At 66.5% G+C, this 56892-nt stretch carries 52 protein-coding genes and 6 pseudogenes (1 of these 58 only partly in view); 38 read left to right on the forward strand and 20 right to left on the reverse strand.

All coding sequences use genetic code 11. The features are described from left to right. Positions 1-270: 270 nt before the first annotated feature. The 3 genes and pseudogenes from ACZ68P_RS30235 to ACZ68P_RS30245 all read right to left on the reverse strand — a co-directional run. Positions 271-690, reverse strand: a pseudogene (locus tag ACZ68P_RS30235) (helix-turn-helix domain-containing protein); the annotation flags it as partial. Positions 691-926: 236 nt separating this feature from the next. After that, positions 927-1511, reverse strand: a complete 585-nt coding sequence (locus tag ACZ68P_RS30240; protein WP_471011786.1) for a hypothetical protein — start codon at positions 1509-1511, stop codon at positions 927-929. 148 nt (positions 1512-1659) lie between these two features. Beyond that, positions 1660-2155: pseudogene (locus ACZ68P_RS30245) on the reverse strand (DUF4158 domain-containing protein); the annotation flags it as partial. A gap of 711 nt (positions 2156-2866) precedes the next feature. Between ACZ68P_RS30245 and ACZ68P_RS30250 the strand changes: the two are divergent. Then, the gene (locus tag ACZ68P_RS30250; protein WP_471011932.1) at positions 2867-3043 is read left to right on the forward strand and encodes a DUF6009 family protein; all 177 of its coding nucleotides are present in this window, start codon (positions 2867-2869) and stop codon (positions 3041-3043) included. Between the two features lie 201 nt (positions 3044-3244). Here the strand turns inward: ACZ68P_RS30250 and ACZ68P_RS30255 are convergent. The 3 genes and pseudogenes from ACZ68P_RS30255 to ACZ68P_RS30265 form a co-directional block, all read right to left on the reverse strand. After that, positions 3245-4004, reverse strand: a pseudogene (locus tag ACZ68P_RS30255) (transposase). A gap of 111 nt (positions 4005-4115) precedes the next feature. Further along, entirely contained in the window at positions 4116-4448 is a 333-nt protein-coding gene (locus ACZ68P_RS30260) for a histone-like nucleoid-structuring protein Lsr2 (protein WP_471011787.1), read from the reverse strand. A 578-nt stretch (positions 4449-5026) separates the two neighbouring features. Beyond that, complete coding sequence (locus tag ACZ68P_RS30265; RefSeq protein WP_471011789.1) at positions 5027-5434, reverse strand: hypothetical protein; 408 nt, start codon at positions 5432-5434, stop codon at positions 5027-5029. Positions 5435-5745: 311 nt separating this feature from the next. Here ACZ68P_RS30265 and ACZ68P_RS30270 point away from each other — a divergent pair, with 311 nt between their 5' ends. Beyond that, positions 5746-5970: a cold-shock protein gene (locus tag ACZ68P_RS30270; protein WP_471011791.1), complete on the forward strand. Its 225-nt coding sequence runs from the start codon at positions 5746-5748 to the stop codon at positions 5968-5970. A 481-nt stretch (positions 5971-6451) separates the two neighbouring features. Here the strand turns inward: ACZ68P_RS30270 and ACZ68P_RS30275 are convergent. After that, positions 6452-7259 (reverse strand): annotated as a pseudogene (locus ACZ68P_RS30275) (transposase family protein). A 464-nt stretch (positions 7260-7723) separates the two neighbouring features. On the opposite strand from ACZ68P_RS30275, the gene ACZ68P_RS30280 reads away from it, so the two are divergent. The 10 genes from ACZ68P_RS30280 (at position 7724) to ACZ68P_RS30325 (ending at position 17029) form a co-directional block, all read left to right on the forward strand. After that, a complete protein-coding gene (locus ACZ68P_RS30280) occupies positions 7724-7849 on the forward strand; it encodes a hypothetical protein (RefSeq protein ID WP_471011794.1) in 126 nt (41 codons plus the stop codon). A 275-nt stretch (positions 7850-8124) separates the two neighbouring features. Beyond that, positions 8125-8745, forward strand: coding sequence for a group II intron maturase-specific domain-containing protein (locus ACZ68P_RS30285; RefSeq protein ID WP_471011934.1), 621 nt, complete (start codon positions 8125-8127; stop codon positions 8743-8745). Positions 8746-9405: 660 nt separating this feature from the next. Beyond that, a complete protein-coding gene (locus tag ACZ68P_RS30290) occupies positions 9406-10506 on the forward strand; it encodes a bifunctional DNA primase/polymerase (protein ID WP_471011795.1) in 1101 nt (366 codons plus the stop codon). Continuing rightward, a complete protein-coding gene (locus ACZ68P_RS30295; protein ID WP_471011796.1) occupies positions 10499-12022 on the forward strand; it encodes a DNA primase family protein in 1524 nt (507 codons plus the stop codon). The genes ACZ68P_RS30290 and ACZ68P_RS30295 overlap by 8 nt, the downstream gene beginning before the upstream one ends. Continuing rightward, entirely contained in the window at positions 12019-12420 is a 402-nt protein-coding gene (locus ACZ68P_RS30300) for a DUF6009 family protein (RefSeq protein WP_471011797.1), read from the forward strand. Before ACZ68P_RS30295 ends, ACZ68P_RS30300 begins: the two co-directional genes overlap by 4 nt. Before the next feature lie 817 nt (positions 12421-13237). Continuing rightward, complete coding sequence (tatA, locus tag ACZ68P_RS30305) at positions 13238-13528, forward strand: Sec-independent protein translocase subunit TatA (RefSeq protein ID WP_471011800.1); 291 nt, start codon at positions 13238-13240, stop codon at positions 13526-13528. Positions 13529-13612: 84 nt separating this feature from the next. Beyond that, positions 13613-14467 (forward strand): twin-arginine translocase subunit TatC, encoded by an 855-nt coding sequence (gene tatC, locus ACZ68P_RS30310; protein ID WP_471011936.1) that lies wholly within the window; start codon positions 13613-13615, stop codon positions 14465-14467. Between the two features lie 664 nt (positions 14468-15131). Continuing rightward, the gene (locus ACZ68P_RS30315; protein WP_471011802.1) at positions 15132-15764 is read left to right on the forward strand and encodes a GNAT family N-acetyltransferase; all 633 of its coding nucleotides are present in this window, start codon (positions 15132-15134) and stop codon (positions 15762-15764) included. 66 nt (positions 15765-15830) lie between these two features. Beyond that, the gene (locus tag ACZ68P_RS30320; protein WP_471011804.1) at positions 15831-16580 is read left to right on the forward strand and encodes a transposase; all 750 of its coding nucleotides are present in this window, start codon (positions 15831-15833) and stop codon (positions 16578-16580) included. Between the two features lie 191 nt (positions 16581-16771). Further along, positions 16772-17029, forward strand: coding sequence for a WhiB family transcriptional regulator (locus ACZ68P_RS30325; protein ID WP_471011806.1), 258 nt, complete (start codon positions 16772-16774; stop codon positions 17027-17029). 465 nt (positions 17030-17494) lie between these two features. Here ACZ68P_RS30325 and ACZ68P_RS30330 read toward each other — a convergent pair whose 3' ends face one another. Beyond that, complete coding sequence (locus ACZ68P_RS30330; protein ID WP_471011808.1) at positions 17495-17869, reverse strand: hypothetical protein; 375 nt, start codon at positions 17867-17869, stop codon at positions 17495-17497. 640 nt (positions 17870-18509) lie between these two features. Beyond that, positions 18510-18707 carry a hypothetical protein gene (locus tag ACZ68P_RS30335; protein ID WP_471011810.1) on the reverse strand — a complete coding sequence of 66 codons (198 nt, stop codon included), beginning with the start codon at positions 18705-18707 and terminating at the stop codon, positions 18510-18512. 618 nt (positions 18708-19325) lie between these two features. On the opposite strand from ACZ68P_RS30335, the gene ACZ68P_RS30340 reads away from it, so the two are divergent. The 3 genes from ACZ68P_RS30340 (at position 19326) to ACZ68P_RS30350 (ending at position 21526) form a co-directional block, all read left to right on the forward strand. Further along, the gene (locus ACZ68P_RS30340; protein WP_471011812.1) at positions 19326-19595 is read left to right on the forward strand and encodes a hypothetical protein; all 270 of its coding nucleotides are present in this window, start codon (positions 19326-19328) and stop codon (positions 19593-19595) included. 212 nt (positions 19596-19807) lie between these two features. Then, positions 19808-21100, forward strand: coding sequence for a COG1470 family protein (locus tag ACZ68P_RS30345; protein ID WP_471011813.1), 1293 nt, complete (start codon positions 19808-19810; stop codon positions 21098-21100). Between the two features lie 30 nt (positions 21101-21130). Further along, complete coding sequence (locus tag ACZ68P_RS30350; protein ID WP_471011816.1) at positions 21131-21526, forward strand: PAAR domain-containing protein; 396 nt, start codon at positions 21131-21133, stop codon at positions 21524-21526. Positions 21527-21872: 346 nt separating this feature from the next. Here ACZ68P_RS30350 and ACZ68P_RS30355 read toward each other — a convergent pair whose 3' ends face one another. The 4 genes from ACZ68P_RS30355 to ACZ68P_RS30370 all read right to left on the reverse strand — a co-directional run bounded on the left by ACZ68P_RS30355 (position 21873) and on the right by ACZ68P_RS30370 (position 26102). Then, positions 21873-22754, reverse strand: a complete 882-nt coding sequence (locus ACZ68P_RS30355) for a helix-turn-helix domain-containing protein (protein ID WP_471011818.1) — start codon at positions 22752-22754, stop codon at positions 21873-21875. A 260-nt stretch (positions 22755-23014) separates the two neighbouring features. After that, entirely contained in the window at positions 23015-24529 is a 1515-nt protein-coding gene (locus ACZ68P_RS30360; protein ID WP_471011819.1) for a hypothetical protein, read from the reverse strand. Between the two features lie 45 nt (positions 24530-24574). Continuing rightward, the gene (locus ACZ68P_RS30365; RefSeq protein WP_471011820.1) at positions 24575-25222 is read right to left on the reverse strand and encodes a hypothetical protein; all 648 of its coding nucleotides are present in this window, start codon (positions 25220-25222) and stop codon (positions 24575-24577) included. A 400-nt stretch (positions 25223-25622) separates the two neighbouring features. Next, positions 25623-26102 (reverse strand): ATP-binding protein, encoded by a 480-nt coding sequence (locus ACZ68P_RS30370; RefSeq protein WP_471011937.1) that lies wholly within the window; start codon positions 26100-26102, stop codon positions 25623-25625. A 422-nt stretch (positions 26103-26524) separates the two neighbouring features. On the opposite strand from ACZ68P_RS30370, the gene ACZ68P_RS30375 reads away from it, so the two are divergent. Then, positions 26525-27706, forward strand: coding sequence for a peptidoglycan DD-metalloendopeptidase family protein (locus ACZ68P_RS30375; protein ID WP_471011823.1), 1182 nt, complete (start codon positions 26525-26527; stop codon positions 27704-27706). A 273-nt stretch (positions 27707-27979) separates the two neighbouring features. Here ACZ68P_RS30375 and ACZ68P_RS30380 read toward each other — a convergent pair. Continuing rightward, positions 27980-28461: pseudogene (locus ACZ68P_RS30380) on the reverse strand (transposase family protein); the annotation flags it as partial. Positions 28462-28752: 291 nt separating this feature from the next. Between ACZ68P_RS30380 and ACZ68P_RS30385 the strand changes: the two are divergent. Further along, positions 28753-29184, forward strand: a complete 432-nt coding sequence (locus ACZ68P_RS30385) for a transposase family protein (RefSeq protein WP_471011824.1) — start codon at positions 28753-28755, stop codon at positions 29182-29184. Positions 29185-29809: 625 nt separating this feature from the next. Here ACZ68P_RS30385 and ACZ68P_RS30390 read toward each other — a convergent pair. From ACZ68P_RS30390 to ACZ68P_RS30405, 4 genes and pseudogenes are all read right to left on the reverse strand, one after another. After that, positions 29810-30415: pseudogene (locus ACZ68P_RS30390) on the reverse strand (transposase); the annotation flags it as partial. A gap of 88 nt (positions 30416-30503) precedes the next feature. After that, on the reverse strand, positions 30504-31376 hold the full coding sequence (locus ACZ68P_RS30395) for a hypothetical protein (protein WP_471011826.1): 873 nt from the start codon (positions 31374-31376) through the stop codon (positions 30504-30506). 595 nt (positions 31377-31971) lie between these two features. Further along, the gene (locus ACZ68P_RS30400) at positions 31972-33183 is read right to left on the reverse strand and encodes a sensor histidine kinase (RefSeq protein ID WP_471011827.1); all 1212 of its coding nucleotides are present in this window, start codon (positions 33181-33183) and stop codon (positions 31972-31974) included. Beyond that, on the reverse strand, positions 33180-33833 hold the full coding sequence (locus ACZ68P_RS30405; RefSeq protein ID WP_471011829.1) for a response regulator transcription factor: 654 nt from the start codon (positions 33831-33833) through the stop codon (positions 33180-33182). Before ACZ68P_RS30405 ends, ACZ68P_RS30400 begins: the two co-directional genes overlap by 4 nt. 397 nt (positions 33834-34230) lie before the next feature. On the opposite strand from ACZ68P_RS30405, the gene ACZ68P_RS30410 reads away from it, so the two are divergent. The 5 genes from ACZ68P_RS30410 (at position 34231) to ACZ68P_RS30430 (ending at position 39006) form a co-directional block, all read left to right on the forward strand. Beyond that, complete coding sequence (locus ACZ68P_RS30410; protein ID WP_471011831.1) at positions 34231-34938, forward strand: DUF3152 domain-containing protein; 708 nt, start codon at positions 34231-34233, stop codon at positions 34936-34938. Between the two features lie 52 nt (positions 34939-34990). Beyond that, entirely contained in the window at positions 34991-35968 is a 978-nt protein-coding gene (locus tag ACZ68P_RS30415; RefSeq protein ID WP_471011832.1) for a phosphatase PAP2 family protein, read from the forward strand. Between the two features lie 295 nt (positions 35969-36263). Beyond that, complete coding sequence (locus tag ACZ68P_RS30420; RefSeq protein ID WP_471011834.1) at positions 36264-37199, forward strand: lytic transglycosylase domain-containing protein; 936 nt, start codon at positions 36264-36266, stop codon at positions 37197-37199. Between the two features lie 336 nt (positions 37200-37535). Continuing rightward, positions 37536-38396 (forward strand): helix-turn-helix domain-containing protein, encoded by an 861-nt coding sequence (locus ACZ68P_RS30425; protein WP_471011835.1) that lies wholly within the window; start codon positions 37536-37538, stop codon positions 38394-38396. Between the two features lie 280 nt (positions 38397-38676). Continuing rightward, positions 38677-39006 (forward strand): hypothetical protein, encoded by a 330-nt coding sequence (locus ACZ68P_RS30430; protein ID WP_471011939.1) that lies wholly within the window; start codon positions 38677-38679, stop codon positions 39004-39006. A 68-nt stretch (positions 39007-39074) separates the two neighbouring features. Here ACZ68P_RS30430 and ACZ68P_RS30435 read toward each other — a convergent pair whose 3' ends face one another. Continuing rightward, the gene (locus tag ACZ68P_RS30435; RefSeq protein WP_471011838.1) at positions 39075-39968 is read right to left on the reverse strand and encodes a hypothetical protein; all 894 of its coding nucleotides are present in this window, start codon (positions 39966-39968) and stop codon (positions 39075-39077) included. Between the two features lie 376 nt (positions 39969-40344). On the opposite strand from ACZ68P_RS30435, the gene ACZ68P_RS30440 reads away from it, so the two are divergent. The 3 genes from ACZ68P_RS30440 to ACZ68P_RS30450 all read left to right on the forward strand — a co-directional run bounded on the left by ACZ68P_RS30440 (position 40345) and on the right by ACZ68P_RS30450 (position 42554). Beyond that, complete coding sequence (locus ACZ68P_RS30440) at positions 40345-41292, forward strand: TerC family protein (RefSeq protein WP_471011840.1); 948 nt, start codon at positions 40345-40347, stop codon at positions 41290-41292. After that, positions 41289-41480, forward strand: a complete 192-nt coding sequence (locus tag ACZ68P_RS30445; RefSeq protein WP_471011842.1) for a hypothetical protein — start codon at positions 41289-41291, stop codon at positions 41478-41480. Before ACZ68P_RS30440 ends, ACZ68P_RS30445 begins: the two co-directional genes overlap by 4 nt. Before the next feature lie 444 nt (positions 41481-41924). Continuing rightward, entirely contained in the window at positions 41925-42554 is a 630-nt protein-coding gene (locus ACZ68P_RS30450; protein ID WP_471011844.1) for a helix-turn-helix transcriptional regulator, read from the forward strand. 10 nt (positions 42555-42564) lie between these two features. Here ACZ68P_RS30450 and ACZ68P_RS30455 read toward each other — a convergent pair whose 3' ends face one another. Beyond that, the gene (locus ACZ68P_RS30455) at positions 42565-43173 is read right to left on the reverse strand and encodes a Pvc16 family protein (RefSeq protein WP_471011846.1); all 609 of its coding nucleotides are present in this window, start codon (positions 43171-43173) and stop codon (positions 42565-42567) included. Positions 43174-43349: 176 nt separating this feature from the next. Between ACZ68P_RS30455 and ACZ68P_RS30460 the strand changes: the two genes are divergently transcribed. From ACZ68P_RS30460 to ACZ68P_RS30520, 13 genes are all read left to right on the forward strand, one after another. Continuing rightward, entirely contained in the window at positions 43350-44915 is a 1566-nt protein-coding gene (locus ACZ68P_RS30460; RefSeq protein WP_471011847.1) for a phage tail sheath family protein, read from the forward strand. A gap of 18 nt (positions 44916-44933) precedes the next feature. Continuing rightward, entirely contained in the window at positions 44934-45446 is a 513-nt protein-coding gene (locus ACZ68P_RS30465; protein ID WP_471011850.1) for a phage tail protein, read from the forward strand. A 26-nt stretch (positions 45447-45472) separates the two neighbouring features. After that, positions 45473-45841, forward strand: coding sequence for a hypothetical protein (locus ACZ68P_RS30470; RefSeq protein ID WP_471011852.1), 369 nt, complete (start codon positions 45473-45475; stop codon positions 45839-45841). Beyond that, positions 45838-45996, forward strand: a complete 159-nt coding sequence (locus ACZ68P_RS30475) for a DUF6760 family protein (protein ID WP_471011941.1) — start codon at positions 45838-45840, stop codon at positions 45994-45996. The genes ACZ68P_RS30470 and ACZ68P_RS30475 overlap by 4 nt, the downstream gene beginning before the upstream one ends. Before the next feature lie 1941 nt (positions 45997-47937). Beyond that, on the forward strand, positions 47938-49095 hold the full coding sequence (locus tag ACZ68P_RS30480; RefSeq protein WP_471011853.1) for a hypothetical protein: 1158 nt from the start codon (positions 47938-47940) through the stop codon (positions 49093-49095). A 47-nt stretch (positions 49096-49142) separates the two neighbouring features. Beyond that, positions 49143-49649 (forward strand): phage tail protein, encoded by a 507-nt coding sequence (locus ACZ68P_RS30485; RefSeq protein WP_471011855.1) that lies wholly within the window; start codon positions 49143-49145, stop codon positions 49647-49649. Positions 49650-49704: 55 nt separating this feature from the next. After that, positions 49705-50316 carry a phage tail protein gene (locus ACZ68P_RS30490; RefSeq protein ID WP_471011857.1) on the forward strand — a complete coding sequence of 204 codons (612 nt, stop codon included), beginning with the start codon at positions 49705-49707 and terminating at the stop codon, positions 50314-50316. Further along, a complete protein-coding gene (locus tag ACZ68P_RS30495) occupies positions 50313-50909 on the forward strand; it encodes a CIS tube protein (protein WP_471011859.1) in 597 nt (198 codons plus the stop codon). The genes ACZ68P_RS30490 and ACZ68P_RS30495 overlap by 4 nt, the downstream gene beginning before the upstream one ends. A 41-nt stretch (positions 50910-50950) precedes the next feature. After that, positions 50951-52750, forward strand: a complete 1800-nt coding sequence (locus tag ACZ68P_RS30500) for a VgrG-related protein (RefSeq protein ID WP_471011862.1) — start codon at positions 50951-50953, stop codon at positions 52748-52750. Between the two features lie 20 nt (positions 52751-52770). Beyond that, positions 52771-53205 (forward strand): GPW/gp25 family protein, encoded by a 435-nt coding sequence (locus tag ACZ68P_RS30505; protein WP_471011864.1) that lies wholly within the window; start codon positions 52771-52773, stop codon positions 53203-53205. 2 nt (positions 53206-53207) lie between these two features. After that, positions 53208-55163, forward strand: coding sequence for a putative baseplate assembly protein (locus ACZ68P_RS30510; protein WP_471011867.1), 1956 nt, complete (start codon positions 53208-53210; stop codon positions 55161-55163). Then, entirely contained in the window at positions 55160-55699 is a 540-nt protein-coding gene (locus tag ACZ68P_RS30515) for a phage tail protein (protein WP_471011868.1), read from the forward strand. Before ACZ68P_RS30510 ends, ACZ68P_RS30515 begins: the two co-directional genes overlap by 4 nt. Before the next feature lie 716 nt (positions 55700-56415). Then, positions 56416-56892: the 5' portion of an NADase-type glycan-binding domain-containing protein gene (locus ACZ68P_RS30520; protein ID WP_471011869.1), read on the forward strand. 741 nt of this gene lie beyond the right edge of the window; the window shows 477 of its 1218 coding nt (coding positions 1-477); the start codon lies at positions 56416-56418; its stop codon lies off the right edge, out of view.

A 56892-nucleotide genomic window follows, 5' to 3' on the forward strand; every position in this document is an offset into this window, starting at 1 on the left:
GGTCGCGTCGTAGTAGATGAGCTCGCGCCCGTCGGCGAGCGTGGTGACGGTCTTCTTCACGGCGTGTCCTCAGGCGGGGAACCGAACAGAACCACACATAAAGAAGCACAATCAAACATAGGAGTCAATGGTGGGAGTCCCCAAGCGGCCTATACCTGGTACGCCCGCAAGCGCCTTGCTTACGGCCTGACCGCTCTCTCTCACGCCTAGCAGCCATTCGTTACTTTGTGAGTGCGCGTGTCGCTCCTCCCCCCGGCGCGGCACCCGCACCAGCTTGGGTTCCACACGGGTGCGCAGAGCGGGCCGCTGGGCGAGCTTGGCCTGCTTGGGGCGTCGCCCACGCGCGTAGGCGGCCGCATCGGCCGGGGCGGCTCGGTAGCGGTCCCGGCCGCTGTTGCGAGCGATCTCGCGGGAGACGGTCGAAGGGGATCGGCCCAGCCGCTTGGCGAGCTGCCGGGCCGATTCCCCGGCGGCGATGCCGCGGGATATCTCCTCGCGCTCGCTGCTACTCAGATGCCGCTCTGAACGTCTCTGCGGGGTGAGGCGGACGCCGCCGCTCTGGTACAGGAACCGGCGGGCGCTCTGCATCGGTGCGCCGAGCGCCCGCGCGATCAAGCTGAACGACTGCCCCTCGCGCCAGCGTCTCCAGATCTCATCCTGCTGTACCGGCGAAAACCCGTAGTCACGCACCTGTGCCTCCACGATCACATGATCATCCGTGGGTGGTGCGTTGATCAATTGAGGGTGCCGTCGTTTGACGACAGATACGCTCCGCAGCATCCGGCCGGGGCCGGTAGTTGTACCCCCGGGGGCGGACCACCCTGGCGGGAACGCCGGGCCCGCGGGCCGCGATCGACGTCGGCGGTGGGACCATGCCGAGCTCGTTCGAGGTCACGGGGTTGGCCGAAGAGACTGACCAGCAGCTTTTACGCCTCGACGATGATGGTGCCTATGGTCGATTCCGGGCCGGGCCCTTCCGGACGGTCGACCTTCCACCAACCCAGCACGTCCTGGTACTCCGACTGTGGGATGGCACGTCCTTCGGCAGTCATCAGGCGCCCCTGATACGCCTGGGCGTAACGTGCTCGAACCGAGTAGAGGCCGGGTTCCTCGGGAACAACAAGGTCGCACGACACATTTACCCACTCCGCAGGACCTGGGTTGTCTTCCGCCAGCGCCTCGACATGCGTGCCGGCATTGACCACCTTCAAGCCGCCCCCACTGCGCTGCTTGCCGTTCCAAACCGACGCCTGAGCTCGATCCTGACCCGCCAGACCAACGATCACCTGGTTGACGGCGTTGCCACACTCCGAGCAATCATGCAGCACGTCGAAACTGACCTTGTGCGAACCTCCTCCGCGGACATGCACCACGTCAGCCTGGCCATCTATCTTCACATTACGGATCTTGAACCGAAATCCCGCCTCGCCCTCGGATGGCTCGACCATCTCGGTGTCGGGAGTGAGAGCCGTGGTTCGGTGGACATCGCTGTGACTCATCTTGTCGGTCATATGCCAAGTGAACAGGTGGCCACTGACAACGCACCCGCGCTTCAACGAGGTTGACACGTCAGCGTCAGAACACAGCGTCCGAGCCGTCGTACAGTACGACGCCGCGTTGGTGCCCGCCAGCCAACAACCCGCTTCAGTCGGCAGCCGACTCGTCCTCGTCTTCATCCAGCGCCGATACTCCGGGGCGCAACCAGCCCACCGCCTGGTTGAACAGCGCCACCGGCCCCTCACCGTGTGTCCACGCCCGCCCATGCAGAAAGGCGCGGAACCGGCGCGACCACTCCGCATCCTCGTACTCGCGGTACCTGTACGTGTCCCGAATCTCCTACGCGTGTTCGCACGCCTTCAGCTTGCGCTCGGTGTACCGCTTCACGCACGAGACGTCCTCGATGCCGAGTTGCACGGCCAGGTGCTCGATCAAGACCCACGGCACGTCGGTCGTCCGGGAGGATCCGGCCGACGTAGCGCACGGTGCATACCTGGAGAGTAGACCCGAACCAGCTCTGGTCCCCACGCCGCTTCGCGATCAGCTTGCGGTCCTCGTCGTCCAGGAAGAAGAACCGCTCCAGCTCGGGTCGGGTCGGCTCCTCGTTGTCCCTGCCGTACTACGCCGCCTGTTCATCAGTAATGAACTCCACTGGCATGGGCGCGAAGCTATCGGCGCCCGAAGCCGCTCAAGATCTTCCGCCGGGCCTGCCACCCGTGCAAGGACTCCATGATCACCGGCCTAGCGTTAACCGCTGTACCGATGTCCCCGAGACCGTTACCCGACACAAACTCGGCCTCCACCACAAGTGTCCGAAGTTCGACAACGGCGACCCATGAAGGCTTCAGCACGCAATCAGCCAAGGTCAACGCGCTCAGCAACGCCGAAAGACCTAGCGCACGATCTGACATGGGTGTTCCTCAAGCAGCGTCGACCCGCATCTGCCGCCCCCACCCCTTGCCCGGGCCTCGTCTTGTAGCGGGTGGCACGGCCCGTCCTCTCATGTTGACGGAATAGTCGCCTTGTTCTCCTGGGGGAGAACCCAAGACACCTCCGCAGCGGGCAGCGACTGAACCTGGGCACCCTGGCCAGGGCCGCTCCCTAACTGAAACCGCAGGTCAGGGCCTCAGAACGTATCTGGCAGTGACTGAAGTGACTCAAGCTCGACTTCAACGGCTCCATGTCATGTGCTGACGCCTCCATCTGCCAACTCCGGCGCTGGAGGCCTTCAGGGGCCAGTGCAGGGGCAGGGTCTGAAGCTTTGAGCAAGCTGACGAACAGGGACCAAGAGTGCAACTGCCTACTCTCGGCCTGTGCAGCGCCGCTGTGGAACACGCAGGGGCCAGGGACCGACAATCCCTCTCAGCCCATGCCCCTTCAGTGCGTTCAAACCTTCTATCTGCTGCCGCGCGACCGCGACGCCGAGCCGACAACCACTACCGCGCGGGCGCGCCCGGAGAGACAGCCGACCCCTCATACGATTCAGCCTGGTCACGTCGGCACGACTGCCCGGTCGCAGCGGGGATCAGCGACGCCGGTCGCGTGAATCTTTCCTACGGGGCCTGCATGAGTCAGTTGTTCGCAGTGGTGGGCTGCTGGCCGCAGAGCAGATGGTGACGCATCGGGAGGTCAACGCGGCCCGGCACGGATCACGGCGGGTGGCGCACCCCGGGCCGATGACGAGGCCGACGGCCAGTGCGGCCGCACCCGACGCAATTCGCCCGCGCGCTCGTGTCAGTAAGGATCTTCAGCGTCGCCTCTCGAGGGTGAGGATGGCCTTGGCGATTGAGGTGAGCCGGTTGGGGCTGATCCGCGCTTTGCGGAAGATTCGCCAGGCTTTGAACCGGGCGAAGGCACGCTCGACGGGGAAGCCGAGTCGTGCATGTGCTCGGTTGACGGCTGCTTGCCTGGTGGTGAGAGGTCTTCCGAGGTGGCGTTTGAACGGGACCTGGAACGTGCCGCCGGCCCCGGCGTAGGCCTTGTCGGCCAGCACGGGGATCCGCAGTCGCTCACAGATCGCGACGATGCGGTGGGTGCGGGCGGCGGTGATGTCGACCGTGCGGCCCGGCAGTGCGGGTGAGTACCAGTACCAGATCAGCTCGCCGACGGGATCGGTGACGGCCTGGATGTTCACTCCGTGCCGTCGGGCCTTGCCGGAGTAGTCCATCCCGTTCGTGGTCGCCGACGCGGGCGCACTCGGCGATGGTGCCGTCCACCAGGACATACTCGGGCCGTGCCCGGCGAAGCGCCTGCGTGAGGGATGGTGCCTTCGAGGCGAGGAGTTTGATCACGATCTGTACGTAGGCGTGGGCGGTGCCTTCGCTGATCCGGAAGCCCGCGGCGAGCTTCGCGTAGGTGGTGTGCTCGCGCAGGTAGACCACGGTGATGATCGCGCGTTGCGAGGGTCGCAGCTTGCACCGGCGGTCACCCTCGCGAGTGACGATCAGCATCGTGACCCACTCCACGAGCGCATGCGGCAGGCCGAGTGCGGCAGGAAAGACGACCAACGAGGCCTCCGGTCACAGCGGTTGAGACGTCAGACATCTCGAAGGGGCCCTGCCTCGTCACCACACCCGCTGACCAGCCCATTTCACCCTCCAGCACAGGATGAAAGAGCCTCAGTGCGCCGCCTCGTATGCCCTGCGGATGTCGGAGGAGATGCGGCCGCGTTCGTTCACTTCGTGCCCGTTCTCCCTGGCCCACGCACGGATATCGGCCGTCGACGTCCCGGCCGTGCGATTTCGGGTCGCCGCCGAGGTACGCCGGGAGCGGGGGATCTTTCGACCCGCCTTTAGATATGGGCCGAACGCTTCGAGCATCTGATCGTAACTGTCCGGGGACAGGTCGATTTCGTAGTCGATGCCGTTGAGCGTAAAGGTGTGCGTACTACCCTCGGTGGTCTCTTCGCCGGTGAGATCATCGATGAAAATCGTTACCTGCTTCTGTGCCATATTCGGATGGTACACCCCTGGCGCGTGGTGGACCGGAGATCTGTATTCACCACCGTAATGAGATTCACAAATGACGGTTCAATGGCTGGGCTTCCAGGCCCTGGTGAAAGGCAGGACCGGGAAGAAGGGCGTGCGAGGCGTGGGGTGTGCTTCTCGACCGGCCACCTGGAGAGTGAGCCGCCCGGAAGAGCTCTTCGGTGACAGCCCTCTGAGATCCGGAGCCGTTAGCCGCAGAACACCATGTGTTGCCCCGGGGAACGGCGGAGGGCCCCGGCTCTGGCTTCCGCGCGCGGGTTGCAGTGCGCCGTGGTGCTCGGGGGGGTGAGCATGGCGCGCGCGGGGAAGACTTACGGGCCGGGGCCCTCGTTCGGGGTGCCTCCACTGGAGGCTCCGAAAAAAATCTACGCCCGTCGAGCACTGGAACGGGGGCCCGTTCGTGCGGCAGTTAGGGCATCGGTATGGGCCTTTCGCGCCGCCGCACAGGCACAAGAGGACCGGAGGCTGTCACTCGCTGCGCCCTGATCCGGGGCGGGCCCGACCTCCAGTTGTGCCGAATCCTGAGGGAGGGAGGAGGTCTGTCAGAACCAACGGTCCTCCTCGCCGGCGGGATCTGTGTGGTTTAGAGAGGAGGGAATCTGCTCAGCGGGCCATCGTGTCAGCGTGAAGTCTTCAGCCATCACATCCAGTGGGATGTCGAGAAGCATGCCGTACTCGTCAGCACATCTCGCAAAATGCCCATGCGCAGTGAAGGAGAGAGCGGCGACCTGGATTTGTCTGGAATTCTTCCCAAATTTCTTCTTGGTGCTTGTCCAAATCTGCCCGGGGGCCGCAACAACGTAGATGTTTCCGTCGGCGTATGCGGAGCACGCCACGCGCAGGGCGGCGTCGTCGTCGAGCAGGTCCGCTTCCTTTAGGCGGGTTCGGTACGAGTTGATCAACTGGGCAGCGCGTACACTGCCGACCGCAAGATCGATGCGGAAAACCATCTACCCTCCCTGTACGCCGGCCCAGGAGGCTTTGGCGCTAGCAACGCTTCCCGTCGGTATCTGGGAACCCTGTTGTATTTCAGGGAAGCGTAACTGTGCGGTACCAGGTTGCATCAGCATGCGTTCGGGTAGGAATGTATGCCCCGTCTCTGCCCGACCTGCTTCCCTTTCGGGTATGGTCACGACGTGGAAAATCGCCCTACGCTGGCATCGGCTGTCGTTCACCCAACCTCAGGGCAGCCTTCTGGCGAGCACGTTTCAGCCTCGAAACCCTGCCGCTTGATCGAGGTGCTTTACATAGTGGAGAAGCAATGTCAGTTCCGCAGGAAAATGATGTGCGCGGCACGGTGAAGTGGTTTAACGCCGAAAAGGGGTTCGGCTTCCTGGCGCAGGCTAGCGGTGCCCAGGACGTCTTCGTCCACTATTCGGCGATTTCCGGTAACGGATTCCGCTCGCTAGACGAGGGCGAAGAGGTCATCTTCAACGTCGTCGCGGGCCCCAAGGGCCCGCAGGCGGAGGACGTGCGTCGTCACTGACGACTCCATGAGGCGGCGCCCCCGGCTCCCGATAGGCCAGCGGGGGCTAGGTCTCGCCGGCGCGCGAGGGGGTGCCGACAGACATCCTCACCGTGTCAAGTACTGCACGTCACCTCGGACGGGTGGCGGTGCGGACTGACAGATACGGGGTGATTTCCGAAGACACGCCCTAATGTCAGCGCCCACCTTCGGGTGCGATGTTGTCGCGCAGGCCCTCCCACGATGGTGGGAGGGCCTGCTTCGTTGTGCGCCCAGGATGGGCGATTGTTAGGGGAAGTTCCCCGGGGGAGAGGTGGTAGTGACCCCGGGTAGGGGCACGGGCGGCAACATGAGGTGGGGTCTGCAGGAATCCGAGGCGAGACCTGGGTACCGAGGAACGCGAACCGCGTATGAGCCGTACTGGTCAGGTGAGCCTGCGATAGAAGGTGAAGCCCATCACTGCAAGAGGGCCGGTGCGTAAGCGCGGAACAGTGAGCCTCTTTCATCCTGAGTAGTTGCAGGTCAGGAGGGTGTGGATGGCTTGGACGATGGTGCCGATGCGGCGGGTGGAGCATCGGGCTCGGCGAAGGATCCGCCAGGATTTGAGCTGTGCGAAGGCGCGTTCGCCGGGAGCTCTGAGTCGGGCCTGGTCGCGGTTGAACTGCTGGTAGTGCTCGGGTTGTTCGCGGTGGTTCTTGTACGGGGTGCGAATGGTGGCGCCGGCGCCCTGGTAGGCACGGTCCGCCAGGACAAGGACCTGCCGGGTCAGACAGGCCTGCACGATCCCGTGAGCCCGGGCCGCGGTCAGGTCATGAGTGCGGCCGGGTGTCGCACGCGAGAACCACAGCGGTGCGCCGTCAGGACGGGCGATGACCTGCACGTTCATGCCGTGCCTGCGGTGCTTCATGGAGTAATACGGCTCGTCGGCGGCGATGCGGTCGATGGGGATCAGCGTGCCGTCAACGATGACGTGGTCGCCTTCACCGAGGCCGGTGAGTGCTTCGTAGAGGCCGGGTGCCCAGCCGGCCAGGACGTCCAAGGTCTCGTCGACATAGCGCCAGGCGGTGGCCTGCGATATCCCGAAACCCGCCCCGAGCTGCGAGAACGTCTCGTTCTTCCGTAGACGGACCAGCGTGAGCAGAGCCTGTTTGAAGCAGCCGAGCTTGCGCCAGCGGGTGTTGCGGGCCTGGCGATGCTCGTGGAGCAGCCAGGCAACGTGCTCGACCAGCTCGTACGGGACGTCGAGCATGGCAGGATACGGAAACCACCAGGGCCCCTTCGGTCGCCAACGTGTTGAGTGAGATCACCACGCCAACGAGGAGGAGCCCTGCCTCGTCACCACACCCACTGACCAGCTCATTTCACCCTCCAACACAGGATGAAAGAAGCTCAGTGTTCTTACGTGGGGAGAGCTATCCAGATGTCGGCTGTACTGAGGATGCCGCCGCGCCGCATCGAGAGGTGCCGTCTGACCGGGCAGTAGTCAGCAGAGGGCGGTAGTACCAGCTGGGGAAGGGCCAAGATCGAGTAAACCGTTGATGTGGTTGATGCCTTGTGCCGGCCACATGGACCGCAGGAAGCCTGCCTGGGCAGGGCCCCAGGGGGAAGAGCCGGTGCGTCCGGTGGAGCCCTCGGTGGCACGAAGTGATCCGTCCGCGCACTCCACGGAGGACGTTCACCGCGAACAAGGGCTTTGTTCCGGGAGCGGATGCTCTCGCAGGAAACCCTGTGTGGGCCGCTTGACCACGTCGAAGCGAACCGGGGTGCCCCCGGAGTGGACTTGATGACCACGGTGGAGTTGCGTCCGTGGCTGCCGGTGCACTGGCCCGCGGTGGAAGCCGAGCTCGACACGGGCATCTGCCCATTCGACCTGGAGTTCTCGAGGCCGTCCTTCGGGTGACGTTCCGGCGGCTCCACCCACTCGGGCCGGAGCGTGGCGCACGGCGGGCGTCGAGGACGAGCACCGGTAGGGCGTGGACCTTGATTTGGACCGGTTCTTGACCGTGGTCAGCACAACGCCCTGATGACGCGGGTCGCGCGCGAAATCGATCACGCAGAATTCTGCAACTGATCCGCAGGTATCTGGCAGCCGGGATCATGGTGGATGGCATGAAGATGCCCAGCGGGTAAGAGACCCCGCACGGCTCCATGCCCGCGCCCGTCTTGTCGAACATCATGCTCGCCGACCTCGACCGGGAGTTGTTTCGGCGGGGTCACCGGTTCGCGCGTTGCGCCGACGACGTACGCGTTTTCGGGCGGAGCGAGCGGGCGGCCACAGGGGGCTCGTCTTGGTTACGGCCGTCGTGGAGCAGGGCAGCGGTTGCATTGAAGGTCAACAGGGAGAAGTCGAAGGCGGTCCGGGCCTCCGCCGCCACGCTGCTGGGGCTCGGCTCCTACGTCACCCGTAGCGGGGTAAAGATCCGGATCGGCCCGAAGGCGCTGGGGCGCTGGAAGGCCCGTATTCGGAGCTCACCTCGCTCCGTGGAGCGTCGCGATGGACGAACGATCAACCGGTACATGGCCGGAGGAATGGGCTACTTCCAGCTCTCGGAGGCCACCAGGCCGTTCCGGGACCTGCACGAGTGGTTCCGCCGCGGGATGCGGCAGATCCGCTGGAAGGAATGGAAGCATCCCCGGACCGCCGGGCTGACCTGCGCAGGCTCGGCATCAGCGAGTGGTTCTCCTACCAGTGGGAAGCCGCAGCAAGGGTTACTGGTGGTCCGGGCTCGCCCATTCTCCAGCGGGCCATGCCCGACTCCTACTGGCACGGCCTTGGGTTTCTCACACTCAGGCTGACCGGCAACGGTTGAGATCAGCTCGGTGAACCGCCGGATGCGTGCCCCGCATGTCCGGTGGCGTGAGGGGAGTGACGGGCGACCCGTCCCCCTGATCGATTCTCTATGTTCGCACCGGCTCCTGAACAAACGTCATCAGGGGCGAGCGGGACGGGCCGGTCGACGGCCTCCTGATAGCCGCGGGCCACATGACACGAGAGGAAGCGGCGAGAGCATGCGTGATTGCTTCGTCCATGAGGACGCGGATCAGGCAGTCTGAGGCCTGTAATGCGAAGTCTGCCCTTAGGGGCAGCGCCGGGCGGGCGCAGGTCCAAGAGCCTTCAGTCGCTGGACAAAACTGCATGTCAGACGCGTGCCACGCCGTCGGCAGCGACTGAAGCGACGCGACCTGCTGTATATGAGTCTCATCTGATGTGCGCGTGCGATCGATAAGGGGGACTTCTAGTCGCTTCGGTCGCTCTGAGGCTTGCACAACGCCTCTGACCTGTGCTTTTACCGAGCGACTGACAGGAGCGGTGCATGCCGCCCCGTCTCTGGGACCGGGGTACAGCCAGGGGGGCCTCCTTCCCCTGGTCACCCTGAGTTGCTGCCCTGCCGTGCAGGCCTCCTTCGCTAGGCTGCCGCCGTCATTGAGTCGCTTTGGTCGCTGAGGGGGAAGCAGATGCCTGCTCACCTGCGGTCTTCCCCCAGTGACTGGGCACCAGCCTCGCCTGCTGAGCCACTGGCCATCGCCAACTGGTGTGCCAGTCACGGATGGCCCGTCCACCCGCTTGCCCCCGGTCGGAAGACGCCGGCTGCCAACTGCCCCGACTGCCGCCGACGAGACCACGATCGGACGACCTGCCCGTGCCGAGCCGCCGGTCGCTGGTGCCACAGTTTCCACTCGGCGACCCTCGACATGAACCGGATCCGGCACTGGTGGGGGAGGCACCCGCGGATGGGCGTGGCGATCGCCTGCGGTCCGGCCGCCCTCGTGGTCATCGATGTCGACGCCCACTCCACTACCGCACCGCTCCGGGACCGGCTGCTCCCGGGAATTGACATCGCAGATGACATCGACGTGTCGGCGATGACCACCGGTTTCCACACCCTTGCCGTCCTGGCAGCGGTCCGTAGGCAGCAGAACCCGGTCACGGACACCCGTACCCTGCGCGTTCGTACCCCCTCCGGTGGCCTCCACATCTGGTACCGCGCCACGGATGCCCGGCGCTGGCAGTCCTCCATCGGCTCCGGCACCCACCGCGCGCTCGCCTGGCAGGTGGACGTACGCGCTGAAGGCGGCTACATCGTCGCTCCCGGCACCTCCACCACTGCCGGTACCTACACCCCGGTCGGCGCAGCACGCGTCCCCGCACCGCTCCCGGCGTGGCTCGCCCAGGAGCTGGAACGAACCCACCACCTGCCCGCGGCCCACATTCCGGCACCCCGGCCCGTCCCCGCTCGCGCGCGACAAGCCGTGGTCGCAGCCGGGGGCGGTGCCGCCCCCGCGGCCAGGACCCTCTCGACCGTTCTCGCCGATGTGACCGCCTGCGCAGCGACGCCGGAGGGCGCGGGATTCTCGGCCCTGCTCAACCGGGCGGCGTACACCACCGGAGGCCTCGTGGCTGCAGGCCTGCTCTCCCGTGACGAAGCCGAGCGTCTCCTGCAGGAGACCGCCGACCTGGCCCGCCCCGGGCAGGCACGTCGCTCCGCACAGATCATCCGCAGTGGCATGGCCGCCGGAGCCCGACATCCCCTGTACTGCGGGGCCGCCCGTGACTAGGCCTATCGACGGGAGCGACGACGTTCTCTTCGACTTCGATCCGCAGGCGATCGCCGAGCAGATCATCGCCCGGAGAACGGCCCTCGCCCGGCCTCATGGAGCGACGACGAGTGCCCGTGAAGAAGGACCAGCCACGGCCCACGGCCTTCTGCCGGACAGCCTCACCGACCGCGGTAACGCCAAACTCTTTGTGAAGATCTACGCCTCTGACTTCCGGCACGTCCCCGGTCTCGGCTGGTATCGCTGGGACACCACGCGCTGGCAGATGGACGAGGACGACACGGTGCTGTGGGCGGCGGGCGAGATCGGAGAAGAGATTGCCTCTGTGGACCCTCGGGGCGTGCACACCATGGAGGCTCTCAGAAAGCACCGCAAGCGTGCCCTGAGCACCTCCGGTATCAACGCCATGCTTGCCCAGGCCAGGTCCGCCCCCGGCATGGTCCTCAACGCGGCACACCTGGACGCCGACCCCTATGCCCTGTGCACCCCCTCGGGCGTGGTCGACCTGCGCACCGGCCTCATGCGTACTCCCGATCCGTTCAAGGACTTCAACTCCCGCTCCACGACCACGGGTCCCACACAGATGCCCACGCCGCGGTTCATCCGCTTCCTGAGCGACACCCTCGGAGAAGGGCCCGACGGCAGCGAGATGATCGCGTACCTCCAGCTGCTCCTTGGTTACTCGATCACCGGCGACGTCGGCGCTCAGGTAATGCCCTTCCTCTTCGGGGCGGGGAAGAACGGCAAGTCGGTCCTTCTCGACCTTTTCATGAAGCTGATGGGGGACTATGCGGATGCCGCCCCGCCCGGGTTCCTCATGGCCCGCCCCTACGAGGGCCATCCCACCGACCTCGCGGAACTCCACGGCCGGCGCATCATCGTCTGCTCCGAAGTCAAGCCTGGTGACAAGTTCGACGAAGCACGTGTCAAGCTTCTTACCGGAGGCGACCGCATCAAGGCGCGCCGTATGCGTCAGGACTTCTTCAGTTTCGAGCCCACGCACAAGCTGTGGCTCCTCGGTAACCACCGCCCGGAAGTCGGCACCGGAGGCTTTGCGTTCTGGCGGCGCATGCGTCTCATTCCCTTCGAGCGCACGGTGTCCGACGACCAGAAGATCGACAACCTGGCCGACATTCTCGTTGCCGAGGAGGGCCCCGGCATACTGAACTGGCTTATTGAGGGGGCCCGTCGGTATCTCGCGGGGGACAAGAACCTGACGGGTCCGGACAAGGTGCGTATCGCCACCACCGCATACGCCGAGACCGAGGACCACACCGGACGGTTCTACGATGAGGCCTGCATCCTCAGTGCGGAGGCTCGCACCGAGCAGAAGACCCTCTACGACGCCTACCGCTCCTGGTGCGCGACGGAAGGCTCCCCGCCGGCCAGCAACCGGGCGTTCGCCCAGCGCACCCGGGAGCTTGTCGGCTTGTCGTCCCCGAAGGAGATGATTCTGTCGAATTCGAGGAAGTACTACCCCGGCATAGGATTGCTCGCCGACGAGGAGGTGGCATGAGCGCCCTGATCAGCGATGACGAGATCAAGCACGAGCTCGAACTGGTGTGGCTCGAGGACGTGGAACGGCTCGACTACGTTCGCCAGAGTCTCGACCGTCTGCCCACCCGCGGTGGGCGTCCGGCGTACTTCCGTGACGGCCGCATGGTCGGATACGCGGTCCTCGGTCGCGACTCGAAGGCATCCCGGGCGTCCGGAACCTTCCGGCGCCGTGTCTTCTGGCTCCTTCCCCACGACCGCGACTCGGTACCCGACGGGCTCTACCGCGCATCAGGGCCCTCCGAGGGCATCGACCCGCGCACCCTTGCTCCCGGCACCAAGGGCCGTAAGACCGAACGTTCCGAAGGCGGTCCGCCGTCCTCCGCGATGCAGGAACTGGGCATCACGCTTCCGCTGTGACGGCCACCGAGTTCGAAGCTCAGTCGCTTCGGTCGCTCCGTACGGTTCGTACGGAGCGGCTGGGCGTGAGGAATCGGCCGTGACGAGGTGTCCAGGACGACGGATGTCGCTCTTCAAGGGCAGCTGAGCGGTGAGTGGTATCCGTGAACCGTCCGGTGACAGTCGAGCTTCTCGGCGAGGGACCGTTCACGGCTGTCGTCTCGTAAGGAAGGCGGCAGCCTGCACAAATGTGAGCCCACCGGCTGTCGACAGGCAGTAGCCGATGGCTCTGCGCGGTGAAGGAGTGTGCCCCTGGCCAAGGGGCTCCCCACGAGTCCCTCCCAAGAGGGTTGGCCAGGGGCGTAACGGCCAGGGACGGGTATGCCCCGGGGGAGGAGGCAGGCCCGTCTGCGTGCTGACCCACCGCCCAGGCTAGGTGTGCGCGGGGCCGGCGTAACGGGCGTCGCGGGCAGCCGTAAGGGAGTGCGAAGGGCGCTGAACGTGCAGACTCGCAAGCTTCCCCTGATGCGCATCGTGATCCGTCGAGCACCGTCTCTGTGCGCCACAGGCAGCCCCGCACGGCTTCTGTTAGGGAAAATCCCTGATCTCGACCGCCGAATCAGGTGATAGAGAGAATATGGATTGCCGATAATGCAGGGATCCAGATTTTTGCGAGGCTGTATACACTTAAGCCACCCCTCGACCCCGCGAAATACTGCCCAGCCATTGGCCCCTCGTGCTTGCACGGGTTTACGATCGCTGGCAGCGCGGTGGCCGGGCGCGTCTCCTGTCTCCGAGAACGCTTTCCACGTCGCCTCTGTGAAGAAGGTAAACAGCCATGGGCAGACTCGGCCCCACCGAGATCATTCTCATTCTCGTCGTCATCATCCTGCTGTTCGGTGCCAAAAAGCTCCCGGACATGGCCCGTTCGCTGGGCAAGTCGGCGCGTATCCTCAAGAGCGAGGCCAAAGCCATGAAGGCGGACGACCAGCAGAGCGCTCCTGCCCCGGCGGATCCGCCGGCCCCCGGCGCCCAAGACCCCTACGCTCCACGCACGATCCAGGCGGCACCCGGCGATGTGACCAGTCCGCGTCCCCTGGCCGAGCGTTCGGACACCACCAGGCGCTGACCGCTCCGGCGCGGCCGTCGCACGAGATGAGGACGTCGGTTGCTCACGTCTGCCCGCAAACAAGAGAAGGCATCCGAGGGCCGAATGCCCCTCGTGGAACACCTGCGTGAACTGCGCAACCGCCTGGCGAAGGGCTTCCTGGCTATCGCCGCGGTCACCGTAGTGGCCCTCGTGTATAGCGAGGAACTGATGCAGTTCCTGACAAGGTCGGTGCCCAAGTGCGGGCCCGGCGTCAGTAGCGACGGTGGCAACTGCGCGATCGTCTCGTTCAACACGCTGATGGCTCCGTTCAGCACGACGATCCAGATCAGCCTTGTGACCGGCCTTGTTGTCGCGAGTCCGGTCTGGCTGTACCAGCTGTGGGCCTTCATCGCGCCCGGCCTGCACAAGAGCGAGAAGAAGTACACCTACGCCTTCGTCGGCACCGCGGTTCCGCTCTTCGCCGCCGGGGCCTACCTCGCGTACCTCATTCTTCCCATCAGCGTGCACGTACTCATCAGCCTCACGCCGGGTGGTTCCGCGAACATCTTGTCCCTCAGCGACGTGCTGGACTTCACCCTGCGCATGGTGCTCGTCTTCGGCCTCGCCTTCGAGCTGCCGCTCATTCTCGTCATGCTGAACGTCACCGGTGTCCTCACAGGCCGGCGAATGGCCAGCTGGTGGCGCGGCGTGATCATGGGCGTCTTTGTCTTCGGCGCCATCATCACCCCCACCACCGACCCAGTCGGCATGATCGCTCTCGCCGGGCCGATCACCGTCCTGTACTTCGGAGCCGTAGGATTTTCGCTCGTCAACGACCGGCGCAGGGCCCGCCGCAACTCTGACGCCGCACTCGGCGACGGCGAGGCCTCCCGCCTCAGGCCCACGCACGGGTCCGTCGGCGTCAGTGCCTTGCGCGAAGGAGCGGCGAAGCCGGCGGCGGACACGACACTCCCGTGATCGCGAGACCGAGCCCCGCCCTACCCCCTGAGATCGTTGGCACGTCCCAAGCCGACGCAAGGAGACATCCACGGGATGTTCCAGGGCGCCAAAGGGTGCGAGCCGTCCACCTCAGCAGGCCCCCGAAGGGCGCGCCCCCTCAGGAATACTCGTGCGTGAACGTCTGCATGTTGTTCCTCGCGTACCACTGACGAAAGACGCTCTCCACAGCTGCGCGATAAGCCTCTCGACTCATGTGTCCCGGGCGTTCATGCAGGGCGTGGAGGAGTGGAATGTGGTCGAACTTCGCCATAATTCGGCTCACCTGCGGCTCCGAGGACCCAGGTGCTCTGTCGGCGAAGTCAGCCCAGTCCTCGCTCGGGTCCCACCGAGACGTGAGGTACTCCCAGGCCTCTTCTGTTCCGTTAGCCTGCATGACTCTCGCTGCTCCAGGTTGTGATCAGAACCTTCCTTGGCCAAGAGGATTCCGAACGGCACCTCTCCCGTCGAGCCTCCCAAGGGCACATCCCCGCACACACGACGTGCCCGACGTAGTGCCTGAAAGTGCGACGCAGCGTGCGGCATGTCCGGCTCGTCCCCTTGCGCTGCCCATGCGGCCATAGCCTGCCCCGGGGGGCGGAAGAACAATCGAATCCCTTCAAGGCGGAAAGTGTAAGGAGGTTCGATGGAGCGATCCCTGGTGCTCACCGGCTCGTTGGTTCGCCTTGAGACGTTGCGCGCAGAGCATGCGGAAGGCCTGGCCACCGCAGCCTCTGACGACCCCTTCGAGTTTCTGTCCGTACCCCGTTCCGTCATGGAGGCGGTGCGGTACGTCAAGAAGGCCCGGGTCGGTAGGAGAGCCGGGACGAGTATCGGTTTCGCCATCATCGACAGAAGGTCAGAGCGGATCGTGGGCTCGACCAGGTTCAAGAACTTGATGTACCGGGACGAGACGTCGACCGGTTGTGCGCCGTGTGCCGCTGAGATCGGCAATACGTGGATGGCATCCGAGTCCTGGGGGTCGGGCCTCAACCTGGAGACCAAACAGCTAATGCTGGCGCACGCGTTCGATGGCATGGGAGTCCGACGCGTCTCCTTCAAGGTCGACGTACGCAACGACCGAACTCGCGCGGCTTTGATCAAGCTCGGGGTGACCTGCGAGGGCGAGTTGCGAGCCCACTCTTATGGACGCGACGGTGCTCTGCGCTCGGTCATCTCCTACTCCGTCCTGGCCGAGGAATGGCCGGCCGTGCGGGACATCATCTCAGTAAGGATCTTCAGAGTGGTCACCGATCGGGTGACGGTCGAGGCGGGATAGCAGGCGAGGCCTTCGGGCAGTGGTTCGAGATGTCTGAAGTCCCAACCGCCGCGACCGGAGGCCTCGTTGGTCATCTATCCTGCCGCACTCGACCTGCCGCACGCGCTCGTAGAGTGGGTCACGATGCTGATCGTCACCCGCGAGGGTGACCGTCGGTGCAAGCTGCGGCCCTCGCAACGCGCGATCATCGCCCTGGTCTACCTGCGCGAGCACACCACCTATGCGAAGCTCGCCGCGGGCTTCCGTATCAGCGAGGGCACAGCCCATGCCTATGTACAGAGTGTGATCGGACTTCTCGCCTCGAAGGCACCGTCCCTGACACAGGCCCTGCGCCGGGCACGTCCCGAGTACGTCCTGGTGGACGGCACCATCGCCGAGTGCGTCCGGGTCGGCGACCATGAACGTGACTACTCCGGCAAGGCCAGACGGCACGGCGTCAATATCCAGGCCGTCACCGATCCCGTCGGCGAGCTGATCTGGTACTCACCCGCGCTGCCCGGCCGCACCGTCGACATCACCGCCGCCCGCACCCACCGCATCGTCACGACCTGTGAACGACTGCGGATCCCCGTACTCGCCGACAAGGCCTACACCGGAGCCGGCGGGACCTTCCAAGTGCCCTTCAAACGCCACCTCGGACGGCCCCTCACTGCCAGACAAGCAGCCGTCAACCGAGCACACGCACGCCTCCGCTTCCCCGTCGAGCGTGCCTTCGCCCGGCTCAAGGCATGGCGGATCTTCCGCAAAGCCCGGATCAGCCCCAACCGACTCACGTCAATCACCAAGGCCGTCCTCACCCTCGAGAGGCGACGCTGAAGATCCTTACTGAGGCTCTCCACCGGGCGGAGCCTGAACGCTCAGAGGGCATCAGCGACCGGCTGACCGCCCCGCCGCCGGGCCTGCCCCAAAGGGCAGTGAAACTGCCCCCCAGCAGGCACGACCAGGCCATCCCGCACGCCGCTTTTCGGGCCAAACTGGGCGCGAAACATGGTCAGTGAAGGAGTGAAATGGACCCCCGATCCCCTTGGAGAGAGCACTCTCTGTGCAGCGGATTCCCCGACCTCTTCTTCCCCACGGGTACGGACGCGCAGGCCAAACGGCAGGTCCAGGCGGCGAAAGAGGTCTGTCGAAGGTGTCCCGTCGCGGAGCACTGCCGTACCTGGGTACTGGCAGCCGGACCGCAGCACGGGGTGTGGGGCGGGCTCACGCCGGCGGAACAACGCCGGATTCGGCGGCAACGTCCTGTCCGGGCACAAGCCGCATGACAGCGTGCAGTGACGTAGTGCGCGGCCATGCCCAGATAGGCAGGGGTGGCAATCCGTCCGGCGGACACGCCTCCGCAGAGGCTGGGCGAAGCCGTCGTGCGGAAGAAGCAACCCACTCCAAAACCCCTTGGCGGGGAGCCGGGTTGTGAGCATGCCACGCGATAGCGACTACATCGAATCGGTCATCGTGCGTCTGTTCGCTGGTTCCGGACTCCAGGAAGGAGCACCGCATCCGCGACTCGCGGAGATCATGACGTCGGCTGCCGACGCCGAGATCACAAGGACAGCGAATCAACTGGCCGCACTTTGAGGTTCACGTTGGTCCCAAATGGATCCCATGCTGTCTGACCAAGCGCCTGTGATGGATAGCGTCACGTTCACCACCGACTCGCTGATCACCAGTCGGCAGTTGAGATCCGGGTCGCCTATGCAAACCTCTCAGGGTCCCGCCGAGCCCCTCCATGGTCAGACAAGGCGTACCCGGTTGCCTGTCTCCCGCAGCAGGGGGAGCACCACCGGGCGCCACAGCCTCGGGCAGGTCAACGAGATGACCCCCTGACTCCTGACGCCTATCCACCGTCGTGGACACGGCGGGACGGCGTTCTCGACCGTCAACGATCCGGCGAAGAGGACAACACCGTACTCCGCCAGCCTCGCATGCTCCCCGATGGCGACGAAGTCGCCCTGATCCCACGAGTGGATCGAGTAGCAGAGCACCCCGCCGGGCGCGCACGATCCCAGCTCCCTGGCATTCATGCTCCTCAGGTGGTGCGGGAAGGAGGTGGCGGCGGGCATGGATGCCGTGCCTCTGCCGTCGGGAACGCCGACTGTGAACACCATGACAGGATCTCCTCCAGCCTCTGAACATCCCGGTGGAGACGGGCAACGCGTTCTTCCAGGTCCGTCAGGATCTCGTCCAGCACTTTGCACTTCCTGGGGCCACCGTGTTTCGGATCCCGGACGGTCCCCGCCTTCCCGCGAGGCGTGCCGGCGGGTCGAGAGGGATCCTCCGCCCTACTCGACGGCATGTCTGTATCCATCGCCATCCGGCTCACCCCGCTGCCGCCGTGACACGGGCAAGGCCGCGAAGCGCTTCCGCCTCGTAGGAGCCCGGACCACAGGCCCACGGGCACATCACCAAGCGCCGCGGGCTGGATGGGAAGAAGTAAAACCTGATGCCCTCGGTGACCGGCAGATCGTCGGCGTCGCCATCCCCTCGTCCGGCGAACGCCTGGATCAACCCCGTCGCCTCACCCTCCGCGAACTGAGCGGGAATGACGCAGCGTTGAGTGAGGTCGAAGCGCTCTCCGCCCGCCCACGCTCGGTCGCCTCCCAGGGCTCCTTCCTGGCGTCGATGCGGCCTCCGATGAGGCAACATGTCCCCGGGATGTTGTCGTGTAGATGGAGGAGGTAGTCGCCCGCGGCGTTGGTGATCACGCGGCAACTGCGGACTCTCGTACGGAGTCATCTACTCTGCTCCTCAGGCCATGGGTGGATGAGTACCGGCGGCCCTGACCTTCCTCGCGAGCGCCACCGCGATCTGCCGGGCCTTCAGCGTGAGGCCCCTTGCCTGCGGGGACGGATCCCGCGGTATTTCGGCGGCGATCTCGTCGGAACGGTCCGTGGGCGGGCCGAGCGCGATCAGCACCTCCATCTCGCCGTCGTACTGCTGCTCCATGTGGCAGACCAAGTGCGCAGGTGCCGTTCCTCGCTGAGGACCGGCATGACACGGAGACAGGGGGGGGTGAGAGGGGCGCATTCGATCCTTCGAAGTCGACCGGGGGCAGTCGCTGACGTGCTAGCAGAACCTTTCCTTCCGTTCCCCAGTGGGGTCCAGGTCGTAAGGGCAGAGACAGGTGAAGCTCGCGGGGGGCGATCGGGTACCGCTGCGCGGACCGCCCTCAGGGCGCTTCTCTCGTCTTTGATGTGACGGGACGGCGTCCCACCGCCGCCCATGGTCTTCGTAACCGAGGGTTGCCCCCGTCTCTGCCCTCGCGTCCCTGTCCCCCCGACGGGGCAACTGCTGTATTGGACAGCCGTGTCTGCCTGGGTTATTGCATGCAGCGGTGCTGAACAGCCCTGAATCCGTAGTCTGCTGACCTTGGATTCGAAGAGAGAGAGCGAGTGGCGCCTACGGGGCGAAGGAAACCTAAGCAGAAGGCGCTAGCATGCATGGTGGGTCCCTCTGCGTGGGAGCTGGGCCGCGCTGAACAGGAGCGGCAGCTGGCGGCCCTCCCCTCTCCGGCGCCTCTCTCGATGTCCAACCGGTAACCCACCGAGAAGAAGAGGAACAGCCGTGATCACTCCAGACGGATCCTCCGAAGACGACGGGCACAGCGCATCCGCCCAGGACCTCGTCCGCGCGGCCGGCGATGCCCTGCGTGGACAGGACATAGCCACCGCCTCAGCCCTGACCGGCCTCGCCCAGGTCCGTGCCACACTCGCCCTGGCCGAAGTCCAGCAGGAACTGCTGTGGGTGGCCAGCGACATCAGAAACAACCTGGAACTGCTTCGCCTCGGCGAGGTCGGTGACATCTCTCGCGCCCTGCGCGAACGTTCGATCTGACCGCGCCCGACCCATCAGCGCGTCCAGCTCCTCGCGCCGTGCCCGACCCGCAGCCCCAAAGTGCAGCCCTCTAGGAACGGAAAGCCGCCCCTAGGCCGCTGCGGCGCAGATCACGCACGGCAGATGCTGACCGAGTGGGTGCCATCGTATTGCAACTTGAAACCAACGTCCTTGCGACACCTGGAGAGGAGAGCAGGTGGACCGTCCAGGTCGTGAACACCGGTACGGTAGTCGACCGGTTCGAACTGGACATCCTCGGCGAAGCCAAGCAATGGATCAAAGTTGAGCCGGCCCAGGCCAACGTCTTTCCCGACCAGTCCGTCGAAGTGGATGTGGTCTTCACACCTCCTCGGTCGGCGGAGCTGGCCGCGGGTGAGGTGACGTTCGGCCTCCGGGTGATGTCACACGAGGACATCGAGGGCTCCGTCGTCGAGGAATGCGCCGTCACCGTCGGCCCCTACACCGACTACGGCGTCACGCTGGTCCCCGCTACGAAGCGAGGACGGCTCTCCGGACGGTTCAACGCCGTCGTCGACAACCGAGGCAACGCGCCGCTGAAGGTGCACCTCTACGCCTCGGACCCCGACGCAAAGGTCCAGGCCACCTTCAAGCACGAAGAAGTCGATGTCGCCTACGGGAAGGGTGTCGTCGTCCCGCTGAAGGTGAAGCCCGTCGCCCGGCAGTGGCGGGGAACCGACACTCCGCTGCCTTTCCAAGTTCTGGTCGTCGACGAGGAGGACGAGCAGGAGCAGACGGCCGACGGCGTCCTCGTGCAGGCGTCGATCGTCTCCGACGGGCTGGCCAAGTTCGCACTCGCCGTCGTCGCCGCCGTTCTGGCGCTGCTCGCACTCTGGTACTTCGTCCTCAAGCCGAGCGTGGAGTCGGAGGCGCGCAAACAGGTGGCCGTGGCGACCGGTCAGGATCCGGCGGGCGCCGGGAGCGGGGGAGCGGGCGGCGCAGGAGCCGCTGGCGCGGGCAAGGGAGGCGCCTCCGCCGGCGCTGGCGGCGCTGCCACGGGTGCCGGCGGGGCAGGTGGCGGAGCGGGGGCTGGAGGCACCGACGGCAGCAGTTTCCCCGCTCTCAACAACGGAGGCTCCGACACGGCCTCGGGCGGCAAGAACGGTGGTGCCGGAGGGGGCCCCGTGCTCCAGGCGGTGGACTTCCGAATCCAGACCGACGTCAAGAGCGATGACGACTTCATCACGACCCGGTACACCGTTCCCCGGGACCAGACGTACTACATCAGCGACATCCTCTTCGAGAACGCCGCGGGTGACACCGGAATCATGCGCCTCCAGCGGGGGGAGTCGGTCCTGATGCAGATGAACCTGGAGACGTTCCGCGACCGCGACGACCACTGGGCCGAACCCATCGAGTTCGGACCCGGCGAAGAGGTGATCCTCTCCGTGCGATGCCAGTCGCCCGGAGGGCAGACCACTAGCACGGGAGCCTCCTGCACGCCGGCTGCCTACTTCTCGGGTCGCACCGTCGTCACTGGGAACTGAAACAGGCCGGCACGAGGGAGAGGGCAAATCATGGCAGGAGTACCCGCAGCCGCGATGGGAGACAAGGTGGTGGGCAGTGACATGCACATCGTGATGGTCCCCTCGCCAGGGGGACCGATCGAGACACCGATGCCCCTGCCCTTCACGGGAACCATCGCTGACGGCTGCTGCCAGTCCGTCTTCATCTGCGGCAAGCCAGCCGCCACGGTGGACAGCGTCGCCTTCAACACTCCGCCGCACATCCCCCCGGGGGGCGTCTTCAAGTCGCCGCCCAACAACAAGGGCACCATTTCCCGCGGCAGTACGTCCGTCCTCATCGGGGGCAAGGCCGCGGCCCGGACAGGCGACACAGCGACGACCTGCAACGAACCAGCCGTGCAGCACACCGCCACCGTGATCGCCACGTCCAACGTGTTCATCGGATAAAGCGCCATAACGGCCCGTGCCTGCGATCAACGGGGATCCCCACGAGGCAACGGCGCCTCTTCGGGGTCAAGATCGGCAGCGCGAAGGTGCCGACTACGGTCCCCACGAGTCGGCGTCGTAGGCGAAACAGAAGCCGTACGGGTACGACCGGACCCCCCATCCGACGCAGTGCCGTCCCCTCGCGCGAGCCGCGAACGGCCGGGGCGGAGCTGTGACGAGGGTGGACCTCATGACGAGGAATCATCATGGGCAACGGTTCCCTGTGTGGGTGTCCGGCGGAGTGCTGGGGGGCAGGGCGCCCGGAGTCGCCCGAAGGCCCCTCGCACGAGACCGCCCCAGAAGGGCCTCAGCGCGCCCGATAGATCTGGGGCGAGACGCCCATGACGGACTTGAACTGCCGACTGAAAAGGAAGCTGTCGGCGTATCCGTAAGCGGCAGCGACCTGAGCGATGGTCTGATCGCTCTCGTCCAAGTGGACCGCAGCGTGCTGGATCCGCCTCCGCACGAGCCATTCCCGTGGGGGCATGCCGTAGGTTCTACGGAACGTGCGCGTGAAGTAGTCCGGGGACAGTCCCGCGACCCGGGCGAGATCCGCCACCGACGGCCGCCCCGAGATGTTGTCGTCCGCGAACTTGTCGACGGCCTGCCGGGCGGAGGCACTGAGCACCCTCGACTCCGCGTCGCCTGCAGCCTTGCGGAAGAGCGAGGTGAAGAGCACGAGCAACAGACCCCGGATGCGTTCGGCACGATGGGGCAGAGCCGAGTCCAGTTCCGCAACGAGGAGGTCGAAGAGCCCCCGTACCTCCCAGGCATCAGGTACCAGCACGACTGGTGTGAGGCAGCCGTCGGTCTCATCGTCGGGGGCCAGCCGGAATCGGTAGACGACCGTGCGGCGTTCTTCCCGGGCGGTCATGATGAACGGAGTGCGAGGACGGATCCAGAGCACGCTCCCGGCGTCGAGGGTCCACTGCTCGCGCTCGACGGTGGCGGCACAGCTGCCGCTGACCACGAAGTACAGGAGGTGTTCACTCAGGCCGCGGGGGTACTCCAGCTTCCATCCTGTCTCCAAGGAATGATGGCCGAACAGTCCGGGGGAGGGCACCACACGCTCAGGACCGATCCGGTCGAGCCAGAGAGCGACTTCCCGACTGAAGACATTCTCGCAATCGTCGGAATACGAAGGCTTGACCATGAGTCCGGCTGGCTGCCCCATCTCTAGTGTCAGCATGTCACCTTGATGCTGACCGCTCCGCCGCTCGTCCGGGCCCGGTAAAATCCCTAAACCTGCGCCAGACCGGCGCTCCGTAGGAGGGCGACCCCTCGAGCGCAGCGCAGGGAGCAGGTGCCGTGGCCCGTGGTGTCACAAGTCATGTGTCTGGAGGGCCCCGGCGGCCAGGCTTCGCGCCCGAACCGGCGGCGGACAACTGCCCGGTGCGTTACGCGCGGGGCCGCCCTGCCGCAGCCCAGGGGGTGGCAGGGCGGCGACAACTACTTCCAGACCACCTTCTTCGTGGTCGCACGCTTCAACGCATTTTCCACCTGCCGCCGATCGGAATAGCGCAGCCCCACTTCGATCTTCCCTCTGAACCCATGCTTCAACACGGTAACCGTGCCTCGGTCCCAGTTTCGCTGGGAGAGATCTTTCGGGTTGAAAAGCGTATGAAACTCATTGCCTTTTCCAATGAGTACGTACTCGGAATCGTGAAGCCACCAGATCCTTTGAGATGCACCTTCTTCTGTGTTGTGAAGGGCGCTGTTGTTCGCGGTATCAAGCTTATCCACAACCCTAGCCAAGCGTTCCTTGAGGTCGGCGAGATCAGCCGCTCGGCGCTTGGGGACAGAACGGCGGACCGAGTGGTCGCCATCGGTGCGGTGGCGGCGGGATTCTTTTTGTCCAGGGGAACGGTCAGGGTCCCGCAGGTCGTAGTCTTTGGGTGCATGCTTCCGTACATCCGACGGGCCGGCGACGGGTGGTTCGTTCCTGCTCCTCACGGCCTGCTCCGGCCGGCTCCGCGCCGCTCTCGCTTCATGGCGAGCTTCGCGGTTTATCGCATCCCGAGGATCCGCTTTCTCCCGGATCTTCAACTGTGTATGCGTGGCCAGGAACTTTTTGTAAAATTCGCCATCGCCCGAGACTTGCGGCACGCCCTCTTCGTCGAGGCCGAACTTCAGTTGGCCGCCCCAGTTGAACGTTTTGCCGAGTATCTTTTCTTGCCACTTCAGCTCAATGATGACGTCACCGTCCCACTCGGCGCTCCCGATCAGGCTGCCCTCGATTTCGACACCAGCAGCCGGAGTCCGTCGCGTAATTACTCCCGCTGAGCGTGCCGGGCTCACGCGGAAGTCATATATGTTGTGACGTATTTCCCCCTTTTGTTCGATCTCGACGGACATTTCCTGCGTGTGGTTACTCAGGTCCCTGGTGTGTTGGAGAAAAATTCTTTCAAGATGCTTGATTTCCTTATCGATGCTCTCCTTCTTGAGGTTGTTCGTGGTCCTAGCCTTCTTTGCTTTCAGGAGTTCGATGGCATCGATTGTCGACTGTGAGAAGTCACCCATTCCCCTGTACGGTTCAATCATTTTTGCTCCGATATCCAGCTTGCGGAAGCGGGGCGTGTATGAGACAACGCTGAACCTGATGATGTATGGGAATTTCGAGGATATGATATGGGATGTCTCGACGTTCTTTTGATTCTGGCGGCGTGTTTCGGATCCTGCTGTTCTTGCTCCATCCACGAGATTTTTGCCCGTGGCGACTGTGCCCATGGCTTTTGCCGCATTATATGACAATCCGGTGTGCGTGTACCAGGCAGCCGATACTTCCCACTTCTGCACGGTGGCGTCTGCTGCCATCGTGCTTTCGAGAAAATAGGGGGGAATGTTGGTGTATGAGAGTTTCGGTACCTCTTCGATTCTGAACCCGCCAGCGAGCTTCGACCCGACGGTGATGACAGTATCGATGGCGGTCTGCCCCAGGGGTATGATTTCCATCGGTCCGGCCATTGCTGATCCTCCTGGTCTGGGAGTTTTATCTGTCGGCGACAGACTCTACTGCGGGAAAGTGTCGAGCTTTTCCACCGTGACGTAGGGAGCGATCTGCTGCACTTCATCCGCGGTGATGGCCCCGTTAGGATCAGCGAACCTTGCAAGTATGTCGTGCACGATTTCGGCTGTGTCGGCCGGCTGCGCGGGAAGCCAGCTATCCGGCTGATAGTCCCCGGCATCGCCGCTCTCGTGCACATGGGTATCGTACGCGTCGGGATAAAAATACGCGCCGAAGTGCCGTACGTTCCGAGGGTGAATTCCGCGCATTTGCGTGTATACTTCATAGAACTTCTCGTAGAAGTCCGCGAACAGACGCCTAAGACTTTCGTCATAGTTTTCCGGTGTGAAAGCGCTCTGGGCTGCATTTTCCCCGGAACCCCACGCATGTGCGGGAGGTGCATTGAGACCCGCCTGCACGGTGCAATCGAGGAAGTACCATGTAAGGCAGTCCAGGAAGCCAGCCCCGTCGCCAGGTAGGGGATGATCCGCGTAGCTGAGTCCCTCCCTGATGGCAGTGGTGTAGGCCTGCCAGCTAGGGAATGCCACGTACCATGGGCTTCCGAAAAGTTCGACGCTCAGGTCAGAGCTCAAATATGCCCATGCTTCGCTTTTATTAGCCAAGGTGTAATGCAGGTAGTCGTCGGTGTCCACTGTGTCCATCCCTTTGCGTTCGAAGTAGCTTCAGTTCTGCGAATAAAGTCATTTCCGCACGCTGTTCGGAGTTCCTTGCACGATGCCCTGGCCCCGCAACTTCCCATAGCTGGACCGGGGCACACGCCGGTGCCGTCTCTATCGCCCGACCGGTCGCCCTATGGGGCAACTTCCGGTGGTGTATGCGGCCCTCTCGTTCAGGCGGCCGGCGCTGCACCGGAGAGGTGGAGGCGGTGCCGCCAGCCCCTGGGCAGCAGCCGCCCGTGGTGCCGTTCCGCTCCACGGCGCCGGGTACGGTTTAGCCTCTAACACGCCGTGCGTCGCGCACGTACGCAATACGGATTAGCGCAGATACCGGCCTGACAGCCGGCCTTCGTGTGCCCGTGGCGCTGATGGGTCGTCAGGGAATCGAGATCAGAGCCCAGTGCATGGTGGTGCCGTCGGGGTACGCGTGCGTGCCGTGCGCTTCGGCGAGCGCTTCGATAATGCCCAGGCCCCTTCCGTGCTCGTCGTCCGTACATGACGAGGTCCAAGGGCCTTCTTGGGGCGCAGTACCGCTGTCCGACACACCCACCCAGATCTGCTTCTCCGCAAGATGGCGGTTCAGGTGCAGCACCAGGGGAGGAAGTGCATGCTCCACGGCGTTGGCCACCAACTCCGAGACCACCAGCACGACGGAGTCGGCGTCGGGTTCCGCGACCTTCCACTGATCCATGAGCCCTTGGGCCACGCGGCGCGCGGCGCCGGGAGCCTGGTGGCTGTGGCTGAGCACATGCGTCGCGTCGGCGGCCTTGCAGTGAGAACCGTGTGCGCTGCCAGGAGGTACGCCCTCGCCGCCTGAGTCATTACGGCTGGTACTGCCAGAAGCGCTGACGTACATGGAGATCACTCCGAGGGGTTTGCCTGCCTGTCGTTTCCGGGTGATTTATCCCGGCGTGTGAACTCCATGAGAGACCCGGTGCACCCCTGGGGTATCAGGGAGAGTCCCTAGGTTCGTCCTCCCCTCGCCCGCGTTCGGTACGGGTTCGGCTTACGTGAGGGTTGCTGGCTTTCCTCTCCCTCCATAGCGCTCGCGACCCACGCGCCTGAACCGGTGCATGACATTCGCGCGCCGAGCAGGCCCCTCCCATGCGCTCGACAGCCCCGTGGGAAGCGGCCCAAAAGGGCAGCCAGGGCGTCCCGATGGCTGACCGTTCAGCCCTCTGCGGCCGGAGCCTTGCCCCGTAGCTTCGGGGCACTTCGCAGGTCAATTCGGACATGTCCGTCCATGATCTGCACGCGTCTGCAAAGGATGGTTCCGAGATGCCGCAGCACAACAAGCATCGGAAGCCCAGGAACGGCACGCGGGGAAGCGTGGCCGCCCTGACTTTGACTGCCGGCGCGGCGGGAATCATGGTCCCGATGGCCATCGCACCGACCGCTTCGGCGGCGCCCCTGTCGGCCTGGGACGCGATCGCGGAATGCGAGTCCAACAGTCGCTGGGATCTTCCGTACGGCGACGCGGACTCCACCGGCGGGCTGCAGATCCAGAAGCGGACCTGGGACGATTTCGACGGTCCGGCGATCACCGGAGCCGAGTACCCTTCCCAAGCCACCAAGGCGCAGCAGATCCAGGTCGCCGAACTCATCCTCGCCCAGCAGGGGCCTGATGCCTGGGCGTGCAATGCCAAGGTCGGCAGTCCCCTTTCCCATGCGGACGCCTTGGGGACGGACCCTGCCCCCACAACCGCTCCACTCGTGGAGCGAGAGCCGCAGCTGGCGAGTACGAGCAGCCGGTCCGGTACGAGCAGGCAGGCCGACTTTGGTGAGAGGCGCGTTCACCGAGTGGTTCCTGGCGACACCCTGTACAAGATCGCCTTGCAGTACACCCAGGACCCGTCCGTCGACAACTGGCGCTCCTTCTACCGCGCCAACGAGACGGTGATCGGGAATGATCCGAGCCGGATCCGGCCGGGCATGATGCTGGATATTCCGGCGCCCGGGCCCGCGTCTGCGGAGACCGAGGGGCTCACACAGCCGACCGCGCCGCCTTCCGATCCCGGGGGCCTCACGCCTCCCGTGCCATCCGCGAACGCGTCGTACAGTCTGCCCGTCGACGCCCAGGTCAGTCAGCGCTTTGGTAACCCGTCAAGCGGCTACACCCTCGGGTTTCATACCGGTCTTGACTTCTCTGCCCCGACGGGTACGCCGGTCAGGGCGGCCGCGGCCGGAACGGTGGTCGCCTCGGACCCGTCGGGTTCCTACGGCACAAATGTGCAGATTGAGCATGACGACGGGACCTACACGCTCTACGCCCACCTGGCTTTCGCCAAGCTCGTCGAAGGCGATCGTGTCGCGGCGGGAGACGGGGTGGGCTACGTGGGGACCACTGGAAACAGTTCCGGCCCCCATCTGCACTTCGAAGTCCGGACCGCACCGACATTCGCGGCGGGCAACTTCCTCGACCCCTCGGACTGGCTTGGGCAGCACGGCATCACGGTGTGAGTACGGGTCCACGCCATCCGGAACAGGCTGTTGCCGCACGGGGGACGCCACGGAGGCCCTCGCACGCCGAAAGATGACTCCGTGGGTGAGTCCGTACGGGCGATGAGCCACCTGCCTCGCAGCGGCCGTCGACGAGGAGTTCACCGCCGGCGAAGCCCCGCGTTCGGCGACCCTACTTCTGTGAGTCTCCGACCTCGTGGTGCGGCTTTCGGCACGGCAGCGTCATTGGTGCCGCCGCCATTACCAGTTCGGCCGCCAGCGCGACGTCCTACCGCGAAGGATCTTCCAGGTCTTCATCCGGGCGAAGGTGTGCTCAAGGCGGGCACGGACCCGTCGGTGTTCGGCGTTGTCCTCCTCCTGGCCGCGCAGGAGGAGGCGGCCGGCTCCTTTGCGATGCGGGACGATCGGGCCGGTGCCCCGGTAGGCGCCATCGGCGATCACCGTCGTCCCGGCCGCTGGGGTCGGCAGGCCCGACTCCCGCCACACACGGGCGTCAGCCTTGTTTCCCGGCGCGGGCCGGGCCGAGGCGATGACTAGATGGCTGCCCGCGTCGATGAAGACCTGCACGTTCGCCGAGAACCGGTAGTTACGGGAAGAGGCTCCGAGGGTGCGGTCGCGGACCGTCCACGATCCACAGCCGGTCCACGTCGGCGACCGGCCGCGGGGCGAGCTCCAGGGCGGACGCAGCCGCTGGATGACCCGGCAGACGGTGGCCGGGGAGATCCCGAAGAGCGGCCGAGCTGCCGCATCGTGAGCATCTCTCCGCCACGGGGCCACTCACGGTGTACTGGCCTGCTGGTTCGGAGTCGACCGCTCCACCATCACCCGGGCCATCGGTGAGATGCGGCCCTTGCTTGCCGAGCGGGGGTGCACGCTCAGCCCCGGCGTCCGGCTGCGAACACTGACCGAAGTCATCGACCACCTCGGCGCCAGTGGCAGACAGGCATCATCGACGGCACCGAGATCCGGGTCCGTCGGCCGGCCGCTGACGCAAGGATCGGGACAGGTTCATCTCCGGGAAGAACAAGCAGAACGCCGTCAAGACCATGGTCCTCACCGACCAGAACGGGTGGATGCTGTTCGGCCGCCCGGCCGGACCAGGCAGCTGCGCGGACATCACCCATGCCCGCCAGCTGGGCCTGGTCAAGCTCCTGACGGATGGCCCAGCCGTGGAGACTCTCGCGGACGCCGGCTATCAGGGCCTCGGCGCCCAGACCGGTGGACGCGTGGTGACTCCACCGCACCGCAAGGGCAAGAAGAACGCCCCGGACTGGTACGAGGACATGCACGAGCGACGGCGCAAGGCGCACTCCTCACAACGCATCCGCGTAGATCACGGCATCGCCCACAAGAAGAACTGGCGGGCCCTGGCCCGCCACCTCGGCCGCCGCGAGCACATGAGCGACATGATCCAGGCCGTCGCCAGCCTGCTCTCCCACAAGCAGACGGCAGACCTGAGCCCGCGACGACAGAGGTGAGCACCAGAGCCACCAAAGCACTCGGCGTCTCACCGCTAACCGTGCACGAGCTCGTAAGCGACCGGACTCCCCAGGTGAATTCCGAAACGCCGAAGAGGCGGTCGGACCCGCTCATGCCGGCAGTATGCATCGGCGGCGTGCTCAACTGTCTGGGTCGGCACCAGGAAGGGGCCGAAGCGGCCCGGCAGACTGGCGGCCGCACTCGCCCCACCGCGCGCGCCCGGAGAAACCTAAGCACAAACCTCAGCCTGGCGGAGTGGCCACAGGCGGCGCTTCGAGAACTGGCTCAGGTCACGACTTCGCGCGAGTAGGCGACCGCCGCTGCGCGCCATCTGCTGAGCGAATGGAATCGCGTCCCGATCAACGTGGAGCACGCCTTGAGGCGACGTCCAACGTTGATGACATGGCAGCCTCCTCGTCTCTTGGCAGGTGGTGAGCGCGTGGGGCGCCGCCGGCCGGGGAGTGGGACAACGCGGAGGACGCTCTCCGCGCCACTAGGCACCGGACTGGTCGGCGACAAACAGGGCCGGCACGTGGGCCGGGGACAACCGCCGACGCCGAGACGGCTCCATACGGCCGCGCAGAAGGTTCCGTGCTTCGGCCAGCCGAGCCACGGCTGTCAGGCGTCCAGGAGGACCTCGACGGAGGGGAAGTGCTGGAAGCAGACGGCGATGCCTTCATTGCGGGCGGCCGTGGCGTCGTGCATGCGTCCCGGCCGTAGGGCGTCGGTCCACAGCGTGTGGCCCCGCCAGTCGGCGATCAGGTGGCCTTCATCGTGTTCTGCTTCTTGTTGCCCGAAACGAACGCACGGCGTCCGCCACGGTTGGCCGGCGGCCTGCGGACCTGGATCTCGGCGAACACGTCCGTCAGCGTCCGAAGACACAGGCCGGGATGGTCAGGGACGGCGCACCCTCGCTCGGTAAGGAGCGGTCGTATCTCTGCGATCGCGCAGGTGATGGTGGAGCGGTCGACGCCGAACAGCAGGCCCAGCACCGCATGCGGCAGGTCGTGCCGCAGATGGATCAGGGTGGCCACCAGACGATCGACGAACACCAGTTGGTGGCGGGCGCCGGCACCTGCGGCCCGCTTCCGGACTCCTCCTCGTGCAGCATGGCGTCGGCCCTCGAAGTCCTGCCTGCCACGGCACGGCCAACTCCCTGACCAGGCAAGCGAGATGCTGCCGAGAGATTCCCGTGAGCAGCCGATGCGCCAGCACCGTCCGATTGACCATGATTGCCACGTCTGGATAATGTCACCCGCCCGGCCCGATGCATTACCTGCCATCACGCACCAATTCGTTAACGCGCGGGAAAATGGTCCTAACCGATGAATCGGACCTTCTTTCGAGAGAACTTTGCCACGAAATCCTTAACGAACCCCCTCAATTCTGGCGGAATCGATTGGAATATGAGCATGCCGCGTGTGAGCTTCGTCCCCTTGATAACGCGCACTGTCCCCTCATGGGTTTGTTCCTTTTGGAGTTGAACGTACGCCCGCCCCAAATACTTGTGGCCATCAAATCTATCCGCTTTGTCCGCGATGATGAGCCCGAGGGGGCTGACTTTGTAGATTAGTGTGGTCCCGTTATCTGCCTGCTTCACATTCCTGCCATTCACCTCACTCATGTGTTTCAGTTCTTCTCTACTCGGAATCCAGTCCGGATCTTGACCCAGAAGGACGGTACGAGACTTACCTGCGTTGCGTGCAGCGGTCAGTTCAGGGGGAGCGTTGTGCAGTGACGTACAAGCTAGCCAATGCAGTTCGCCAGCAATCACCCCCAGAATACCGTGGCAATTGTGTTTCATGCCCTGCCGCACATGGTCCGGCCTCGTAGGGCAAGTCTCGCTCGTACCTGTGCACATGCGCAGCATGCCGGGCACGCTGCCCACACCTGGTTGAAGGATTTCATAGCCGTTGAGATGTGTTCTGCCCCTCAGCATGGGCTCCGTCACTTCTTTTGAGGAGACGAGTGTGAGGTTGTATGTCACATGCTCTTCAGTGAGGGGAGCCATGGCCGGCTTGAATGTGTCGAAGAGATTTAGTCGGTCTTCCGTGTAGCTCAAACTCTGGCCTGAATCAGACCAGAACTGAATAGTTGTTCCGTGCGGTATCGCGACAATGCTCATGTCGTCAGCGCCTTGTGCTGGGGCGCTCGCGTCCATCGCGCCGTGCCCCATGAGGATGTAGCCCATTCAGTAGCCCCTTTGGTTGATCATGCCGTTCGGAATCTACCACCCTCGACAACTGGTGAAATTCCCGTTCGATCAGACCTCTGGGCAGGAATTTAGGTCCCCGCAATGCGCGAAGGGCAGCCGTGCGCGCGGTATGTGAAGTGGGCACGCGAGTGCCTGCAGTAGATACCGGCCTCACGCCCAGCAAGGGGAGAACCAGGTGTAAGTGCATGCTTTCGGCATACTTCGGAGTGTGTACGCAAGGCATTCTATTTCGTCACAGCAGCGTCGTTCGAAGCGCGACCGGGGGTATGAGGCGGGCAGAGTCACAACCCATGTGCAGTGCGGAACGTAACGATCGCGACCGGAATCCCCAGGTCTAGGCAAGGACATTGTTAGCAGGCTGGTGTGACGAGCTGCCTGTCGGCCAAAGCTCGCCCGCACCGCAAAAGGCGCCCGGCAGAGACGTGCACGTGGCGCGAGCGGCGTGAGAGGGGAGGGCCGCCACGTGCACGCCGGTCTAGCTCTGCTCGCCGTTCCCTCAGCCCGGCTTCCATCAGAGCTCGGCACCCGCATCGCGATCATCTGCGAGGGAGCGGGAGCTTCTGGTTCGCTGTCATCGAGGCGGGAGCTGCCGGGCGGCGGGCGGGCGGGGCAGAGACACCGTAACGAGCAGGCCTCCCTCCGCGCGCGGGGTGGCTGAGGCGTCGCCCTGGTGGGTCTGGGCCACGGCTCGGACAATCGACAGGCCCAGGCCGCTGCCGCGGGTGGAACCGACGCGGTCCTTCAGGCGCCGGAAGGGTTCGAAGAGGACCGGGATCTCGTGCGGCGCGATCGTGGTGCCGTCGTTGCCGACGGACACGAACGCGCCGCTCTCCATCGTGCCGGTCCGCACGTCCAGTGCCCCGGCGTTCCTGTTGTACTTCACCGCGTTGTCGACGAGGTTGTGGACCATCTGCTCTAGCAGCAGTGGGTCGCCGGTGGCGGGCGCGCTCTCCAGGTCCAGGTGCACCCGCAGGTCTCTGCCCCGGATCTGCTCCTCCAGGCGGTCGAGTACGGAGACGGTCACCTCGGCGAGGTCGACGGGCAGGCGGTCTGACACAGTGCTCTCGGCGCGGGCGAGGGTCAGGAGGGCGTCGATGAGGCGTTCGTGGCGCTCGTTGACGGCCAGCAGGTTCTCGCCGAGCCGTTTGACGTCGGGCGAGGCTGTGGCCCGGGCGACCGCGACCTCAACGAGGGTACGTTCCACGGCCAGGGGGGTCTTGAGTTCGTGTGCCGCGTTGGCGATGAACCGGTCCTGCCCCGCGAATGCTTGGTCCAGCCGATCCAGCATGCTGTCGAAGGAGTCGGCGAGACGTTTCACCTCACCCGGGGGCGCGTCGAGGTCGATGCGCTGCTGGAGGGTGCGGCCGGCGACCCGTTCCGCGGTGGAAGTGATGCGGTTCAGCGGGCGCAACAGTCGGCCGACGGCGAGCCATCCCAGAGTTGTGGCCAGGGCGCCGACGGCGAGCACGGTCACTCCGCCTTTGACCATCAGATTCTCCTGCATGGAGGCGAGGACGGTCTCCCGGGAGCCGGCGTCGATGACGATCCTGGGTAGCTTCGTCGGGGTGGAAATCTCCTCGTGGGACATCACGGGGGGCGTGCTCGCCATGGCGGCATCGGACGGGGCGGAGGCAGGGAAGGGCAGGGTGAGCGTGTACTCCATGCTGTTGCTCACGAGGATGAGCGCCCCGGAGAAGACGGCCGTGCCCGCGACGAAGAACATGATGCCGAAGACCGCGGTCAGACGGAACCGTAGACCGCCCGGTATCGAAGGCCTTCTCATGGGATGTGGTACCCGATGCCGGTGACGGTCTGGATGACCGGGGGGCCCAGCTTGCGCCGCAGGGACCGCACGGTGACGCGGACAACCGTGGTGAAGGGGTTGACGTGTTCGTCCCAGGCACGTTCCAGCAGTTCCTCGGCGGACACCGGGGCGCCGTTCGCCCGCATCAGTTCCTCCAAGACGGCGAACTCCTTGCGGGAGAGCGGGATGTAAGCGCCATCGCGGAAGACCTGGCGCAGGTGCGGATCGAGCCGGATGCCTGCCCGTTCGAGGACGGGGGGTGCAGCGGGGCGTGAACGGCGGCCGAGTGCCTGGATGCGGGCCACCAGCTCGGCGAAGGCGAACGGCTTGACCAAGTAGTCGTCGGCGCCGATTCCTAGGCCTTCCACTCGCTCCCTGACCGTCGTGGAGACCGTGAGCATCAGGATCTTGGTGTCGCTGGCAGACGCGGCGGTGCGGCGGCAGACCTCGTCGCCGTGGAGCCGGGGGAGGTCGCGGTCGAGCACGACGACGTCGTAGGGGTGGACGGCGAGCCGTTCCATGGCCGCCTCGCCGTCATGCGCCACATCCACCGCGATGCCTTGGTCGCGCAGTCCTTCCGCGATCGCCTCCGCGAGCAGTTCCTCGTCCTCGACGACCAGGACCCTCATGCGTCCACCACCGGGAACTCTCCTTCCGAGCTGGGCGTGATTCCCTCAGTATCCGGGCGGGGATGTTAAAGCGGTGTGAGTCCTACCGCTCACCAGGACTTCACCGGGTACCGGATGTACTTCTGATCTCTCACTCGCTCCGCAAGATCAGGACCGTTCCATGCGCGTCCCGCACAAGCCCCCGTCGGCAAGATCCCGTCGCGACCGTCCGTCAGGGCACCACCGGTCGGCGTCGGGTACGACGGCGCGCCACCGCGGTACCCCTCGACGCTCCACGGCGAGAGGGGTGCTCGTCGTCCTCGCCATCACGGCGTGTGCCGTCCTGGTCGTGATGCGGGGTGAGTTGCTGCCCGGGTCCGACCCCCGGCCGGCCCAGGGAGCCCCGGACACTGCGACCGTGGAGCTGCCCCCGTCACTCTCCTCCGAGCCACCGCCGCCCCCGTCCGCATCACCGCCGTCCCGCACCGGAACCGACCCGACGAGAGAGGCGAGCGCGCCCTCCGGCGGCGCAGCCTCCTCGTCGGCCGGCAAGACGTACCTGGAGAACGGGCCGGGCACGTTCACCTGGGCAGCCTCGGCGAGCGGCCGTGCCGGCCGTGCCGGCAAGCTCATCCGCTACGGGGTGAAGATCGAGGACGGTACCGGACTCGACCCCCGCTCCGTGGCCGCCGAGATCGACAGCGTCTTCCGTGACGGCAGGGGCTGGACGAGGCGAGGCGTCGCCTCCTTCGAGCACGTTGCTGCACCCCCCTACGACATGGTCGTCCAGATCGTCTCGCCGGGTACCGCCGACCGGCTGTGCGGCTCCTGGGGGCTCGACACCGGAGGCGAGCTGAACTGCGCCCACGCGCCGAACCTAATCGTCAACGTACGCCGCTGGGTCGAGCTGAGCGACCAGTACCGCGGCCAGCCCTACGAGTACCACGCACTGATCATCAACCACGAGGCCGGTCACGTTCTCGGCTACGGGCACCGAGGCTGCCCGGGACCGGGCAAGCCCGCCCCGGCCATGATGCAGCAGATCAAGGGGCTCCACGGCTGCGTGGCGAACCCCTGGGTGTACAGCGCGTCAGGGACGTTCATCGACGGCCCCCGCCTCCCCTGATCCTGCCCCGCGTCCCACGCACCGGCTCCGACCCCTCGAACGGGAGACACGCATGCTCATCCTCGCCCCCGCCCTCCGCGTGAAGGGCCACGGGAAACAAAGCCTGGTCGCCGCGGGCTGTACCGCTCTGGCGCTGATTCTCGTCTACGTCCTCGCCGTTCTGACCCCGCCCGGGCAGAAGCTGGACAACGCCCCACTTGAGCGGGACGCGTTGCCCACGGTCTCCGTCCAGGCCCCGCCTACCCCCACCAAGGACACCGCCCCCGAGGCACCCGCCCCGATCGGAGATCCGCAGCCCTCCGGAGAATTCCCGACCATCGTCATCCTCTCGTCGGGTCACGCCGCGCTGGCCGGCGGCCTGCTCCTACTGGTGCCGCTGGCGCGCCGCAGGCCACGCCAGGCCCTGTGGGGGCTGGCGACCCTCGTCGGCACCGCCGCCACGGCTGTTGTCCTCAAGGCGGCTCTGCCCCGTCCCGCGCTCGACCCCACCGCGGACAGCCTGACGACGGCGAACAGCGCTCCGAGCGGGCACGCCGCCATGGCGACGGCCCTGGTGCTCGTCGCCCTCGTCGTGTGCCCGGCGTCCTGGCGGTACGTCGTCTGTGCGGTTGGTACGACGGTCGCGGTGCTGACCGCTTACTTCGTCCAAATGGCCGGCTGGCACCGCCCGTCCGACATCGTCATGGGCGCCTGCGTCCCACTCCTGTGCGCCTTCCTGTCCGGCTCGCTCATCCCCGTCGACGAGGCGGACTTCCTCGCCCGCGGCGCCCGCACCCGTCGTTCGTGGATTCTGTCCCTCGGCACGCTGACGGTCGTGGCCGCGGCCCTGTGGTGGGCCTGGCGTGAACAGCTTTCGCCGGGCCCTCTGGTGATCGTGGCCGCCCTCGCCCCATGGGCCGCTGTGGTGGTCTTCGTACTTCACCGGCTTCACGGCGCCGCCGGCCGGCCGCCCGGGGCGGCGGATCCCGACCGGCACCGGCACCCGCGCGGGGCACTGATGCCGCCCCAGGGACCGGTGAGCGCTGGATAGGGCATCAGGGGCGCCGTCTTCTGGGCGCGGACACGACCCCGCCGACGAGGAGACGTCCGGCGGACCGGGAAGAAACCCGTGGACGCGGTCCCCTCGGGCACCACATCTGCCCTCTCAACCTCCCGTCCGGGCCTGATCTGCGCCGCCTCCGTTGTCAGGATGGCGCAGACAACGGAATGTCATCTGTGGCACTGGGCCCTTTCTCCCGGGCGGCAGTTGAGCACGCCGCTGAGAGAGACCAGGGGGTCATACGGACATGCCAGCGCTTCAGCGAGCGACGCAAGGATTCGCCGCGGTGGCGGTGGCCACCACCGTGGTGACGGGGGTGGGCATCGGTATGAAGAGCTCCGTCGAGCCGGTGGCGGCGGCTGACGCCGTCGTCGATGAGGGCTCACAGGCCGTAGTCCGGCCCTTCACGAAACCGAACGGTTCCGCGATCGCCCCGAGTGCCGCCTCCGCCGCGTCCCACGGCGGAGGCGGCAGCCACTCGCCCGCCGGAGGAGTGAGCCTGCCGACCGTCGTCTACCAGGCGTATCTTCACGCTCAGGGACGACTGGCGCAGTCCCAGCCGGGATGTCATCTCGGCTGGACGATGCTCGCCGGTATCGGCCAGGTGGAGTCCAACCAGGCGCGCGGCGGCGCCCTGGACGCTGCCGGGACCACTCTCACTCCCATCCTCGGCCCCGCGCTCAACGGCTCCGGGTTCGCTTCCATCTCCGACACCGACGACGGCCGGCTGGATGGAGACACCCGCTGGGACCGGGCCGTGGGCCCGATGCAGTTCATCCCCTCCACCTGGGCGGTGTGGGGAACGGACGGCAACGACGACGGAGCCGCGAGTCCGCACAACATGTACGACGCGGCCCTTACGGCAGGGCGCTATCTCTGTGCCAACGGACGGGACTTGTCGGACCCGAAGCAGCTGCGCGCCGCGATCCTGAGCTACAACAGGTCGGGGGAGTACGCCGACACCGTGACGAGCTGGATCGCCCGCTTCTCCGGCGCCTCCGTGAAGAAGACCGGCCCTTCGTCCCCGCCACCCACCCCCGGCCCCAGCCCGTCGCGGCGCGTCGCCCCGAAGCCGCCCAGCAGCACCAAGTCGGTTCCCCCGCCCCCGCCCTCTCCCTCTTCCTCTCGGCGCCCTCCGACCCCTGGCCCGTCGGTTTCCCCTCCGCCCTCGCCCGCACCCTCGGGGTCCTCGACGCCACTCGACGGGGACGTCACGTCATAGCGGCCCGCAGCGGTCACCGGAACCGAAGACCGGGAGGGCCCATGAGACGTGCGTGGGAAGCCTGTCCGTGGTGCCCGACCGGGCATCACCGACGACGGCAACGTTGCCCCTTCGGCCGCCCTTCTATCGGATCTGGGCCATCGCACCGCGGCCACAATCGAGATCAAGCCGGAGGAAACGGTCACGACCACTCCGGAACGCCTGTCTCTCGTCCGGAGGCCGAACGTGTCCATGCACAACAATCCGCCCGCCGAAGCGACACGTCTCGTCCCGCGCGCCACAGGCTCACCGAGCGATTCCCCCGCCCGCGCCTACGCGGGTCCAGCGGCGCGCTTCATGATCGCTCGGACGCTGCGGCACGCGCGGTTCCGCGCATGCCTGACACAGGGCCAGGTGGCGAAGGCCGCCGGCATCTCGCCGGCGACCGTCCACCGGTACGAGACATGGCGGGACAGCCACATCTTCATGGACGGCACCGTTCAGGCGATCGCCCGTACATGCGGTGCGCCAGAGGCGGCACGACGGTGCCTTTCAGAGCTCGTGGCGGGACAGGACAACGGCTGGTGGTCGGATTCGGACGTCCCAGCCGATCAGATCGCCCTCCTTTCGTTCGAGGCCGCTGCCCAGCGTGTGGAGCTTTACTCCGGCGGCGTCGTCCCGGAGCTCCTGCAGACACCCCGGTACGCGTGGGCCCTGCGCCGCGAGACGGGGAAGCCCTGCCGCCCGTACGAGAAGCACCCCGACGGCGACGGTTCGCGGCGCAGGCGCCTTGCGACTCTCGGCCGGCACTCCTTCCACGTCACTGTCGTTCTAGACGAGGCTCTGCTGCGCCGCGAGGTCGGAGGCCGTGAGGTGATGGCGGAGCAGTGCGAGCACCTCATGGCCCTGGCGCACAGACAGAACGTCGACCTGCAGGTCCTGCCCTTCAGCGCCGGCCATCACCCCGCGGCGACCTGGGGGCCGTTCTCGATCGTGACCTGGAAGGACCCGGAGGAGCCGGTCGGCTCCCTGGGCGTCGTGCACCAGGAGGGTCTTCGAGGCGGGACGTACCTGGACGATCCCGGTGACGTCCTGTCGTACAGAGGTGCCTTCGTAGACCTGCGTGCGCGTGCGGCCGACCAGGCCGTGACCCGGTACATGCTGGCAGGAGCGCGTCAGTTCTTTTCCGGGCCTCAGATGCGAGCGGGCGCCCGCTGAGCCTGGAGGAGCGCCACACGCGCGGCACCCTGCCGAATCCTGTGTAAAACCGTTGCCCGGAAGGGCGGTTCATGTGCACCCCTGTCGCAGTCGGGCTGGTCAGACGGGGTGTGCGAACGGTCACGGGGTCAGGAGGTTGAACGCTCCTCCGGACTGAAGAAATCCTTCCCTTGCCGCTCCGGCACGGCCGGAGGACGCAGATCGAATTCCGCGCCGTTGTGCGCCGCAGGGACGCCCTGCCGACCGAGGGGACAGCGTGGGCTCGCTTATCGAACTCGCCATGAGGACGGCTGTGGCTTCGTCATGCCGTCATCGCGTCGGTGCGGTGGTCGCCTCAGGGCCGCGCGTACTGGCAGCACGATCGAACAGGCGTCGGAACTCTCCGCGTGTGGACTTCCGCAACGCCACCTTCCACGCGGAGGAGGCAGCGGTTCGCCGTGTACGCAACCCCCGGGGCACCGTCCTCTATGTGGCCCGGGTCAACCTCGCCGGCGAGCCAGTGATGGCTCGTCCCTGCCCCCGCTGCCAGCGCCTGCTGGCGGCTGTCGGTGTCGCCGGCGCCTACTTCACGACGTGGGACGGGTCGGTCGACTACTTGGCCCTCTCCTGAGCGGAACGGGGGCTGTGTCCGCCGCGCCGGAGCGGCCAGGCGCAGGCCCGTGCGGGCGAGCCGGCGTCTCAGGACTCACCGGACCTCCGGACGCCCGGCCCCCTGGGGGGGACCAAGGACACCGTGATCTTGTACGCGTTAAAGCGCTCGGAGATCGCGTCTGCCTCTTCCTGTGGGATGCCGGTGATCTCAGCGGAGCCCTGGCTGCGCCGCCAATGTGGTCTCGCCAGGAGCTGCAGGGAGCCGGCGAAAATTTCGATGCCTGGCACGTCCCGGACTTTCTCGACCGCCTGGAAGGCGGGGTTGTCCTTGCCGACGATGATGACGCCCCGGTCCTTGACCCACAGCACACACAGGCGCGCGGCCACATCCATGGACTTGAGAGTGTGACCGTTCTGCTGGTCGATGGCCTGCCAGTCGAGAGCTTCCAGCACCTTATGTGCGGCGTCGAGAGCGCGTTCGGCACACTCCGCCTTGCGCCGCTTGGCCGCCCCGGGCTCGTAATCGCGGGCAGGCACGGCTGCTGTCGCCTTCGGCGTACCCGCCTCAGCGACGAAGGCGGTGCCGTCGTGGACGGCGCTGTGGAGAGCGGGGGACTCATAGCCGTACACCTCGCCCATGGACGCCTCGGGGTGGCGCCCGGAAGCGGCGAGCGCGGACGCCAGATCCTGGGCCAGGAAGCCGAAGGCCTCGTCGATCAGTCCTCTGAGCTCCGCATGGGCCGACCGGGCTCCCTTATCGCGGGGGTCGTGCTCCAGATACTGAACGACTAGGCCCGCGGCGTATTCCCAGTGGTTCTCAAGCGTGCGCCAAGCGTCGTCGTTCCAGAGGACCTCGGCGGCGGTGAGCGCGTCGACGAGCGCTTGTGTCACGGTGTTCCGGTCCGCGCCCCACCCGTTGTCCAGCACGGTACCGACAGCCCAGAGCACCCGTTCGTGAACGACGTTTGCATTGGGCGCCATGCCCGGACCACCTCCCCTTTGCGCCTCGTTCCCCTCGTGTCCGGCCAGTCTCGCGCAGTACCGGGGGCGCGGCACCGGCGTCAGGGCTCCTTCGAGGGAGAGAATTCCTGCACCCTCCGCTGCCCTTCCACCCCGGTGGTCCGGGGCGGCGTGCACAGGCTTGTCAAGGAGTAGCGCGTCGTCCGTCCGGATGGACAACCCGCGTACCCGGCGGGGCGGACGAGGCAGAGACAAGGGATACGGAAGCGCACGTTCAGCCGCCCGACCGGCCCGGTGTCCCGTGCCGCGCGTGGTCGACGATAGGGCGACCACCGCGCGGGAGCTATGCCACCAGATGGCCGACGCACCGCCGATAGCTGCTGGAGATGGGCACGTAGTGGACGTTTCGATGACTCTTTGGGTGCTGACCATTCTCGGTCTCACCGCACTGATCGGGATCGACTTCCTCATCGGGCGCAAGCCCCATGACGTGTCGGTCCAGGAAGCCGGAATCTGGACCATCGTCTGGATCATCCTGGCCGTGCTCTTCGGACTCGGCCTGCTGGTCTTCGGCAACAGCCAGGCCGCGGGCGAGTTCTTCGCGGGCTTCATCACCGAGAAGTCGCTCAGCGTCGACAACCTCTTCGTCTTCGTGCTGATCATGGCGAAGTTCGCGGTGCCCTCCCACCTCCAGCAGCGCGTGCTGCTCGTGGGTGTGCTGATCGCCCTGGTGCTCCGCGCGATCTTCATCGCCGCAGGCGCCACGATCATCGCCAGCTTCTCCTGGGTCTTCTACATCTTCGGCGCGTTCCTGATCTACACCGCCTGGAAACTCATCCAGGAGGCACGCGCCGACGAGGACGAGGACGACTGGGAGGAGAACCGTCTCCTCAAGTCCGTCGAGAAGAGGTTCGGCGTCGCGGACAAGTACCACGGCACGAAGCTCTTCATCCGGGTCAACGGCAAGCGGGTCCTGACCCCGCTGATGATCGTCATGCTGGCCATCGGCACCACCGACATCCTCTTCGCGCTCGACTCGATTCCCGCGATCTTCGGTCTGACGCAGGACCCGTACATCGTCTTCACCGCCAACGCCTTCGCCCTGATGGGTCTGCGGCAGCTGTACTTCCTGATCGGCGGCCTGCTGAAGAAGCTGGTCCACCTCAGTTACGGCCTGTCGGTGATCCTCGGCTTCATCGGTGTGAAGCTGGTGCTGCACGCACTGCACGAGTCCGGGGTGCACGTCCCCGAGATCTCCATCCCGTTCTCGCTGGCGGTCATCTGTGGCGTCCTGATCATCACCACGATCACCAGCCTGATCGCCTCCAAGAAGCAGGCGCCATGAGCGACATCGCAACGGTGCTGGAGGCGCTGCGAACCAGCGCGGAGGACCGTGCATGGGGGCTGGCCGCCCTGCTTCTCTTCGGCGCCGGTTCCGCCGGCCTGTACCGCCTTCTCACGCGGTGGAGGAATACGCCCGAGGGCAAGGGCACCCCCCGGCGCTCTCGTCCAGAGGACCGGACCACCGGCTGAGGGCATGGCCCTGACTGCCCGCTTGTGCGCAAGGAGCCATAGGGTCGCCACGCAACGTGATCGTCCCGTCCGGGCGGTCAGGTTGTCGGCGCGCAGGGGGCAGTCGACGCAGCCCTATCAGGGGGTCCGAGCGTCTCTCGGGCGTCGACTTGTCCCGGAATCGGCTCGATGCGCGCCCGGACGTCCGCCCTCGCGGGCAACCGGCAAGGCGGCCGCGAGGTTTGCCCTCCCGGGAACGGCTACTCTCCGGTATTGCTCAAGCTTTCATCAAATCAGCTCGCCCTACGAGGTGGTAACACCGGTTCAGTCCATGAAGTCCCCGACCCCGGCTATGGTTTCCTCCCCGTGCGAAAAGGGAGGCTGTTTGGGCAAAGCCGATCACAGCCCGTTGAATGACAGGTGTCCGCGGGCTGCGGCCTTGGAAATAGCCAAAGGGGCGCCCCAGTGTCACTCGACCGCATATTCGTCCACGTCAAGACGTCGGACCCCATCTCCGAGGCGGGCATCGTCGCCGCGCTGAAGACCCGTGGTGAGATCTGGATCACTGACGAACACCAGATCACCCCGGAGACTGTCGCTTTGATCGTCGCCGACGAGATGGACGACGAGGCCCTGCGCCTCCTGCGTGCCGTCCGGGGCAGAGGACTTCAGGAAGCGGTGGTCGTCGTCTCCGAACTGGACGACGCCGGCCTCATGATCGCCGTCGAGTCAGGGGTCGCGGGGCTTGTGCGGCGACGGGAAGCCACGGCGGACCGGCTCGTGCAGGTGATCAGCTCCGTCAACCGGGGCGCCGGAGTCGTCCCGCCGGACCTCCTCGGCCGCCTGCTGAAGCAGGTCTCTCAGGTGCAGCGCCAGGTGCTGGCCCCTCGGGGGCTGAGATTCAACGGCCTCACCGATCGCGAGGGCGAGGTGCTCAAGCTCGTCGCGGCGGGCATGGACACCCGGGAGATCGCCGCGCAGCTCTCCTATTCGGAACGGACCGTCAAGAACGTTCTGCACGATGTGACGCACCGATTCCACCTGCGCAACCGATCGCATGCGGTGGCGTACGCCATCCGGGAAGGCCTCATCTGAGGTCCGCCGGCTACTCCTCGATCCGCTTGCGGGGCCGGACGACCCTCCGCTGCGACGGTCCCTCCACCTCTGCGCGAGTCCCCATACCCATGTCAACCGTGGACGGCGCCTGCTCCAGAGCGGTGTCGGCGGCAGGCTGCAGGGGAGCGAGCACCTGGAGGTTGAGCATCGGCGAAATCGGTGAGTGGGAGGCGTTCCAGGGGAAAGGCACGGGGCTGGGTGGCGCGACCACGAGGCGTACGGCTCCGGAACGGAACCCACCAAGGGATGCGTGAAGGAGCTCCGCGGGGATGGCGGGGCAGGCCGCGGCCTCACGCAGCACGTCCCCGAGAAGGCCGTAGCACTGCTGCCAGCCCCTCGCCCATGCGGTGAGTTGGTAGGAGTACTGGAACACCCGCAGAGGCTGCATGTGGCCCACGACCTTGTGGGAGGGGTCCCGGAGGTACAGGTCGCCACCCCGGCTGTTCAGGTCCTCACGGACGTCGTAGAGGAACGCCCGTATGACTCCCTCCGGCCCCACCTCGGGCACGGCCTGGGCCGGGGCACCGAAATCGAGACCAGCCGCCGGGGTGCAACGACGCAGCCAGGACTCCAGGGACAACGTGACCGCATCCATCATCGATCCATCGTCTACGACAGAGCACCGCGGTCTGCGGACGGCAGGGCACCCCTCTGCGCGCACCCTCTTTCCCCATCGCGCAGGAATACGTGACTCGACGGCTGTCTTGCCGCCACTCACCGACCGGCCGCCGCCGGTGAACCATCAAATGCATCGCACACGGAAGCGAGGAACGCGTGTCCAACTATCTGACCCCAGGTGTCTACGTCGAAGAGACATCCTCGGGAATCAAGCCGATCCAGGGCGTCGGCACCTCCACAGCTGCCTTCGTGGGGTTCACGGAGAAGGGGCCTTTCAACGAGGCGGTCCTGGTCACCAGTTGGACCCAGTACACGACCGTCTTCGGTGAGTTCGTCCCCGGTTCCTACCTGGCCCAGGCCGTCTACGGCTACTTCCTCAACGGAGGCGGCAACGCGTACATCGTGAGCCTCGGCGCCGGGGGGAGCTCCGAAGAGACGCCCGCCCTGGCGGCACCCGCCCCCCTCCGGGCGGAGCTGGCGGGCCACAACGGCGCTCGGCCTTCGCTGACCGTGGGCCTGAGTGACGCCGGGGCCACCAAATCCGCCGGACCGGTTACGGTCGAGGTCGAGGACGCCACCGACAGCGGCGACGACCTCTTCAAGCTGGTCGTCCGCCGCGACGGCAAGGTGGAGGAGGTCTACGACAACGTCTCCGCCAAGAAGGGCGCCACCAGTGTCGTCACGGCGGTCAAGCAGTCCCCTCTGATCACGCTCGAAGAGATCAAGGGAGCCACTCTCGCCCGACCCGCCAAGGGAGCGAAGGTGGTTCTCGCCCCGGCCCCCGCGGCGAACGCACCAGCGGTGGTCGAGCCGGAGATCTCGCCCGGTCTGTACATCGGCGACACGGCCGCGCGCACCGGCCTGTCCGGCCTGGAGGCCCTCGACGACATCACGATGGTCGCCGTGCCGGACCTCATGGCGGCCTACCAGCAGGGCGTCATCGACGCGGAGGGCGTGAAGGCGGTCCAGCTGGAGCTGATCGCGCACTGCGAGCTGATGGGGGACCGGGTCGCGATCCTGGACCCGCTGCCCGACCTGAACGCGCAGCAGGTCCGCGAGTGGCGGCAGGAATACTCCGCGTTCGACTCAAAGTACGCGGGACTGTACTGGCCGTGGATCAAGGTCATGAACCCGGCGGAGAAGAAGGCGGAACTCCTTCCCCCGAGTGGGCACATCGCCGGCGTCTGGGCCCGAAGCGACAGCACCCGGGGCGTGCACAAGGCTCCGGCCAACGAAGTCATGCGTGGGGTTCTCAGTCCCGCGCTGGCCGTCACCAAGGGTGAGCAGGCCATTCTCAACCCGCTCGGTGTCAACTGCCTGCGGACCTTCCCGGGGCAGGGCGTTCGTGTCTGGGGCGCTCGCACGCTCTCGAGTGATGCCGAATGGCGCTACCTCAATGTCAGGCGGCTCTTCAACTACGTTGAAAAGTCCATTCTCGATGGCACGAACTGGGTAGTTTTCGAGCCGAACGATCCGTATCTCTGGGAGGGCGTGCGCCGGACGGTCTCTGCCTTCCTGACGCGGGTGTGGCGAAGCGGAGCACTATTCGGAAACAGCCCTTCCGAGGCGTTCTTCATCCGTTGTAACGAGGAGAACAATCCGCCGGAAAACCGCGATGCCGGAATCCTTACGATTGACATCGGTATCGCTCCGGTGAAGCCTGCGGAATTCGTTGTCTTCCGGCTGTCGCAGTACGGTCAGGGATCATCTCTCGATGAGTAGCATGAAAGGAACAGGGCTGTGACTGAACAATCCATGGGAAGGCCTGAGGCGCTCGTCGCGTCTGGCTTCGTGGTCGCCTTCGACGGAGCCGGCCCCGCGTACTTCTCCGAGCTTTCCGGCATTTCCAGCGAGATCGAACCCGTCGAGTACATCGCCAGTGACGCCAAGACCGGCGGGGCGATTCTGACCAAGCAGTTCGGAAAGAAGAAGCCTCCGACGGTCACGCTCAAGCGTGGTGTCGACGGCACCGCCGGGATCTTCGCCTGGCACATGCTGTGTTCGCTCGCCCCCGGCGGCGCGGCGCGTATGAGCGGAACGCTGTCCCTCATGAGCCCGCCGGTGGACATCAGTGGGAAGCAGACCGTGCTCTCCTCCTTCTGGCTCCAGGGTGCGTGGCCCAGCAAGGTCGAAATGGGAAACATCAAGGCCGGCGCCTCCGAGGTCGTCCTCGAGACCGTCACCTTCACGTGCGAGTCCATCACGCCGATGGGTCCGGACGGTAATCCCATGAAGCCGTCTCTTCTGTCGTGATGGATCCAACGGCTGCGGGCAAGGAAATGAAGACCGAGTACCCGTTCGTGCTCCCTCGTGGATATGTCGATTCCGAGGGGCGCGTGCACCGGGACGGGCTCATGCGACTGGCCACCGCACGCGATGAGATCGCGCCGCAAGTGGATCCGAAAGTTCAGCAGAATCCCGCCTACCTCACGGTGCTGCTACTGAGTCGGACCGTCACCCGCCTGGGATCCGTCACGAGCATCGGAACCGACACGATCGAGAATCTGTTCGCGTCCGATCTGGCGTTTCTTCAGGATCTCTACCGTCGAATCAACCAGGAGGGGAGGACCGAGGCGGAAGTCCACTGCCCGTCCTGCGACAACTCCTTCCTTGTCGACATCGCAGGTGAATCGCCGGGGGAATCCTGACGTATTCGGCCGACCGTCTCTGGGAGGAGGTCGTCTACGTCGCCTATTACCTGCACTGGCCTGCCGAATCAATTCTCGACCTGGAGCACCCAGCACGTCAGAGGGTGATCGAGGAAATCGGCAAGATCAACGTGAGAATCTCCGAAACCGAATGACCGGACGAATGGTGTCCGCCTGAAACCCGCGAAGAGGAGGCGACCATGCGGTGGTCGTGGAAGTTCTGGCGTGCCCGCACGCCCAGGGCACACTCGATTGCTACGGCCCCTGCCGTTACTCCTCGTCGCGCGGTCGCGGCGTGGCGCCGACTGCCCGTCCTGCGAACCACGGTCCGCGCCAACCCGTGGACCGTGGTCGCCACCTCTCCGGCGGCGACGGCCCGGGCCGGCACGCGGTCGCTCGTCCACCGGCCCGCCGTCGCACGGCACGCCGGACCCCGCGGCCGTGTGGACTCCCTCGTGGAGCCCCTGGGCGCGGGACCGGACTCGATCCCCTTCCTGCCGGCCTCTTGGGGCCCGGAGGAGAATGTCCCCACAGTGCTGTCCGGACGGGCCACGACGATCAACACGACGATCCCGCCGACCGTCGCGGACCAGCTGCCCGTCGTGCCCTCGCGGCCCCGCCGGGTTCCGGTGATCGAGGACGTGGCATCGCGAGACGAGGTCGCGGCATCGCCCTCTCTGATCACCGCCACCGGCGCGTACGTCGGGGCGCCCCAACCGGTCACACCGCCTCCACCACGCTCCGACTTCGAGAAGAAGCTGGACGCCTTCCGCCCGCCGGAGCTGCAACGCCTCTACTCCGTACCGTCGTTCGTCCGGGCTCGCATGGAGGAGAGCGACACCTCCGCGCCAGCCCTGCCGGACGGACTGCCCGAGGCTCCCGCCCCCGCTGCCGCTCCTCTCCCGCCGGGCGTACGCCGGGCCAACCTTGCCGAATCGCGGCGTCGCAACCTGGCCCATCGGTCCGGCCGGCTCGCGGGGGGTGCGGGCATTGCCCATCCCGCCGCGCCCACGGACGAGGCGCGGCCCGCGGACGCCGGGGACTTCTCGGCGCCGTCCGGTGAAGCGGCCATCGACGCGGAGCGGCCCACCGCACATGACTCCGCTCCGGACGGGGTCCTGCCATCCCCCGGAGCCGGAACGGACGTCAATCAACCCGCCGACGGAGCCAGCACGGGACCGGTGCCCGACAACGTCACCGGCGCGGTCGATGCCTCCTCGCCCGTCACCGCGCCGAGCTGGGAAGCCGCCTGGAGCCTGAAGCAGGCAGGACGCTCCCCGCAGACCATGGCTCACCCCGTGCAGAGCCGACAGATCCGTCCACCGGATCGGCCGGACCGGTCGTCCTCCGCTGTCTCCCCCGCCGAGGCCCCGGCTTCGGGGCGGACCGGTCCGGCCGGTCCGGCCGCGACGCCGGAGTCCGAAGCCCCGACGGAGGACGACACACCGGTCGTGACCTCCGCAGCCCCGGCTCGCGGGCTGGCGGCGAGCGACGTCACCGGCGTCCCGGGCTCGCCGGAGTCTGAACCCCGGGAAGCCGCCGCCGACACAGGCCTTCTCTACGAGGAGTCGCCCGGGCCCGATGTCCCGCCGCCGTCCGACCTCGCCTCTCCCACCCCCCACAGCGGAGAGAGGGGGGACCGCGCACGGATGACCGCCGGGATGGCCGACGGGAGTGAGACGGAGCTTGCGATGTCCGTGCCCACCGTCGACGAAGCCGGTGGGGGTCCGCGTCAGAACGGTGGCAACGAGCCGCTCGCACCGCCGCTCATGACCGCCCCCCCGGCGCCCGAGGCGCACGTTGCGGCATCGCCTGAACCTGGTCCCGACGCGGAGACGGTTCACGCCGCGACCGAAGCTGTCACTCCATGGGGCCAGGCACCCCTTTTCCCAGAGGCGGCCGCAGCGTTGGCCGGAAGGCCGGCGCTCCGGACCCTTCCCGTCCGACTCGGTACGGCTAGGGGCGACACGCGGACCTTCCCGCATGAGCCTCCCCTTCTGCGGCACCGGCAGCTGGGTTCCGTAGGGAGCGTATTGCTGCCTGCTCCGCCCGTGACTTCTGCCTTCAGCGGTGAAGCCGTGACGACCGGAGGAGGAATGAAGCCGATCCTCGCGGCTGCTTCGCAGGCCCCGCGATCCGCCGACGCGCACGTGCCCGGCCTCTTCGTGGACCCGACGTCTGCTGATGCCGCGGTCGTGCACGGTGCCGCGGGCGAGAAGGCGGGAGACGTGTCTGTACGGCCCGGCATCATTTCCGGGTCCGACCTCGTTGTGGCTTCGGCGCCTGCCGACGCCGCGGTCGTGCACGGGGAGGCGGGAGACGTGTCTGCACGGCCCGGCATCAGTTCCGGGTCCGACCTCTTCGCGCCCCCCGCAGCCTTGCCAAGCGGCGCTCCGGCGGTTCCTGACAACGCGCCGGCGCTTCGCCTCGTGCATTCCGTCCGGTCACTTCCGCCCGTCGAGCAGCCTTCGGACAGTCAGGCACATCACGCCGAGGCGCTACACGCGGTCCCGCAGTACGTGGCGTCGCCAGCCGGGGACCCGCACACGCACAGAGCGGTCGGCTCCGATGCTTTCGGTGACATGCACGACATCCGCCCCGCGCATCTCTCGCAGCCCGGGGAAGACGACATGGTGTCCGCGCAGCAGATGGCCCGTGCCCTGCAACTGGCCGCCGGCGACGACATGCCGGTGGTGTCCCCGGGCCTCTCCACCCCCGCGGGCGCACACGAACGTGCGGGCCAGCGGTGGTTCGGAGGGGCAGGCGCCCCACCGGCCCTGCACCACGTGAACATGGCGGCACAGTGGGGCGTCGGGAACGGTGGCCCCCTCGGTCGGCTTGGGCCCGAGCCAACCCACGGTCCCGTTCCGTCGGCCGCGGCGACGACTCCGCTCTCCGAGCGGGGCAGCGACGGCGCAGGCTTCCCAAGTGACGTGCTCGGGGATCCCGGCACACTGAGCTTCTCCGTCGGCGAGGACTGGGGCGGCTCTCATGATCACTCCGGGTTCCTCTCCGGCAGCGTCCCTCGAAGGGACTCGGGAGACAGCGGAGGCAGAGTCCCCCTCGACCAGACCCCGGAGTGGGCGGCACTGCTCGACATGCTGGCAGACCGCGGAAAAATGTACGCCCTCTTCGACCAGCCGGCGTTCCTCGACGAACTGGCCGACCGGCTTCATGACCGGATTCTCTCGCGCATCCGAAGAGAACTCGTCGTGGAGCGCGAGCGTCACGGCCTCCTGGCCCCCCGTAGCTGAACGCACGAGAACCGCGTGGTCGGTCCGATCTCTGGAAGTGAGGAATCATGCGCGTAGGACGCGCCAGCATGTTCGCCGACGCCCTTTTCGGCTCGGTGGCCATGTCGCACTCCTTCACCGTGGCCATCGACCACAGCACCGTGGAACTGGGCGACTGGTCCAGGGCGTCCGGGCTCTCGGTCAACTGGCAGGTCAGCGAGTACCGGTCGGGTGACCGGTGGAACCAGCCGCTCATCTATCCCAGCGTCCCGAAGTACCAGCGCATCAAGCTGTCCCGTGCGGCGTGTGCGGATTCCGCAGTCGTCCAGGAATGGCTCGCCAGGACGGCCGTGCGCAACGAGCCGCTGACCGGAGCAGTGGGCCTGGCCAACACGCTCGGCTTCAAAATGTGGTGGGAGCTTCGCGAGTTCTTCCCCGCCGCGTGGAACATCAGCGATTTCAACGCGGCGAAGGGCGAGGTGGCGATGGAGACCCTCGAACTCGTGCACACGGGATTCCTCGACGACGAGTTCCTGCCCCACCGCCCCGGTGCGCGGATGCGCCGGGGTCACTGACGCCAGATCGCAGAGACATGGACGACCGACTTGTGAAGCGGACCGAGGAACCGAGATGACACAGAAGCTGCCCGGGATGAGCTGGACCCACCCGACTCAGGCCCTGTCCTCGGTCCCCAGGCTCATCGGGGGTGCGCTCGAACAGCGGACCCCGCGCGCTCCTGAGGACTACCCGCGCGCCGGCCTGGCCATGCGGTTCCACGTCGCACTGGACGAGTGGGGAACGGACCTCGGTCTCTGGTCCAGCTGCCGCGGCCTGCAGGTGCAGTTCACCTCCAAGGAGGTGTCCCAGGGCGGTGAGTACCTCGACCGCGAACTCCTGCCGGACCGGGTCAAGTTCAGCGCCGTGACTCTAGAGCGGGTGATGACGCAGGAGGACTCGCCCAAAGTCCAGGCCTGGCTCGCCCGGGTGGCGGCGAACTGGACCGGCTACGAGTTCGGAGGAAAGGGGGGTGTGTACGAGGGCCAGAACATCACCATCAGGCTCTTCGGTGCCAAGGGCGAGGTTGTGAGTAGCTGGATCCTGAAAAACGCGTTCCCGAAGGAATGGTCGGGCCCTGACCTCAACGCCCAGAGCAACTCGGTCGCCGTCGAAAAGATCTCGTTCGAGCACAGTGGATTTCTCGGTCAGGGGCCGGACGCGGCCGTCACGGAGGTGAACAGGTGAGCGAGCTCGCGCGGAACGTCACCAAAGCCAGGCTGAGCAGCGCCGAGGGTTCCCCTCTCGTATTTGAGTTCAACCCCAGTGAGATCAGTATTTCTCACAACGCCGAGGGACTGGCTGACCCGGTGGGGACGAGCAAGGGCGGCAAGTCGTCCTGGCAGAGCGCTATCACCCACAGTTACGGATCGACGCGTCTGGTGATGTCGACGATCACCTTCTCGGGGAACGACTGCAAGTCGGTGGTGGTGAAGCTTATGAAGTGGGTGGAAAAGCCGCCCAAAAAGGCTGGCATCGAGGGCCAACGGGTGAAGTTGAAGTTTGAATGGGGAGCCGTCGGGCGCGGATTCCTGTACATGGTCGAACTCGTCCGCTTCGACTGCACCTACACCCGTTTCACCCGTGACGGCAGGCCCATCCGAGCCGAGATCCGCAACATGACGCTGCACGTGCTCCAAGAAGGCAAGGATCACGGCGCCGAGCCCGGCAAGGGATCGCAGCTGAAACCCCCCACGCCCACCCGAGTCCCGGCAGGGCTGGACGGGCAGGTCGGCCCCAACGCCGATCCCGGACGCGCGCTGGCGGGGCTGATGCCGTGAACGCCATTCCCTCACCTCCGCCGCCCTACCCCTTCATAAGAGTGGGGCACAAGGATCTGGACGCCGCGCTCGGTGAGTGCGTCATGCGCACCGTGGTGGACAGCCGCGTCAACATGCCCACGATGATCGAGATCACCTTCCGCGACAGTGACGCAACCGTATTGGAGGAGGCCGGCATCACCTTCGGCACCGCAATCGAGGTGCGGGCGCAGGCAACCGCCGACGACAGCCCCGCCCTCGTGGGGGCCGGTGAGGTCACCGCGATCGAAGGGGACTACTTCGGTCTGCAGAGCTACACGCTCGTCCGCGCGTACGACCGGACCCATCTCCTGCAACGCAGCTCACGGGTGCGCACCTTCACCAACATGAGCGACTCCGACATCGCCAGGTCGATAGCATCCGCAGCAGGGCTGCGCGTCGGCACGATCGAGTCGACAAGCGTCACCCACGACCACCTCGGTCAGATGAACCAGACGGACTGGGACTTCCTCACCTGGCGCTCCCGCGAGATCGGCTACGAGTTCGGCGTCGACGAGGACGGCTTCTTCTTCCGTCCGGCCGCCCGCGCGAAGGGCACTCCGGTGCCGCTCGCACTGCAGCGCAATCTGCGGACGTTCCGGCCGCGGGTGACAGCCGGCAACATGGCCCCAGAAGTCGAGATGCGCGTCTGGGACCCGCTCAAGGCCGAGGTCGTCTCGACCCATAGGGCCACGAAGAGCGACGCCGTCCGTCTCGACACCGGCGTCTCCGACGCCCTCCGCGGCGTCGCCAAGCCCCGGCCTCCTGCGCCCCCATCATCCGCTCCTTCCCAGGGCCCCCAGCCCTCCTCCGACGGGCGCATTCTGACCGACCGCGCTCCCGCCTTCGGCGAGGCCATCAGCGCGGCCTCGAAGGAGGCCCTCCAGGGCCCCGCCGGACGCCTGGCCAGCAGTTTCGCCGAAGCCCAGGCCGTTGCCTGGGGAGATCCGCGCCTCCGGCCAGGCGCCCCAGTACAGGTGTCGGGGCCCCCGAAGCCCTTCACGGGCCGCTGGACCGTAGGCGCGGCCCAGCACGTCTTCGACGACACGGAGGGCGGCTATCGCACCCGGCTGCAGTTGGGCAACGCCGAGTACCGGACGCTTCTCGGCCTGGCCGCAGGCGAGAGCGGGCTCCCCACGGCACCCCGCATGCAAGGCCTGGTCTGCGGCGTGGTCACCGACGTCAACGACCCCCGCAAGAAGGGGCGGGTCAAGGTGAAGCTGCCCTGGCTGGCGCCGGAGTTCACGACCGACTGGGCGCCCGTCGTCCAGGTCGCCGGAGGAAAGAGGGCGGGAGCGATGCTGCTGCCCGAGGTCCACGACCAGGTCCTGCTCGGCTTCGAACTGGGCGATCCCCGGCGTCCGTACGTCGTCGGCGGCATACTGAGCGACGCCAGCACCTACACGCTGGGCGGCCCCGCGGTGGAGGCCACCGGCAGTACGGCTGAGGTCGTGCGCCGCGGCATCGTCTCCCCGGTCGGCAACATGCTGGCCTTCCACGACAAGGTGACGGCGCCCAACCCGCCCACCGCCTCCGCCATCGTCCTGGGCACCCAGGACGCCAGTCTCCTTCTAGCCATCGACCAGGTCGCCGGGACCGTCACGCTCGGCTGCCAGCCGAAGCCGCCGAACAGCAAGGCGGCCCAGGGTGCGATCAACATCGTCTGCGGCGACGGCGGGGCCGTGAACATCACGGCGGGGACCGGCGGCAGCGTCAACATCGACGGCGGATCGTCGCTGACGATGAAGGCGATGTCGTCCATCAAGATCGAGAGCACTGCCGGAACCGTCGCCATCAAGGGCGCCAAGATCGAACTTAACTGAGTCCACGGAGGACCACTGCCATGGACGGCAACGACATCATTGGAACGGGCTGGTCCTTTCCACTGGGCGCAGGCGGCAACGGCTCCGTCCGCATGCTCACCGGGCCCGCTCTGCTCGAACAGTCCATGCGGCTGATCCTCACCACCTACCCCGGCGAACGACCCATGCGGCCAGGATTCGGCTCCCGCCTGAGGGACTACGTGTTCTCCGGCACCGACCCCGACACGCTCGACGAACTGAGCCGTGAGGTGACTCTGTCGCTCGCCGCGTGCGAACCCCGCGTCACTGTCGAGTCGGTGGAGGTCGAGCCCGACGCACGCAATCCCACTCTGGTGAACATTGTGATCTCTTACACCGCCGACGGGGCCGACGACCCACGGAACATGGTCTTCCCCTTCTATTCCCTCCCGGACGACGACACCGCTCCGGCCGACCAGGACGCAGGAGCGCAGTAGCCGTGCTTCCCACCCCCGACCTCGACGACCGGCGCTTCCAGGACCTGATGAACGAAGCACGCCGGCTGATCGCGCGCCGCTGCCCGGAGTGGACCGACCACAACCCCTCCGACCCGGGCATCACCCTCCTCGAAGCTTTCGCGATGATGACCGATCAGATGCTTTACCGCCTCAACCAGGTACCCGATCGGCTCTACGCCAAGTTCCTCGATCTGATCGGTCTCCACATGCTGCCGCCCGTCGCAGCGCGGACGCAGGTGACCTTCTGGTCGACCACACCCGTGACGGAGGCACCTCTCGTCGTCCGCAGGGGAACCCGGGCCTCTACCGTACGCACCGAGACGGAGCAGGCCATCAGCTTCTGCACCGACGATGACATCACGTTGCTTCCGAGCCCTCTCGTGCACGTGATGACCATGGCCGGCGCCGACGGGCAGCCGGTGGAGGTCGAATACGGCAGCCACGGGGTCCGCTCCCCCTTTCCCGCCTTCAGCGCGATGCCGCAGGCCGGGGACGCGCTGCTGTTCGGGCTGCGGGACGCCGTGCCGAGGTGCGTCGTTCGGATCGAGTTCGACGGACGCATCGACGGCGTCGGCGTCGACCCGGACACACCGCCGCTGGCGTGGGAGGCGTGGGACGGTGCCGCCTGGTCGGCGTGCGAGACGTCCCTCGACGAGACCGGCGGCCTGAACAGGTCAGGGCTGGTCGTCATTCACGTGCCCGAGAACCACCGCACGGCCATACTGGCGGGTCACAGCGCCGGCTGGCTCCGCGCGCGCATCATCCACCCCGAAGACGGACAGCCCGGTTACACCGCGAGCCCGGTCGTCCATGGTTTGAGCACCGTCACGGTGGGCGCGACGGTCGGAGCCACGAACGTCGAGATCGTGGACGGCGAGGTGCTCGGCGATGCCGAGGGCGTCCCGGGCCAGCGGTTCAGCGTCAGCCACAAGCCCCTGTTGGTGCCGTACGGAGACCCGGTGCTGGAGATCGCCCTGCGCGGCCGCGAGACCGTCTGGGAGACCTGGACCAGAGTCGACCACTTCGCCAACAGCGGCCCGGAGGACCGACACTACGTCCTCGACGCCGTGGCGGGGGAGGTGCACCTGGGGCCGGCGGTGCGTGAGGCCGACGGCACCCTGCGACAGTACGGTGCCGTTCCGGAGGACGGAGCCACCGTACGCATCCGGAACCTTGCGGTCGGCGGTGGAGCACGTGGAAACGTTCCGGTGGGGGCGGTGCGCTCCCTGATGTCGTCGCTGCCGTTCATCGGCGCGGTCGAGAACAGGCACCCCGGCCGCGGCGGTGCCGACGGGGAGACCCTGGCCGAGGCCATGGCACGGGGCCCGCTCGTGCTGCGCAGCAGCAACCGTGCCGTGACGGCGGAAGACTTCGAGACCCTCGCCCACGAAGCGGCCCCCGAACTGGCCCGCATCAGGTGCCTGCCCAGCCAGGAGCACGGCAGTGTGAAACTGCTCGTCGTCCCGGCGGCTCCGGTGGGCGAACGGGTGCGGCTGGAGCACCTGATCGCCTCCCAGGACACCCTCGACAAGGTGGCCCGGCGACTGGACGAGGTACGTCTGGTGGGCACCCGAATCATGATCGAACCGCCGCTGTACCGCGGCGTGACCGTGGTCTGCAGGATCACCGCTCACCACCGTGCGACGGCCGACCGGGTGCGCAGGGACGTCGAGGACGCCCTGTACCGCTTCCTCGACCCTCTGCCTGGCGGAGGCCCCCAGGGGAAGGGATGGCCCTTCGGCCGGCCGGTCCAAGTGGGAGAGATCTTCGCTATGCTCCAGCGCGTCGACGGGGTCGACCTGGTGGACGATGTGCGACTGTTCGCCGCCAACCCCGTCACGGGCGAACGCGGCCAGGAGACACGGCGCATCGACCTGCCGGCCAACAGCCTGGTGGTTTCCTACGACCATCACGTCCGTGTGGACGAGGCCCGATGAGGGCCGCCGTCGAGGGGCTGGGCAGCCCCTACTCGCTCGCTCAGCTCCTGCCCTCGGTCTACCAGGACGATGACTTCACGGTCCGCCTCACCGCCGGCTGGGACGAGGTGATCGCCCCGGTGATCAGCACGCTCGACTGCCTCGAGGCCTACCTCGACCCCCAGCTCACCCCGGCGGACTTCCTGGTCTGGCTGGCGGACCGGATGGGTACCCAGCTGGACGAGGACTGGCCCCTCGAGCGAAAGCGGGCGGCCACCGCGCACGCGGTAGAAGGGCACCGGACCCGCGGCACGGTTGCCGGCGTCCGCGGCCGAATTGCACTGGCCACGGGTGGTGAGGTCGAACTGGTCGATTCCGGAGGCGTGTTCACCTCCGATCGGCCCGAGACGCCCTTCCCGGAGGGACTGCCGTCCGTGGCAGTGATCCGGATCATTGTCGAGCGTGAGCAGGACGCAGACCTTGTCGACCTCGAGGCACTGGTGCAGGAGTGCCTGCCCGCGCACGTCGCCTACCGTATGGAGGTTGCCCGCCGATGATTATCTGTCGCAGCTGTGGCGGCCGGAACCGCGACTCCCACGACTTCTGTGGGTCGTGTGGCGCGTTCCTCGAATGGTCGGGCGAGCGGGCGGTACCCGAGATATCGGAAGAGGTGAGGGCCCAGGGCGAGACTGTCGCCCAGGAGGGGAAGCTCCCGTGGATGGTCCGCATCGCGCGGGGAGTTTCGAGGACGCTCACACCCCCCGCCACGCGGGGCGCGGTCGAGATCCCGACGGGCTTCGGTGGCATGAGGCCCGGTGGTGGCCTAGGTGGCCCGCCGCGGCCTGGCGGTCTGGGCGGGCCTCCTGGTCTGGGTGGCCCGCCGCGGCCTGGCGGTCTGGGCGGGCCTCCTGGTCTGGGTGGTCCGCCGCGGCCTCCTGGTCTGGGTGGTCCTCCGGGGTTGGGTGGTCCGCCGCGGCCTCCTGGTCTGGGCGGGCCTCCTGGTCTGGGTGGTCCGCCGCGGCCTCCTGGTCTGGGCGGGCCTCCTGGTCTGGGCGGTCCTCCGGGGTTGGGTGGTCCGCCGCGGCCTCCTGGTCTGGGCGGGCCCCCCGGCCAGGGTGGGCCCCCGGGTCTGCTGGGCATCGGTGGGCCCCAGGGTCCCGTGGGTCCGGGCGGTTCGAACGGGGTCACGGACGATGAGGAAGACGAGTGGGATGACGGGGACGGGGCTCGGCAGGAGCCCGGCCACTCGGCTGCTCCTGGGTGGCGCCCGTCGTTGGCCCACGGCGACGAAGACGACGAGGACAACTGGAACGAGGACGACGACGAGGACGACTGGAACGAGGACGACGACGAGGACGACGACGAGGACGACGAAGACGACTGGAACGAGGACGACGAGGACGACGAGGACGACGAGGACGACGAAGACGACTGGAACGAGGACGACGACGAGGACCGGCGACCCTCGGTCGGCAATGTGCGTCGGCCGGCGGAGCAGCTGGACCAGACGGTGCCCGTGCCCTTGGTACGTCCGGAGGCCGCCCGCGCCCGCGACGCCGCTCTGATCGCCCCCCTGCCCTCCCCGCCGGAGGAGGACGAGGACGACTGGTTCGACGAGCCGGACGCGGTCCTGCCGCAGCCTGCGCAGACACGCCGGGCCCGGCAGAGCCATCAGACCGAACGTTCCAACTCCGTCCAGCCTGGCCATCTGATCTGTGGCGACTGCGGCCAGGGCAATGTGCCCACGCGC

The organism is Streptomyces sp. NPDC036822 (assembly GCF_055609145.1).

Excerpts from the sequence above, each read along its gene's own strand:
- ACZ68P_RS30240 (WP_471011786.1), bottom strand. The coding sequence starts at position 1,511 with ATGACCGACAAGATGAGTCACAGCGATGTCCACCGAACCACGGCTCTC.
- ACZ68P_RS30250 (WP_471011932.1), top strand. The coding sequence starts at position 2,867 with ATGCCCCTTCAGTGCGTTCAAACCTTCTATCTGCTGCCGCGCGACCGC.
- ACZ68P_RS30260 (WP_471011787.1), bottom strand. The coding sequence starts at position 4,448 with ATGGCACAGAAGCAGGTAACGATTTTCATCGATGATCTCACCGGCGAA.
- ACZ68P_RS30265 (WP_471011789.1), bottom strand. The coding sequence starts at position 5,434 with ATGGTTTTCCGCATCGATCTTGCGGTCGGCAGTGTACGCGCTGCCCAG.
- ACZ68P_RS30270 (WP_471011791.1), top strand. The coding sequence starts at position 5,746 with ATGTCAGTTCCGCAGGAAAATGATGTGCGCGGCACGGTGAAGTGGTTT.
- ACZ68P_RS30285 (WP_471011934.1), top strand. The coding sequence starts at position 8,125 with ATGCTCGCCGACCTCGACCGGGAGTTGTTTCGGCGGGGTCACCGGTTC.
- ACZ68P_RS30290 (WP_471011795.1), top strand. The coding sequence starts at position 9,406 with ATGCCTGCTCACCTGCGGTCTTCCCCCAGTGACTGGGCACCAGCCTCG.
- ACZ68P_RS30300 (WP_471011797.1), top strand. The coding sequence starts at position 12,019 with ATGAGCGCCCTGATCAGCGATGACGAGATCAAGCACGAGCTCGAACTG.
- tatA (WP_471011800.1), top strand. The coding sequence starts at position 13,238 with ATGGGCAGACTCGGCCCCACCGAGATCATTCTCATTCTCGTCGTCATC.
- tatC (WP_471011936.1), top strand. The coding sequence starts at position 13,613 with ATGCCCCTCGTGGAACACCTGCGTGAACTGCGCAACCGCCTGGCGAAG.
- ACZ68P_RS30315 (WP_471011802.1), top strand. The coding sequence starts at position 15,132 with ATGGAGCGATCCCTGGTGCTCACCGGCTCGTTGGTTCGCCTTGAGACG.
- ACZ68P_RS30325 (WP_471011806.1), top strand. The coding sequence starts at position 16,772 with ATGGACCCCCGATCCCCTTGGAGAGAGCACTCTCTGTGCAGCGGATTC.
- ACZ68P_RS30330 (WP_471011808.1), bottom strand. The coding sequence starts at position 17,869 with ATGGTGTTCACAGTCGGCGTTCCCGACGGCAGAGGCACGGCATCCATG.
- ACZ68P_RS30335 (WP_471011810.1), bottom strand. The coding sequence starts at position 18,707 with ATGGAGCAGCAGTACGACGGCGAGATGGAGGTGCTGATCGCGCTCGGC.
- ACZ68P_RS30350 (WP_471011816.1), top strand. The coding sequence starts at position 21,131 with ATGGCAGGAGTACCCGCAGCCGCGATGGGAGACAAGGTGGTGGGCAGT.
- ACZ68P_RS30355 (WP_471011818.1), bottom strand. The coding sequence starts at position 22,754 with ATGCTGACACTAGAGATGGGGCAGCCAGCCGGACTCATGGTCAAGCCT.
- ACZ68P_RS30360 (WP_471011819.1), bottom strand. The coding sequence starts at position 24,529 with ATGGCCGGACCGATGGAAATCATACCCCTGGGGCAGACCGCCATCGAT.
- ACZ68P_RS30370 (WP_471011937.1), bottom strand. The coding sequence starts at position 26,102 with ATGTACGTCAGCGCTTCTGGCAGTACCAGCCGTAATGACTCAGGCGGC.
- ACZ68P_RS30375 (WP_471011823.1), top strand. The coding sequence starts at position 26,525 with ATGCCGCAGCACAACAAGCATCGGAAGCCCAGGAACGGCACGCGGGGA.
- ACZ68P_RS30385 (WP_471011824.1), top strand. The coding sequence starts at position 28,753 with ATGGTCCTCACCGACCAGAACGGGTGGATGCTGTTCGGCCGCCCGGCC.
- ACZ68P_RS30395 (WP_471011826.1), bottom strand. The coding sequence starts at position 31,376 with ATGGGCTACATCCTCATGGGGCACGGCGCGATGGACGCGAGCGCCCCA.
- ACZ68P_RS30400 (WP_471011827.1), bottom strand. The coding sequence starts at position 33,183 with ATGAGAAGGCCTTCGATACCGGGCGGTCTACGGTTCCGTCTGACCGCG.
- ACZ68P_RS30405 (WP_471011829.1), bottom strand. The coding sequence starts at position 33,833 with ATGAGGGTCCTGGTCGTCGAGGACGAGGAACTGCTCGCGGAGGCGATC.
- ACZ68P_RS30415 (WP_471011832.1), top strand. The coding sequence starts at position 34,991 with ATGCTCATCCTCGCCCCCGCCCTCCGCGTGAAGGGCCACGGGAAACAA.
- ACZ68P_RS30425 (WP_471011835.1), top strand. The coding sequence starts at position 37,536 with ATGATCGCTCGGACGCTGCGGCACGCGCGGTTCCGCGCATGCCTGACA.
- ACZ68P_RS30430 (WP_471011939.1), top strand. The coding sequence starts at position 38,677 with ATGAGGACGGCTGTGGCTTCGTCATGCCGTCATCGCGTCGGTGCGGTG.
- ACZ68P_RS30435 (WP_471011838.1), bottom strand. The coding sequence starts at position 39,968 with ATGGCGCCCAATGCAAACGTCGTTCACGAACGGGTGCTCTGGGCTGTC.
- ACZ68P_RS30445 (WP_471011842.1), top strand. The coding sequence starts at position 41,289 with ATGAGCGACATCGCAACGGTGCTGGAGGCGCTGCGAACCAGCGCGGAG.
- ACZ68P_RS30455 (WP_471011846.1), bottom strand. The coding sequence starts at position 43,173 with ATGATGGATGCGGTCACGTTGTCCCTGGAGTCCTGGCTGCGTCGTTGC.
- ACZ68P_RS30470 (WP_471011852.1), top strand. The coding sequence starts at position 45,473 with ATGAAGACCGAGTACCCGTTCGTGCTCCCTCGTGGATATGTCGATTCC.
- ACZ68P_RS30480 (WP_471011853.1), top strand. The coding sequence starts at position 47,938 with ATGAAGCCGATCCTCGCGGCTGCTTCGCAGGCCCCGCGATCCGCCGAC.
- ACZ68P_RS30485 (WP_471011855.1), top strand. The coding sequence starts at position 49,143 with ATGCGCGTAGGACGCGCCAGCATGTTCGCCGACGCCCTTTTCGGCTCG.
- ACZ68P_RS30490 (WP_471011857.1), top strand. The coding sequence starts at position 49,705 with ATGACACAGAAGCTGCCCGGGATGAGCTGGACCCACCCGACTCAGGCC.
- ACZ68P_RS30505 (WP_471011864.1), top strand. The coding sequence starts at position 52,771 with ATGGACGGCAACGACATCATTGGAACGGGCTGGTCCTTTCCACTGGGC.
- ACZ68P_RS30515 (WP_471011868.1), top strand. The coding sequence starts at position 55,160 with ATGAGGGCCGCCGTCGAGGGGCTGGGCAGCCCCTACTCGCTCGCTCAG.